Consider the following 56,736-nt stretch of genomic DNA (forward strand, 5'->3'; position numbering starts at 1 on the left):
CTCTCCAGGCACTGCGGCTCGGGGAGAGCTCCCCCTCCACCCCAACCCTCTCCCCGCAAGCGGGGAGAGGGGGGAAGACGCACGCCCCTCCTGTCAAGTCGAAAAGCTCGTCAACGGAATACCCCGCCAGCGCGGGCTCGGTGCTGACAAAGCTGTTCGGCCGCAAGCCGCCGGTCGAGGAGGAGGTCTTCCGCGCCGTCGACGGCATCAGCTTCGAGGTCGGCCATGGCGAGAGCGTCGGGCTGGTCGGCGAATCCGGCTGCGGCAAGTCGACGACGTCGATGATGGTGATGCGGCTTTTGGACCAGACCTCCGGCCGCATCGTGTTCGACGGCGAGGACATCGGCGGCATCATGCCGCAATCCTTCGCGCGGCTGCCGCGGCGCAGCCAGATCCAGATGGTGTTCCAGGATCCGACCGACAGCCTCAACCCGCGCTTCACCGCGGCGCGCGCGATCGCGGACCCGATCATGCAGCTCGGCAACATCAAGGGGCGCGCCGCGCTGCGCGATCGCTGCGAGGAGCTGGCACGGCTGGTCGGCTTGCCGGTCAATCTGCTGGACCGCTTTCCGCATCAGTTGTCCGGCGGCCAGAAGGCCCGCGTCGGCATCGCGCGCGCGATCGCGCTGCACCCGAAGCTCGTGATCCTCGACGAGCCGACCGCGGCGCTCGATGTGTCGGTGCAGGCCGTCGTGCTCAACCTGCTGCAGGACCTCAAGCAGTCGATGGGCATGAGCTATCTGTTCGTGTCGCACGATCTCAACGTGGTGCGCCTGCTGTGTGATCGCGTCATCGTGATGCGGGCCGGCCGCATCGTGGAGCAGGGCACGTCCGAAGCCGTCTTGGGCAATCCGCAGGATGCCTATACAAAAGAATTGCTGACGGCGATCCCGCATCCGCCGTTGCCGGTTGCCTGACGCATGATCCGGAAAAGTGGGAACCGGTTTTCCGAATAGACCATGCGCAAAATCGTTACTGGGAGCGAAATGGCCGATCATCTCGACGACTACGTGAATGCCGCCGCCCGCGCGATGGAGCTGCCGCTGGAAGACGCCTGGCGTCCCGCGGTGCGCGCCAATCTCGAGGTCGCGCTGCGGCTGGCGAAACTGGTCGATGACTTCCCGCTGCCCGATGACGCCGCGTCGGCGGCGATCTATTCGGTCTGAGATCGCGATGTCCGAAACTCCCGCGTCCATGTCGGCCGCCGCAATCGCGCAGGCCGTCGCGAACCGCAAGATCACGGCCGTTGCAGCGACCGAGGCGGCGCTCGCGCGCATCGCCGCGCACGACAAGGTCCTCAACGCCTTTACCGATGTGACCGCCGATCGCGCGCGCGCCAAGCGCGTGCGATCGATGCGGAGATCGCAGCCGGAAAATCCGTCGGCCCGCTGGCCGGCGTGCCGTTCGCGGTGAAGAACCTGTTCGATGTAGCGGGGCTCTCGACCCGCGCCGGTTCGAAGATCAATCGCGACCTGCCGGCTTCGCCGCGCGACGCGACGCTGATCGAGCGGATGGAAGCGGCAGGCGCCGTGCTGGTCGGCGCGCTCAACATGGGCGAGTACGCCTACGACTTCACCGGCGAGAACGCGCATGACGGTCCATCGCGCAATCCGCACGATCCGGCGCGAATGGCCGGCGGCTCCTCGGGCGGCTCCGGCAGTGCCGTCGGCGGCGCGCTGGTGCCGATCGCGCTCGGCTCCGATACCAACGGGTCGATCCGGGTGCCGTCGTCATTCTGCGGCATCTTCGGGCTGAAGCCGACCTACGGCCGGCTGTCGCGCGCGCGCTCGTTTCCGTTCGTCGCAAGCCTCGATCATCTCGGTCCGTTTGCGCGCAGCGTGACGGATCTTGCCCTCGCATACGACGTCATGCAGGGGCCCGACACCGAGGATCCCGCCTGCGTCGCGCGACCGGTCGAGCCCACGATGCCGTTGCTTGACGAGGGGATCGGCGGGCTGCGGGTGGCGATCGCTGGCGGCTATTTCCAGCAGAATTTGCTACCGGAGGCGGTCGAAGCGGTCGCGCGCGTCGCAAAGGCGCTCGGCGCGACGCAGGTTGTGGAGCTCCCGGAAGCCGCGCGCGCCCGTGCCGCCGCCTTCATCATCACCACAACCGAGGGCGCAGCGCTGCACCTCGATCGGCTGCGCAAGCGTCCGAACGATTTCGATCCGGCGGTGCGCGATCGCCTGTTCTCTGGCGCGATGATCCCGGCTGTCCATGTCGACAAGGCGCAGAAATTTCGCCGCTGGTTCCGCGACATGGTGTTGGAGCTGTTCCAGTCGGTCGACGTGATCCTGGCGCCGGCAACCCCGTGCGCGGCGCCGAAGATCGGTCAGGCCAATTTCACGCTCGATGGGGTCGAGCTTCCGGTGCGTCCCAATATCGGGATCCATACCCAGCCGATCTCCTTCATCGGCCTGCCGGTGGCCGCCGTGCCGGTGCCGCTTGAACCGATGCCGATCGGCGTTCAGATTATTGCCGCGCTGGCGCGAGGACATCGCGCTGCGGGTTGCCTACGCGCTGGAACAGATGGGCGTTGCGAACGCGCCTGCGCCGAGAGGACTCTAACTATGGACATCGATCTTCCCGACGTGCTCGCCGAGGTCACCGCGCAGTTCCAGCGATATGAGAAGGCGCTGGTCTCGAACGACGTCGCGGTGCTCGACGAGCTGTTCCGCAACGACAGCCGGACGCTGCGCTACGGCATCGGCGAGAACCTCTATGGCTACGCCGAGATCGCGGCATTTCGCGCCGGGCGGCCGGCGGCCGGGCTGATGCGCAGGATCGACCGCACCGTGATCACGACCTATGGCCGCGACACCGCGATCGCCTCGACGCTGTTCTATCGGGACAGCGCGCCGGGTAGGGTGGGACGGCAGATGCAGACGTGGATTCGCTTCCCCGAGGCTGGAGAATCGTCGCGGCCCATGTCAGCGTCATCGACGAGCCCAAGGGCGTTTGAACGCGAGCGCTTGAACCATGAGCCTGGACGATCTTCCGACCCGCGCGCCGCAGCCGACCGAGCCCGAGCCGGTCGTGCCGCGCGTCGATCGCCCGTCATCGCTGGTCGAAAAGATCACGCGCGCCGAAGAGCTGCGCCTGCAACTTGCCGATGAGATCGTGCGCGGCACGCTGCCGCCGGGTGCCGGTCTCGACGAGACCGACCTTGCGCGCCGCTTCAACGTCTCGCGCACGCCGGTGCGCGAGGCGCTGCGGCAGCTTGCCGCCAGTGGCCTGATCGACGCCCGAGCCCATCGCGGCGCGGTGGTGGCGCGGCCCTCGCTCGAAAGATTGACCGGCATGTTCGAGGCGATGGCCGAGCTGGAGGCGATGTGCGCCGGCCTTGCCGCCGAACGGATGACGCCGGCCGAGCGCCATGCGCTGGAGGCGGTCCACGAGGAGCTGCGGGTGTTGAGCTACACCGGCAATCCCGAGCGCTTCCACGAGGTCAATGAGCGCTTCCACAACGCGATCTATGCCGGCTCGCAGAACGCCTATATCGCCGAGATCACGCTGGCGACGCGGGTGCGCGTGCAGCCGTTCCGTCGCGCCCAGTTCCGCAACCTCGGGCGGCTGGCAAAATCCCACGCCGAGCACGACCGCGTCGTGGTCGCGATCATGCGCGGTGACAAGCCGGGCGCTGCGGCCGCGATGCGCGCCCATATCGAGCAGGTGCGCGGCGAGTACGAGACCTACGCGGTGTCGGTGTAGGGCTCGCGCAGCTCTCGTCGTTCCGGGGCGCGCGAAGTGCAAGCCGGAATCCATTCGTCCGCATTGATGGTCTCTGCTTCGCCGGTGAAACCAACACCGTGGCGAAATGGATTCCGGGCTCGCGCGGCGCGCGCCCCGGAATAACAGGATGGGGGCTACGCCTTCGCCTTCTCCGCCATGACGCCCGCCAGCCGCCATAGGCGGAAATATCTTTCGCGCCGGCGATCGCCGCGGGCTCGACGATGAAGCCCTTGGCCTGCCGTCCGTCGGCGAGTTTGACTGTGCCGATCGACAGCGGCGGCGGGATCGCGGCGACGAATTTTCCGAACGCGGCAGGTGACATCGCCCAGAGCTCCAGCTTGATCGCATGACCCGCGCCCGCCTCGATGCGCAACATGCCGGGCTTCGGCGGCGTGGTGTCGAGCGCATAGAGCCTGTAGTCAGCTGCGGTGGTGGTCTCCTCCAGCAAGCGTGCATCGAGCGTCGTCAATTCGTGGTTCAGCGCCATGCCGGAGAGATGCGCGCCGACCACCGCGATGGTGATCTCGTCGGATGTCGCTTGCGCCGGCACTTGAGCGAGTGCGGGCTGCGGCAGCGATTTTGCGCCGAGGCCAAGTCCGGTGTCGGCATGGAACACGCGGCCGATGTCGGCAAGCGCGGCGTCGCGGCCGGCAGGCGCCAGCAGCGTGACGCCGAACGGCGCGCCGTCCGGCCGCATCGCCGCCGGCAGCGCGAGGCCGCAGAGATCGAGCAGGTTGACGAAATTGGTATAGGTGCCGAGCCGCGAGTTGAGCTCGATCGGGTTGGCCAGCACGTCGGCGGTGGAATAGACCGTCGGGGCGGTCGGCAACACGATCGCGTCGAGTTGCGTGAAAGTGCGCGCGGCAACGCGGCGCAGCGCCTGCAGGCGGTAGAGCGCGGAGAACGTATCGGCCGCGGTGGGCCGCGCGCCGCCGATGGTGATCTCGCGGGTCACCGGATGGATCGCCTCCGGCGACGACGCCAGCAGGTCGCGGATCACGAGATAGCGCTCGGCGACCCACGGCCCCTCATAGAGCAGCCGAGCCGTCTCGTAGAACGGCTCGAGATCGAACTCGACGAGGTCGGCGCCAAGCGCCTGCCAGCGTTTCAGTGCCTCGCCATACGCCGTCTCGGCTGCGCGATCGCCGAAGAAGATCAACTGGCCGGACTTGGGAATGCCGAGCTTCAGTCCGGCTGGAAACGCCGCGGCAGCGGCCAGTGGCCGGTCGCGCGAGAACGGATCGGCATCGTCAGGTCCGGCCATCACGGCGAGTGCGGCCAGCGCGTCGTCGACCGTGAGCGAGAACACCGAGATGCAGTCGAGCGTGCGGCACGCCGGCACCAGCCCGGTATTCGGGATCAACCCGAGGCTCGGCTTGAGCCCGACGATGTTGTTGAGCATCGCCGGCACTCGGCCGCTGCCTGCGGTATCGGTGCCGAGCGACAGCGGCACCAGTCCCGCGGAGACCGCGACCGCGGAGCCCGAGCTCGATCCACCCGGCACCAGATCATCGCGCACCGGATTTTTGGGAATGCCGTAGGGCGAGCGCACGCCGACCAGGCCGGTGGCGAACTGGTCGAGATTGGTCTTGCCGATGATGATGGCGCCGGCCGCGCGCAGTCTGGCGACCGCCGTGGAATCCTTCGCCGGCGTGTAGGCGAATGCCGGGCAGGCGGCGGTGGTCGGCAGCCCTGCGACGTCGATATTGTCCTTCACCGCAACCGGCACCCCATAGAGCGGCAGCGTCGGATCTGCGAGCCGCGCCGCCTCGGCAATCGCCTCCTGTTCGTCGCGCAGGCTGATGAAGATGGCGGGATCGTTATGCTCGCGGATGCGCTGGTAGCTGCGCGCCACGGTTTGCACCGGCGTCATGGTCTTGGTGCGGTGTGCGGCGACGATCGCGGCGACAGTTTCAGTCACGGGGTTGGCTCGTCTGTTGAGCGGCGGAGCATCGGATGCCCTCCGCGAGGGAATTGCAGCCTGATCGAAGCAAGCAACGTGCCATTGTGTACAATTCGCACGCGCTTGCGGCGTGTCGGATTATCACACAATATCAGGTGCTTGAAATGGTCGCCGGACGCCGGTGTCGGCCCGCTTGAAAGAGCGTGTGCCCAAGTTTCAGGCAGCGCTGATCACGCGAAAATCCCGTCGATCGATCAGGTGAAGCAAGCGAGGATCTGCAACAACTGCTCGCGGTTGTCCTTGCCGATCTTCTCGGCCACATGCCGCTCGTGCTCGGCGGCCAGCCGCTTGAACTGCGCCAGCGCGGTCTTGCCGCGCGCGGTCAAATGCAGCGCGTGGGAGCGGCGGTCGGTGGCGGAGGGAATGCGGCTGACGAAGTCGCGTTCCTCCAGGCTGTCGAGCAGATGCACCAGCCGCGCGCGCTCGATCCCGAGCCGCTTGGCGACCGCCATCTGGCTCAGGCCCGGATTGGCCCCGATCACGGTCATGACCGAGTATTGGGTCGGCCGGATATCGACCGTTGCCAGTGTTTTGATGAAGTCCTGGAAGATCCAGAGCTGGAAGCGCCGCACCGCATAGCCGGCGTGGCCGATCAGCGCGTCGAGGCCGATGTCATCGCCGGCGTCGCTATTGTGCGCCCGGCCATTCGCCGTGCGCGCGCGGCGGATTGCCGCTGCCGTTGCTGCCGCCTTGCGCGACGTCTTTTGCCGGGTTGCCATGACCGCGAGGCTAGCGCGCTCGAGGCGAGAGGGAAAGATTGTTGTTGACGACAACAATTGATGTCCGCAACATTATCGCCAAAGAGCCCGGCCGGGGCGCGGCGCAGCACGTTGTTGCAGCGCGATCCCGACAAGACACGGGCGAGGAGGAACCATGGTGGCCGTCGGCGGTGACAATCCGAGCAGCCTGTTCGCGACGCCTGCCATCGTGGCGGATCGACGTGGCGACGGCAGCATCCTGGTTCGTTCCACCACGCCCTTGCAAGAAGGCGCGCGCTGCGTTGGCGACTGGCTGGAGCACTGGGCAGAGCAGGCGCCGGATCGCATATTCCTCGGCGAGCGCGCCAGCGCCGAGGCGCCCTGGGGCACCGTCAGCTATCGCGATGCGCTCGGCATCGTCCGCCGCGCCGCATCCTGGATCCTGGCGCGGGGGCTGAGCGCCGAGCGGCCGCTGGTTATCCTCTCCGACAACGGCATCGATCACGCGCTGTTCGCGCTCGCTGCCCAGCATGTCGGCGTGCCCTCGGCCGCGATCTCGCCCGCCTATTCATTGATGTCCCGGGATTTCGACAAGCTGAAGAGCATGATCGAGCTGCTCGATCCCGGTGCGATCTATGTCGCGAGCACAAAGCCGTTCGCCGCGGCGCTTGCCGCGATCAAGCCGCTGCATCGCGCCGTCATCGTCAGCGGCAATCCCGAGGACGCCGACGCGCTGGCATTCCCAGCCATCGCGGCGACGCTGGAGTCGCCGGACGTCGCTAGAGCCTTTGGCGCGGTGACGCCGGACACGATCGCAAAATTCCTGTTCACCTCGGGGTCGACAGGCACGCCGAAAGCCGTGATCAACACCCAGCGCATGCTGACCTCGAGCCAGCAGGCCAAGGCACAGACCTGGACGTTCCTGGAGCAGGCCGGCGAAGCGCTGGTCATTCTGGACTGGCTGCCCTGGAGCCACACCTTCGGCGCCAATCACAATTTCAATTTGGTGCTGCGCAACGGCGGCACGCTCTATGTCGATGGCGGCAAGCCGGCGCCGGGCCTGTTTGCGACGTCGCTCGCCAATCTGCGCAGCGTGGTGCCGACGGTCTATTTCAACGTGCCGCGCGGCTTCGACATGCTGATCGCGGCGCTGCGCACCGACGACGAATTGCGCCGCAAATTCTTCGAGGGCACGAAGTTCGCCTTCTACGCCGGCGCGGCACTGCCGCAGAATCTCTGGGATGCGCTGGAGGAATTGTCGCTGCAAACGGTCGGCCGCAAGCTGCCGATGGTGTCGGCCTGGGGCTCGACCGAGACCTCGCCGCTGGCGACCGATTGTCATTTCCTGGCAAAGCGATCCGGCAATATCGGCGTGCCGATATCAGGCACCGAGCTGAAGCTCGTTCCGTCGGGCGACAAGCTCGAGGTCCGGGTGCGCGGGCCGAACGTCACCCCGGGCTACTGGAAGGCGCCCGAGCTGACCGCGCAGGCGTTCGACGACGAGGGCTTCTACAAGATCGGCGACGCCGTCACCTTCGCCGATCCTGACCGGCCGGATCTCGGCCTGTTCTTCGACGGCCGCGTCGCCGAGGACTTCAAGCTCAATTCCGGCACCTGGGTCAGTGTCGGCACCCTGCGCGTCGCCGGCATCGCCGCGCTGGCGCCGCTGGCGCAGGATATCGTCGTCACCGGCCACGGCCGCGATGAGGTGCGCTTCCTGGTGTTCCCGAATCTGGCCGCCTGCCGTTCGCTGGCAGGCCTGCCCGAGACCGCCGACGCGCCCGAGACGATCGGCCATCCTGCGGTCCGTTCCGCGATCGGGCAGGGGCTGGCACGGCTGAAGGCGCAGGGCAGTCATTCCTCCGGCCACGCCACCCGTGCGCTGTTGCTCGCCGAGCCCGCTTCGGTCGACGGCGGCGAGATCACCGACAAGGGCTACATCAACCAGCGCGCCGTGCTGACGCGCCGCGCCGCAGCAGTGGCGGTGCTGGAGGACGACGCGTCGTCCGAGCCGATTGGCTGTGGCGGGTGAGGGCCGATAGAGCGCGCCCAAGTGAGGAAGGCACCAGCGGAAGGGTTCCCTCCCCCCTTGCGGGGGAGGGTTAGGGAGAGGGGTACCGCACGGCACGTGCTATCCGAATTCGTGTCGCGCCGACGCATTTTGCGAGGGCGATGCATGCATCGATCGCCTCGCCCGGGGCTTACCCCTCTCCCCAACCCTCTCCCGCAAGGGGCGAGGGAGCCTGACCGGTGTGCTCCCTGACCCCAGCGCGACGTCGCTAGTCTCGGCATGGGACCTGACGCCGCACGCGTCCGGGTTTTTAGTTGCTATAGCAACTAAGCTGTGCGAGTTTGCCCCCAATCGGGTCAGGGCCGGTCAACGGCTACGCGTTTGGGAGGACGATGTTGCGCGGCACGGCGCTGATAGCGCGCATGGGAGATCGGGCGAACACCGTGGTGGCGCAGGGCGTCGGCCGTGGCCCGGCCGTGCGGTCAGGTCGTGCTTTGCCCGGTCACGGCGCCGAGATTCTCGTGGAGCCGGCGCAGCAGGTCGATCAGCACCTCGCGCTCGTCCTTCTTCAGGCACGACAGCAGCCGCCGTTCGCGCTCCAGCGCCGCGACGATCACCTTGTCGTGGATGGCCCGGCCCCGCGCGGTCAGCGTGATCGAATGGGTGCGGCCGTCGTCCGGCGCGGTGCGGATCGTCAAGAGGCCGCGCTTCTGCAGCGCCGCGAGGTTGCGGCTGACCGGTCCCTTGTCGAAGCCGATCACCTGGCAGATCCGCGAGGCCGGAATCCCCGGCTCGATCGCCAATTGCGAGATGATTCGCCACTCGGTGACGTTGACCCCGAAATTCTTCTGGTAAAATGCGGTGGCGCTGTTCGACAGCTTGTTGCCGATGAAGGTGATGAACGCCGGCACATAGCGATTGAGGTCCAGCAGCGGGCCATCAATGGCGTCTGCGGGTTCGGCCGGTCTTGGCCGGCGGGGCTTTCGGGGGAGGGGCTGGCTGCTCATTTCTCAAATCATCGCTGCGAAACTGTTCGGGAGCAAGTGACATGCGGCCCGTGTTGACAAGATCAAACCTCGGGAGGTCCCGATGACTGCAACAGACTTTGCGTCCGTCCCGCATCTGGACGTCGATCCGTTCGCGCTCGACTTCTTCGCCGATCCGTTCCCCACCCATGCGCGGCTGCGCGAGGCCGGGCCGGTGGTTTATCTGGACAAGTGGAATGTCTATGGGGTGGCGCGCTACGCGGAGGTGTACGCCGTCCTGAACGATCCCGCCACGTTCTGCTCCAGCCGCGGCGTCGGCCTCAGCGACTTTTCCAAGGAAAAGCCGTGGCGGCCGCCGAGCCTGATCCTGGAGGCCGACCCGCCCGCCCACACCCGAACCCGCAACGTGCTGAGCTCGGTGCTGTCTGCGACCGTGATGAAGCAGCTTCGTGGGCGTTTTGCCGAGGCTGCGGAGGCCCGCGTCGATGCGCTGCTGGAGAAGCGCCGGTTCGACGCGATCGCGGACCTCGCGGAAGCCTATCCGCTGTCGATCTTCCCGGATGCGCTTGGCCTGAAGCCGGAGGGCCGCGAGCATCTGCTGCCCTACGCCAGCCTGGTGTTCAACGCCTTCGGTCCGCCGAACCAGCTCCGCGAGGAGGCGATCCAGCGTTCCGCACCGCATCAGGCCTATGTCGCCGAGCAGTGCCAGCGCGACAATCTCACCCCGGGCGGCATCGGCGCCTGCATCCATGCCCACGTCGATAGCGGCGCGATTACCGCGACCGAGGCGCCGCTGCTGGTGCGCTCGCTGCTCTCGGCCGGCCTCGACACCACCGTCAACGGCATCGGCGCCGCCGTTTATTGTCTGGCGCGCTTTCCCGACCAGTTCGAGAAGCTGCGCAACGATCCAACGCTGGCGCGCAATGCGTTCGAGGAAGCGGTGCGGTTCGAAAGTCCGGTCCAGACCTTCTTCCGCACCACCACCCGGGATATCGAGCTCAGCGGCGTCAATATCCCGGAGGGCGAGAAGGTGCTGATGTTCCTCGCCGCGGCCAACCGTGATCCGCGCCGTTGGGAAGAGCCCGACAGCTACAACATCACGCGCCGCACCTCGGGCCATGTCGGTTACGGCTCGGGCATCCACATGTGCGTCGGCCAGCTGGTCGCGCGCCTCGAAGGCGAGGTGATGATGGCGGCATTGGCGCGCCGTGTTGCCAGGATCGAAATCACGGGCGAGCCGAAGCGGCTGTTCAACAACACGCTGCGCGGGCTCGAGAGCCTGCCGGTCGAAATCACGCCGGCCTGACGCCGGCTGCAGAACAACGCAAGGGAGGGGATGCGATGAGGGACTTTGGGGCCGGACGATTTGGGATTGGACTTGCGCTGGCATTGGCCTGTGCCGCGGGCAGCGCACGCGCGGAGATATCAGACAATGTCGTGCGGGTCGGCGTGCTGAACGACATTTCCGGCATCTTCCAGGACACCAACGGCATGGGCTCGGTGGAAGCCGCGCGGATGGCGGCGGAGGATTTCAACGGTGGCGGCAAGGGCATCAAGGTCGAGATCGTCTATGCCGACCACCAGAACAAGGCCGACGTGGGGTCTGCGATCGCGCGCAAATGGCTCGACGTCGAGGGCGTCGATGCCATCGTCGACGTGCCGAATTCGGCCGTCGGTCTCGCCATCAACACCATCCTGCGCGACAGCAGGATGACGTTCCTGGCCTCGTCGACCGCAAGCTCTGACCTCACCGGCAAGGCCTGCTCGCCGAACACCATTCAATGGGTCAACGACACCTGGGCGACCGGCAACACCACCGCAGCCGCGATGATGCAGCGTGGCGGCAAGGATTGGTATTTCGTCACGGTCGACTATGCGCTGGGCAAGGGCATCGAAGCCGAGGCGACGAACTACATTGAGAAGCATGGCGGCAAGGTGCTGGGATCGAGCAAGCATCCGCTCGGCACCTCGGACTTCGCGTCCTTCCTGCTACAGGCGCAGAGTTCGAAAGCCAAGGTGATCGGCCTCGCCAATGCCGGCGGCGACACCATCAACGCGGTGAAGCAGGCGGCCGAGTTCGGCATCCAGCAGGGCGGCCAGACCATGGTGGCGTTCCTGCTGTTCGTGAACGACGTCCACGGCATGGGCCTGAAGGTCGCGCAGGGCCTGCAACTGCTGGAAGCCTTCTACTGGGACATGAACGACGACACCCGCGCATTCGCAAAACGCTTCGCCGCGCGGCCCGGCATGAACGGCAAGATGCCGAGCGGCAACCAGGCCGGTGTTTATGCCTCCACGCTCGCCTATCTCAACGCGGTCGCGGCCACCGGCAGCGACGACGCCAAGGTCGTGGTGCCGCAGCTGAAGACCTTCAAGGGCAAGGACAAGCTGTTCGGCGACACCACGATCCGCCAGGACGGCCGCGTCATCCACCCGATGTATCTGTTCGAGGTGAAGAAGCCGGAGGAGTCGAAATACCCCTACGATTACTACAGACTGATCGCGACCATCCCGGCCGAGCAGGCATTCCGCCCGCTGGCCGATGGCGGGTGCTCGCTGGTGAAGTGAGCTCTTCGCCGCGAGCCTCGCTTGGCTCCCTTTCCCCTTGTGGGAGAGGGCTGGGGTGAGGGGTATCTCTCCACACGGCATACCGGGCGGAGAAACCGCAACCCCTCACCCGGATCGCATTGCGCTGGGCTCCATGCGTTCCGGCCTCTCCCGCAAGGGGAGAGGCGAACCGAATGTGTGGCGGGCTGTTCGCGACCAACTACGCAGCCTTTGCCGCTCCATCGCCGGTTTTCACCCGCCCCAGCATCTCGCCCGCCGTCATCACATGCGCCGTGGAGAACGCCAGGATCGTCAGCGTGGCGCGATGCACCTCTTCGGCGGACATCGCACCCTGGCCGACATCGGGATAGTCGAACGTGCCCGTCGCGTCCGAAAGGAAGACAACCTTGTAATTGTGGAACATGGCGTCACGCGCGGTGGCGTGGCAGCAGTTCTCGGTCGTGGTGCCCGAGATGATCACCGTCGTGATGCCCCATTCGCGCAGGATCAGGTCGAGGTCGGTGGCGAAGAATGCACTGTAGCGGTGCTTCTTGATGACGTGCTCGCCTGGCGCAGGTGCGAGATCATTGAAGATCTCGACGCCGGTGGTGCCGTCGACCAGCGATGACCGGTCGGCGATCGGCCCATAGAGATCGTCATACAGCCCCATGTCGCTGCCGTCGCGGCGATGCACATGCGCGGTGTAGACGACGCGGATGCCCTTGTCGCGGCAGGCCTTCAGGGTCTGCGCCAGCCTGGGCACCATCGCGGCGGCTTGCGCGGAACGCAGCTTGGCGCCCTCGGCCACGAAATCGTTCTGCATGTCGACAACGATCATGACGGTCTTGCTGGGATCGATGACGTCGCATTGATAGCCCATGTGGTGTCTCCTCTCCGGGTGGGAGGGATTTTCTACGCGGGTTCTGCGGACGTTCTTGGCTGTGCGGGCCAATCGCTGGACTCTGCTTGCCAGAACCGGGGACGGGACGCAGAATATCCCGCTGCCGGGTTGGGCAGGAGCAAGGTCCGATGCAGACCCCAGATCACGCAGTTGTCGCGCAGACGCTCGTCGCGCCGGGTGACAGTTTCGACCGCTGGCACCACGTCACCTGCCGCGAATTCTCGCTGACCGAATGCCGCCGCGTCTCCGACGAGGCGTTCCAGGCGTCGATCTCGATCCGCCATTTCGGTCCGCTCGCAATCAACGACATCTGGTCGTCGACACCGGCCGCCGACCGCATCCGGGTGACGCGCAGCGCGAGCGACGTCCGCAGGGATCCGCGCGACTATTTCATGCTGTGGCTCACGCTGCGGGGCGAGGTCAGCTTTGCGCAGGACGGCCGCGAGGTGCGGATGCGCCGCGGCGATCTCATGCTGCATGACCAGGCGCAGCCGTTCACGCTTGAATTCGCCCCGAGCGCACGGTCGATCATGGTGTCGATCCCGCGGCCGCTGCTGCTCGCGCGCCTGCCGGATGCGCAACGCCTGACGGCGCGGCGGGTCGGCAACGCGTCGAAAGTCGGCGCGCTGGCGGGCTCGCTGATCCGCCGGCTGACGCGTCTCGACGACGAAGCCGGGCCTTCTGCGATACGGCTCGGCGCCGCGGCGCTCGATATCTTCGCGACGACGCTTCAGACCGAGCTGACGGACGATGTGTCGCGACACGGCGATGAACGGCTGGCGCGGGTCAAGGCCCATATCCTCGCCAATCTCGACGACCCCGAGCTTGATCTCGATGCGATCGCCACGGCGCAGAACATGGCGCCGCGCACGCTCAATCGCCTGTTCGCGCGCGAAGGCACGACGCCGATCCGCTGGCTCTGGCAGCAGCGGCTCGCCGGCGCCTACCAAGCGCTGGCCGAGCGACGCTTCGCCCATGTCACCGATGTCGCCCTCAGCTTCGGCTTCAGCGACGTCTCGCATTTCAGCCGCGCTTTCAAGGCCGCGTTCGGCCGCTCGCCGCATCAGGTGATGGGCTGACGCCGTATCCAAGAGCGGCTGCGACCCCGGCTGTGGCCGCAGCCCCGCTCCAGCGCGCTTCTTGAACAGTATTATTTCGGCGGAGGCGCCTTGGGGAAGGCCGACAGCATCCGGATCTTCCAGTTGCCGCCCTGGTTGCTGTACGCGGCGGTCCAGCGGCCAACAACATCAAGAGGCTCGCCGGTCTGCTTCTTGCCGGTGATGTGGTATTCGCCGATCGCGAGAGCCGTATCGGTGCCGAGCGGCATGGCCTCGTCCACCGTTATGTCATTGTGGTTGAACCCTGCCTTGAAGAGACCATCATAGGCCTGCGCAATATCGGTGTGCGGCCCGGTTGGATTGACGATCATGCCGCCAGGCGCGTAGAGCGCGGCGATCCCGGCACCATCCTGCTTGTTGAAGCTGTCGGCATAGGCCGCCCCGATTTTCTCGACCTGCTGCTTCAGACTTTCGTCGCCGGCGGTAGCGGCCGCAGGCATCGCGAGTAGCGCAATGAACAAATATAAGGCGGAAGACATTCGCATTGCATTCCCTCCTTAAGATCATTGTTGAATATCCGTCTCGGTCAGCCGGGACCGTGATGGTGTAGCACACCGACATTCGATGAGAGCTGCCGGCTGGCCGCGATACGGCGATGCCGCTGACTAAGAGGGGGTAGCCCCGCTGGCGGAGCTGCCCACAATCGCCGCTGCGCTCGATCGCCACAAGACGAGACGGTCCGAAGGTGTGACGCAACTCATCTCACGGCGCGCAAGTGAAACTCGCCGCCGCGGTGACCGGGCCTGCCTTGTAATGCGGCCAGTTCGGCCAGCGGCATAGCGGCAGCGCGCGGAGCGTGTTGAAGGCCGGGGCCTCGGTCTTCTGCTCGCGCACCTCGAGATCGCCGGGCGCCTTGCCGTTCTCGACCCAGTCGACCAGCACGGCCAGCATGTCGACATTGGCGGGTGCGCCGGAGCCGACATGGTCGACGCCGGGTGCGGTGTAGAGCCTGGCGAACTCGGCGACCTTGTCCTTGCCGAGCGTCTTCTCGACATTCTCGAAGTAGCGGATGCCGGCATAGGGGCTTTGCGCGTAGTCGGACATGTGCTCGAGCATCACGAGCTTGCCGCCGCGGGCGTGGAAGCGGCTGAGGTCCGGATCGGTGGAATCCATCAGGGCGGAGACTTCCAGCAGGCGCGCCTTGTGGTCCTCGGGCCTGTAGGTCGTGACGTCGAGCTTCGGATCGCGCGCGAAGACATATTGAATGCCGCCGGCACCGTAGATCCAGGCGATGCCGTTGGTCGGGGCCGGCGGCTGCGCGGGAGCAGTCGTGCCGAGCCACCAGGCCTTCCAGCCACCGGTCGGGCCGAACGCCGGCGTATCCTCACCCGACACGCCCCAGCCCGGATAGTCGTCGAGGCCGTTGGCGAGCGGGAACGGGAATTTGTATGGCGCGTGCAACGTGTCGATGGCGGCAATCTGCTTGTCGGTCAGGCAATCGTCGCCGCTCTGCCCCGCGGCGCATGCCAGCGTGGCCGGCTTGAACGTCGCCTTGCAGCCGACCGGGTCCTGCACCAGCGCATCGTCGGAGCCGTCCTGGATGTCGCAGGCCTTGAGCACGGCCTGAGCGACGAGCTTGACCTGCGCGGGCCTGATCCAGCCGTCGCCCATCGTCACGAGGCCGGAGCGGGTGCCGGCATGCTGCAGCCCGACCCAGTTGATCACGGGCACGCGCGCGAAGATACCGTCGAAATCGTCGGGGTAACGCTGCGCCATGGTCAGCGCCTCGCGGCCGCCTTCGGATGATCCCGTGAAATACATCTTCGCCGGCGGCTTGCCGTAGGCGCGGACCGTCAGCGCCCGCGCGGCGTCGCGCACCTTCTTGTAGGCCTTGTGCGAAAAGTTCTCGAACGCCTCGTCGTTGAGCGCGAACAGCTGCGGCGGCTCGCCGGGCTTCGACTCGTGGCCGGAGTCGGTACCGTAGGTGACAAAGCCGAGCGCCAGCGGCGAGGCCTTGTCGAACGGATAGGCCGGCGGCAGGCCGAGGCCCGATATCAGCACGCCGTTGAAGCCGCCGCCGCCATACTGCAGCGAGCGGCCGTTCCACTCGACGGGCAGGTTCACTTCGAACTTGATCGGTGGCGCCTTGGGATCGACGGGATCAATATGCCCGAGCACCTTGCAGAAGGCCGGATTGGCCGGAATGACGCGGCCGGAAGGCGTCGGCGCCTTGTCGGAGACCGAGAGCTGTGTCGGCGCCTGCAGCGTGGCGGCGTCGATCCTGACGGCGCCATCGGCTGGTCCGGCAAGGCCGTTGCAGGTTGCTGCGGGATCGCCGGTCATCTGCGACGTGACCGCCTGTGCCGATACAGATGACGTCAGCGCGACGAGTGAGCCTGCAAGCGCCAGGGTGCGCGCATCGATCCGCATTGTTTCCTCCCGGCAAACATTGTTGCATGGCAAGTATTTCATGCGGGATGCCGGCGCGCAATGGCGGGCTCGTCTGGATGACGGGACGAAGGTTGCGCGCGCGAAAGCGCGCCTATTGCGCGACCTTGCTGCTGCCTTGCGTGATCAGCCGTGCGGCGCGCTGGTCGCGGGTATGGATCCAGAGCCAGTTCATCGCCACGGCGATCCGGTGGCGCACGCCGATCAGGAAGTAGATGTGGGCGAGGCCCCAGATCCACCACGCCAGCGAGCCGCGCAGCTTGAGCCAGCCGAAATCGATCACCGCCTTCTTCTTGCCGATCTGGGCGAGGCTGCCGGCATGCTTGTAGCGGAACGGCGGCAGTGTCTTTCCGTCGAGCCGGGCCTTGATCAGGGCGGCGACGTAGCGCCCCTCCTGCTTGGCGGCCGGTGCGATGCCGGGCACCGGATTGCCGTCGGGGCCCCTGATCGTGACGGTGTCGCCGACCGCGAAGACATCGGGATGGCCCGGCACGGTCAGATCCGGCTCGACCTGCAGCCGGTGTGCGCGATCTGCCGGCGCGTTCAGCCATTCGGCGGCGCGCGAGGCGCGCACGCCGGCGGCCCAGACGATGGTGCGCGCCTCCAGCCGCTTGCCGCCGAACACCACGCCGTCGGCGGAGCATTCGGTGACCGGCTCACCCAGCATCACCTCGACGCCGATTTTCTCCAGCGACGCTTGCGCATAGGCTGAAAGGTCGTCGGGAAAGCCGGCCAGCACGCGCGGCCCGGCCTCGATCAGCACCACGCGTGCCTTGCGCGTGTCGATGTGGCGGAAGTCCGGAGCCAACGTGTCCTTGGCGAGGTCGGCGATGGTGCCGGCCATCTCGACGCCGGTCGGCCCGGCGCCGATGATGACGAAAGTCAACAACGCCGCGCGCTTGTCCGGATCGGTCTCGCGCTCGGCGCGCTCGAACGCGACCAGGATGCGCCGTCGCAATGTGGTGGCGTCCTCCAGCGTCTTCAGGCCGGGTGCGAACGGCTCCCATTCGTCATGGCCGAAATAGGCATGGCGCGCGCCGGTCGCGAGGATCAGCGTGTCATAGGGAATGCTGCCGCCGTCGTCGAGTTGCACTTGCTTCGCCGCCGGGTCGACGCCGCAGACATTGGCGAACAGCGTCGTCACCTCGGGCCGGTCGCGCAGCAGGTAGCGGATCGGCCATGCGATCTCGCTGGTCGCAAGCGACGCGGTCGCGACCTGGTAGAGCAGCGGCTGGAACAGATGGTGGTTGCGGCGGTCGATCAGCGTGATCTCGACCGGCGCCCCCGCAAGACCGAAGGCCGCTTCCAGCCCGCCGAAGCCGGCGCCGACGATCACCACGCGATGAGGTTTGGCCGGCGCTTGCGTCATCTGATGTCGCCCTCGGTTTCGAACGGCTTCGTCGCTTGATTATGTAATCATTCGCGGCTCCATTCCAATACGAATTGCTCGATCGCCCGATAGCGAAACCCAATCGCGGCAAGTCTCACGCATCCTGCGGCGCGGCTGCGGCGATGACCTGACGTCGCATCGGCAGGAACAGTCCTGCGACCGCGCCGGCGAATGACAGCGTTGCCGCAAGGCTCATCGCCGCAGCAAAACCGCTGCTGAAATGTCCGGATGAATCGGCCGCGCCGTTCGCCACGAAGATCGCCACCAGCGCCGCGATGCCGAACATGCCGCCGAGGAAGCGGCCCATGTTGAAGATGCCCGATGCCTTGCCCATCTCGCTGACCGCAACCGCGCTCAGCACCGCGTTCTGCGCTGCCGGCATCGCCATCGACACGCCGACGCCGGCGAGCACCAGCGGGGCGATCAGCGCGGAGTAGGGCACAGAGGGGCTAACGATCTCGCTGATCCAGCCGAGCCCGATCGCCTGCATCAAGAGGCCGGTGACGACGAGCGTGCGCTCGCCGAACCGGTTGACCACGCGCCGGCGATCGGCGCCGTGACGAACAGCGTCGCCGTCCACGGCAACAGGCGCAGCCCGGCACCGAAGGCATCGAAGCCGAGCACGACCTGCAGGAACTGCGGCAGCAGGAACAGCACGCCGTACATCGCGGCGTAGAACAGCACGCTCGCGGCCATGCCGGATGCGAATGGCCTTGCCGCGAACAGCCGCATCGGCACCATCGGGCTCGTCGCGCGCAGCTCCCACAGCACGAACATTGCGGTCAGCGCGACGCCGGCGACCAGCGCGCCCGTCACTTCCGCGCTGGCCCATCCGACGCTGTTGCCGCGCAACAGGCCCCAGACCAGAGCCAGCGCCGCGAGCGCGACCAGTGTCAGTCCGGGGACGTCGAGCGGCGCTGATGGCCCGAAGCTCTCACGCAGCCGTGTGATCACGAGTGCAATCGCAACAAGGCCGATCGGCAAATTGATCCAGAAGATCCAGCGCCAGCCGAGATGCTCGGTGATGAAGCCGCCGATCGCGGGACCGATGATCAGCGCGCATCCGGTGATGCCGCTGAAAATGCCGAGTGCGCGGGCGCGCTCCTCGCGGCCGAAGGCGCCGCTCAGGATCGCCATCGCCAGCGGCATCACCAGCGCAGCACCGGCGCCTTGCAAGGCGCGAGCGGCGATCAGTGAAGCGGCATCGCCGGCCAGCGCACATGCTGCCGATGCCGCGACGAACAGGCCAATTCCGGCCGCGAACATCCGGCGCCGCCCGAAACGGTCGCCGAGCGCGGCACCAGTCAGCAGCAGCACCGCGAAGGTCAGGTTGAAGGCGTTGACGGTCCATTGCAGCGTCTCCACGGCGCTACCGAAATCGGCGCGGATGGTGGCGAAGGCCGTGGTCATGATCATGGCGTCCAGCGCCATCATAAAGGATGCCAGCGCGGTGAGGCCGAGCACCCAGCGCCGTTCAGGGGTCTGCATGGTGGTTCTCCGTTAGCGTGCCGCAGGGTTGCGGCGCGTTTCGCCGGCAAGGACGAACGGAGATGGGCAAAGGATGCGGCGAAGAATTATTTTTGCCGGGCCGCATCCTTTGGCGGTTCGCAAACGTCCTTGGGTCTGACGCGGCCGGTTCGGGCCGCGAACCAAGGAGGTTGCGATGCGACGGACCCTGATCAGGTACAGGACCAAACCGGAGCTGGCGGAGAAGAATGCCGCGCTGGTTGCGGCTGTGTTCGCCGAGCTGAAGGCGGCGAGCCCGGATGGCGTGCGCTACATGACGCTGCGGCTGGAGGACGACACCTTCATCCATATGGTCGAGACCGCGGCTGACGACGGTTCGAGCCCGATCCCGAAGCTGGCTGCGTTCCAGGCCTTCCAGGACGGCATCAGGGATCGCTGCGCCGAGCCGCCGCTGGTTCGCAGTGCCGTGATTGTCGGAAATTATCGTATGCTGGATGAGCCGTGAACCGGCGAGCAGTGGATCGATCTGGCGGAGCCATCATGACGTCACTACCCCAAGTGCCGGCTGCGGCCGAGGTCGACGCGCTGCTGGCGGCGATGCGGCCAAGGCTGCATCGCTACTGCGCCCGCATGGTCGGATCGGTCATCGACGGCGAGGACGTGCTGCAGGACGCGCTGATCAAGGCGATGGAGGCCTTCGCGTCCGCAGCGCCGATCCAGAACCCGCAAGCCTGGCTGTTCCGGATCGCGCACAACACCGCGCTCGATTTCCTCAGGCGGCGCAACCGCCAGGAAGCGCTCCACTCTTCGGAGGAGGTGGACATGATGGCCGCAGAGCTCGACGATGTCGGCCGCCGCGAGATTGCCGCAAGCAGCCTGCGCACCTTCATGCGGCTGCCATTGGCGCAGCGCTCCAGCGTGATCCTGATGGATGTGCTCGGCTGCTCGTTGCAGGAGGTCTGCGGCATCATGGATTTCAGCCTGCCGGCGGTGAAGGCGGCGCTGCACCGCGGGCGCACGCAGCTGCGCGCGTTCGCCCGCGAGCCTGATGATGCGCCGCGGCCCGGCCTGTCGCCGGGCGATCGCACCAGGCTGAACGCCTATGTCAGCCGCTTCAACGCCCGCGACTTCGACGCCATCCGCGGCATGATCGCCGACGACATCAGGCTCGAGCTCGTCAACCGGACGCGGCTGAACGGCAAGGCCGAGGTGTCACGCTATTTCGGCAATTATGCCAAGATCGACGACTGGCGTCTGGTAGCCGGACAAATCGAGGGACGTCCCGCGATCCTGGTGTTCGATCCGGACGCGCAGGATGCGCCGCCGCGATCGTTCATGCTGCTCGACTGGTCCGCCGACAAGGTCGCAACCATCAGGGATTTCCGCCACGCGCCCTACGCGATCGACGGCGCCGAATGGGCGGTGGATGAGGGGTAGGTGGCTGCGGCTCAGCCTCCGTAACGCAGTGACCGCGCCACAAACTCAGTGTCGTCCCGGACAAGCGAAGCGCGATCCGGGACCCATAACCACGAATGCAATTGGTTTGCGATGCTGGGGCCCCAGCCTGCTTGGACAACGCAAGGCTGTGGTTATGGGTCCCGGCCTTCGCCGGGACGACAGCGGCGTGTGAGGCTAGCTAGCGCGTCTTGCCGCCGAATTCGCCGCTGGCAATCCGCGCCACGCGGCTGCCGCCTGCGGCCGGTGCGCCGTTTCGCTCAAACATGCCGTCGCTGCCGCTGTCGCGCGGCAAGGACGACGCTTCATTGAAATGACCGCTGCCGGGCCAGAACGTCAGCACCAGGTTCATCACGCCATTGACGACCGTGCCGACCACCGTTGCGGTGTGATGATAGGTCAGCGCATATTCGGGAAATCGTCCGGCAACGGCGCGGTCGAGCACCATGAGAGCGATCCAAGCCGCCATCACGCAGACCGGATCCCATCCGATGTCACGCACCCGCATCGATTGCAGCAGGAAGCAAATCACGAGCATGCCATAGAAGGAAAAGATCAAGGCGGGGCTGTTCGCGGCCTGCGCCAGCAGCACGTCCGTCCTGCCGCTCGCCGGTGCATTGCCGGTGATGCCGTAGACCAGCATCAAGAAGCCGAAGCCGGTCACGAAGCTGCAGAAGAAGAAGGCCAACCGGCCCATCCGGGCATTGAAGCCGAAGATGTAATTCAGCATGTGACGCACCCCTTTGGCGGCAGCTTCGCCCGGTGATGCTTTCCGGACCATGAAGCCGGCGAATGCTTGCCGGCCTGTGGTTTCCACGTCCTTTACCCGATCGCTAAAGCCTGCTGCACTGCGCGTCGGGGCCGTTGGGAGGGAGCGGGGCCTGCGACAATCGTTGCCTACGCAACCGGCATTATATTTCTTGCCACGGCCGATTTGGACGAATTATGATGCAAGGTGCTGGGGTATGCGCCGAAGGTTCTAATTGGGTGCCGTCGGTTCATGCTTGCTGCAGACTTGCGATATCGCGCACAAAACACGTCACAGAACGACGCGCGCAAAGCGTGACCGCGGGCCTCGATTGGGCCTGGCGGAATCTTTGGTTGAGGAGGGGAGTAAATATGAAAAAGGCATTTTGGCTGGCAGGCGCCATGGCTTTGGCGCTGGCGCAGCCCGCGGCGGCGGCTGACAGCGTCAAGATCGGCTTCGTCTCGACCTTCAGCGGTCCGACCGCCGTGATCGGCAACGACATGCGCAATTCGTTCGAGCTCGCGCTCGACCATCTCGGCCGCAAGATCGACGGCAAGCCGGTCGAGGTGATCTACGAGGACGACCAGCAGAAGCCCGACGTCGGCAAGCAGAAGACCGAGAAGCTGGTGCAGTCCGACAAGGTCGACTTCATCGTCGGCTACATCTGGTCGAACGTACTGCTGGCGTCGCTGAAGACCGCGGTCGATTCCAAGACCTTCCTGATCTCCGCCAATGCCGGCCCGTCGCAGCTCGCCGGCGAATTGTGCTCGCCCTACGTGTTCTCGACCTCCTGGCAGAACGACCAGACGCCCGCCGCGATGGGCCTCTACATGAACCAGAAGGGCGTCAAGTCGGTGTTCCTGATCGGCCCGAACTACGCCGCCGGCAAGGACATGCTGGCGGGCGTGAAGAGCACCTTCAAGGGTGAGGTGGTCGGCGAGGAATACACGGTGTGGCCGAGCCAGCTCGACTTCTCCGCCGAGCTGACCAAGGCACGCAACTCGAAAGCCGAGTCGATCTTCGTGTTCTATCCGGGCGCCGCCGGCGTCCAGTTCCTGAACCAGTATGCCCAGGCCGGCATCAAGGCGCAGATCCCGCTCTACACCGCCTTCACCGTCGACGAATTGTCGCTGCCGCTGCAGAAGGACAACGCGATCGGGATTCCCGGCGCGCAGGAATGGGTCAACGACCTGCCGAACGCCGAGAACAAGAAGTTCGTCGAGGACTATCGCAAGAAGTATCCCGGCCTGCGCCCGACCTATTACGGCGCCCAGGCCTATGACGCCGCCCAGCTGATCAACAGCGCCGTCGTAGCGGTGAAGGGCGACCTCACCAAGAAGGACGCGATGAAGGCCGAGATGGAGAAGGCCAACTTCAAGTCGCTGCGCGGCCCGTTCAAGTATGGCAACAACCACATCCCGATCCAGAACTTCTACCTGCAGGACGTGGTCAAGGACGCCGACGGCCAGCTTTCGCTGAAGACGGTCGCGACCATCGTCAAGGACGACCAGGACAAATTCCACGACAAGTGTCCGATGAAGTGATCGTCCGGAAATTCTGGCCTGTGGCTTGCTTTCTGTTCACCTCGCCCCGCTTGCGGGGAGAGGTCGATCGCGAAGCGATCGGGTGAGGGGGACTCTCCGCGAATCGGCTCGTGGAGACAGTCCCTCACCCCAACCCTCTCCCCGCAAGAGCGGGGCGAGGGAGAACGCGCAGCGTGCAATGCGCGGACACTCCAACCCGCTTCGCTCAAGGTGACGTAGCCTCACGATGTATCTCGTCGTCGAACAATTGCTGAATGGCCTGCAATTCGGCCTGCTGCTGTTCCTGCTGGCAGCCGGACTGACGCTGGTGTTCGGCATCATGGATTTCGTCAATCTGGCGCACGGCTCGCTCTACATGATGGGCGCCTATTTCGCGGCGACCTTCGTGGCCTGGACCGGCAGCTTCGTGCTCGGTGCGCTGCTGGCACTCGGCGCCACGCTGCTGCTCGGCATCGCGCTCGAATATGCCGCGCTCAGGCATCTCTACGGCCGCGACCATCTCGACCAGGTGCTGGCGACGTTCGGCCTGATCCTGTTCTTCAACGATGCCGTCCGTCTGATCTGGGGCCCGGCCGGCCTCGCGCTGCCGCTGCCGGCCTGGCTCACCGTGCCGGTGCAGATCATTCCCGGGGTGTATTACCCGCCTACCGGCTGATGATCATCGTGGTCGCGCTGGCGGTTGCCGCCTTGCTCTATCTCGTCGTGATGCGCACCCGCGTCGGCATGCTGATCCGCGCCGGCGCCTCCAACCGCGAGATGATCGGCGCGCTCGGCATCAATATCAAGCTGCTGTTCACGCTGGTGTTCGGCCTCGGGGCCGCGCTCGCCGGCCTCGCCGGGCTGATGCAGGCGCCAATCCTCACCGTGCAGATCGGCATGGGCGAGAACATCCTGATCCTGGCCTTCGTCATCATCGTGATCGGCGGTATCGGCTCGATCCGCGGCGCCTTCATGGCCGCGCTCTTCGTCGGCATCATCGATACGATGGGCCGCGCCTTCCTGCCGGACCTGCTGCGCAAGGTGCTGAGCGGGGCGGCGGCCTCGACCGCGGCGCCGGCACTGTCCTCGATGCTGATCTATCTGCTGATGGCCACCATCCTCGTAATGCGGCCCGAGGGGCTGTTCCCGGCGGCCAAACGATGAAGCCGAAGCTCAACGCGTCCAATGCGGTCGCGGCGCTGATGTGCGTCGCGCTCATTCTGCTGCCGGTCTATTCGGCAGCCACCGGAAATATCTTCATCCTCACGCTGTTCACCCGCATCGTGATCTTTGCGCTGGCCGCCGCGAGCCTCAATCTGATCATGGGCTATGGCGGCATGATGAGCTTCGGCCATGCCGCCTATCTCGGCATCGGCGGCTATGCCGTCGGCATCCTCGCCGCCGAGGGCATCGGCTCCGGCTTCATCCAGTGGCCGGTGGCGCTCGTGGTCTCGGCGCTGTTTGCGCTGCTGATCGGCTCGCTCAGCCTGCGCACCCGCGGCGTCTATTTCATCATGATCACGCTGGCCTTTGCGCAGATGGCCTATTACGTCGCCTCCGCGCTGTCGCGCTACGGCGGCGACGACGGCCTCACTGTCTACAAGCGCAGCGATTTCGCCGGCCTGATCAATCTGTCGGACCGCAACCAGTTCTATTATCTGTGCCTTGCCTGCCTGTTCGGCGGCCTCTATCTGATCTGGCGCATCGTCAATTCGCGCTTCGGGCTCGTGGTGCAGGGCGTCCGCTCCAACGAGCAGCGCATGCAGGCGATCGGCTTCCATGCCAACCGCTACCGGCTGGTCTGCTTCGTGATCGCAGGCACGATCTGCGGGCTTGCCGGCGCGCTGCTCGCCAACAACACCGATTTCGTCAGCCCTGCGGTGATGTACTGGACCCGCTCCGGCGACCTGATGGTGATGGTGATCCTCGGCGGCATGGGCTCGCTGTTCGGCCCCGTGATCGGCGCGATCGTCTATCTGCTGCTCGAGGAACTGCTGTCGCAGTTCACCGAGTTCTCTGGCCTGATCCTCGGCCCGGTGCTGCTGCTGATCGTGCTGTTCGCGCGCGGCGGCATCATGGGCCTGCTCGGGAGGATGCGCCGTGCCTGATCCCTTGCCGATTCCCTTGCTGCGTGTCGACAATCTGGTGCGCCGCTATGGCGGCATCACCGCGACCGACAACCTCTCAATGGAAGTGGTGCCGGGCGAGCTGCACGCCATCATCGGCCCGAACGGCGCCGGCAAGACCACGTTGATCAGTCAGCTTACCGGGCAGGTGATGCCGAATTCCGGCACCATCCGCTTTGCCGGCCGCGACGTCACCAGTCTGCCGTCCTACAAGCGCTCCAGGCTCGGGCTGGCGCGCTCGTTCCAGATCACCTCGCTGCTGAAGGATTTCTCGGCGATCGACAATGTCGCGCTGGCGGCGCAGGCGCATGACGGCCACTCGTTCCGCTTCTGGGGCAATGCGCGCAAGGAGCCGCGCCTGCGCGAGGCCGCGCGCGCCGCGCTGGAGCGCGTCGGCCTCGGCAAGCGCGCCGATATCGTGGTCTCGCAACTGAGCCATGGCGAGCAGCGCGAGCTCGAGCTCGCGGTCGCGCTCGCCACCAGGCCGCAGCTTCTGCTGCTAGACGAGCCGATGGCCGGGCTCGGCGTCACCGAGTCGGCGCGGATGGTCGCGCTGCTCAAGGAGCTGCGCAAGGAGGTCACCATCGTGCTGGTCGAGCACGACATGGAGGCGGTGTTCGCGCTGGCCGACCGCATCACGGTGCTGGTCTATGGCCGCGTCATCGCCTGCGACGTACCGAACGCGATCCGCAAGCACGAAGAGGTCAAGCGCGCCTATCTCGGCGAGCAGCATGCGGTGACGCGCCATGGCTGAAGCAAAATCGGCTGAATCGAAAACCGCTGAAACCTTGCTTGAAGTCGACGGGATCGAGACCTGCTACGGGTTGAGCCAGGTGTTGTTCGGCCTGTCGCTCAAGATCAAGGCGGGCGAGATGGTTGCCCTGATGGGCCGCAACGGCATGGGCAAGACCACGACGATCCGTTCCATCATGGGGCTGACGCCGGCGCGGTCAGGTGCCATCCGCTTCGCCGGCGAGGCGGTGCGCGGCCTGCCGTCCTACAGAATTGCAAAACTCGGTATCGGCCTCGTGCCGGAAGGCCGCCAGATCTTCCCGAACCTCACGGTGCGCGAGAATCTCGTCGCCGCCTCAGGCAATCGTCTCGGCGCCTCCGATCCCTGGACCATCGACAAGATCCATGCGCTGTTTCCGCGGCTCGCCGAACGCACCGGCAATATGGGCGTCACGCTGTCAGGCGGCGAGCAGCAGATGCTGGCGATCGGCCGTGCGCTGATGACCAACCCGAAGCTCCTGATCCTCGACGAGGCGACCGAAGGCCTCGCGCCCCTGATCCGCGACGAGATCTGGAGCTGCCTTTCGATGCTGAAGGGACGCGGGCAATCAGTGCTGGTGATCGACAAGAACGTCGGCAACCTCGCCCGCATCGCCGACCGCCACTACATCATCGAGCGCGGCAAGACGGTGTGGACCGGGACGTCAGAGCAGCTGCTCGCCGAGCCGGATTTGCAGCACAAGTATCTGGGGATTTGAAGCAAGGCGCCGCGCTCGCACCATGTTCAATGTCGTCCCGGCGAAGGCACGGACCCATGCGCCGCGGCCCGGGTAATGGGCAGACGGGGAGACGTCTTTCTCAATCAGGAGCAGTCGTGGTTATGGTCCCGGCCTTCGCCGGCACGACGCAGGGGTCTCTAAAACATCTCGAAATATTCGCGCTGCTCCCAGTCCGACACCTCGGCCTGGAAACGCTCGATCTCGGCGTTCTTGATGAACACGTAATAATCGACGAACTCCGGCCCGAGCGCTTGCCGGAAGAACGGGTCGTCGTTGAGCGCGAACACCGCTTCGCGCAGTGATTTCGGCAAGAGCGCAGCCTTGGTCTCGTAGGGCGTATCGGCGGACGGGCCGGGATCGAGCTTGCGGTCGACGCCGTCGAGACCTGAGAGGATTTGCGATGCCATGTAGAGATAGGGATTGGCGGCCGGCTCGCCGATCCGGTTCTCCAGCCGTGTCGCGGGATCATTGGGGCCGCCGAGCACGCGGATCATCACGCCGCGATTGTCGCGGCCCCAGATCGCGCGGTCCGGCGCCAGCGAATAGGAGCGGTAGCGCTTGTAGCCGTTGATGGTCGGCGTCGTGAATACGGTCGAGGCCCGCGCGTGCTCGATCAGGCCCGCGAGCCAGGCGCGGCCGAGCGGGCTCAAGGGCTCGCCGGCCTCCTTCGCCATGAAGGCGTTCTCTCCGCCCGCGCGCGACACCACCGACTGGTGCAGGTGCCAGCCGCTCGCGAACACGTTCGGCAATTTCGGGCGGCACATGAAGGTCGCGTGATAGCCGTGGCGGCGTGCGATCTGCTTCACCGCCGAGCGGAACAGGACCATGATGTCGGCCGGCGCGAGACCCACGGTCGGTGCGAAGGTGAATTCGCACTGGCTTGGGCCGAACTCGACCTCGACCGTGCGCAGGGGCAGGCCAAGCGCGAGGATGTCGCGGCGGATGATCTCGAGCGCCGGCTCCATCTGATCGTAGCGCTGCTCGGTGAGATACTGATAGCCGTGCGACAGCAGGCTGACCGACGGCGGTCGCCCGGGCTGGCCGGCATCCTCCGGCGCCATGTGGGCGTCGTCGAGCTTGAACAGATGGAATTCGACCTCGAGGCCGGCGACGAAATCGTAGCCGCGGCCTGCGAGCTGATCGAGCACCTTGCGATAGAGATTACGGGTCGCGAACGGCACCGGGCGGCCGTCGCTGAAATAGAGGTCGCACAACACCCAGCCGGTATTCTCCGCCCAGGGCAGCACGCGGAAGGTGGTGGGATCGGCGACCATCAGCACGTCGGCCGCGCCTTCCATCTCCTTCATGCCGAAGCCGCCGCCTGATGTGAACACCGGAAACACCGTCTTGTGCGAGGTGTCCTTGGCGAGCATCGTCGTCGTGATGGAGCAGCCGCCCTCCAGCGCGCGCACGGCTTCGGACGCGATCAGCGTCTTGCCGCGCAGGATGCCGTGCTGGTCGGGGAACGACAGCCTGACGACCTCGAGGTTCTTGTCCTCGACCATGCGGCGGAGGCGCTGTGCGGCCTCCTTCTGCTCATCCGACCACAGGCCGTGACGCTCGACGAAGCTCAAGGTGTCACCTCTCCAAAGGCGTCATTGCGAGGAGCAACGCGACGAAGCAATCCACACCTCCACAAGCGGCGCGATGGATTGCTTCGCTTCGCTCGCAATGACGCAAGGACATAGCTACTCCGCCGCCGTCAGATGCTGCACCTTCCCCGCGATCTCGCGCGGCACGGGCGCGGCCCATGGCGCGCCGCGGCGGCGCTTGACGTCGACCTCCATCCAGTAGAGTTCCCAGCCCAGCGTCGGCCCGATGCCGTCCATCGTCGCCGGACCCTGGATGCTGCGCGCCGAGGCCTCGTCGAGGAACAGCATCGGCTTCTCGCCGCCGCCGACCTTCTCGATCTCCTGCCGCAGCAGACGGCGATACTGCACGATCGCCTTGTCGCTCTGGCCGAGATGCTCGTTGGTGCGGTCCTGGATCGCTCCCATCGATTCCACTGCCCACTGGTCGTGGACGTTGATGTCGGTGCCCATGCCGGTATAGGTCTCGGTCGCCTGCTCGTGCGGATCGAAGCCGTAATCGTTGCTGCGGTTCTTGCGCGACTTGTAGTCGGGCAGCGTATAGAGCTCCAGCCGCTGGTCGCGCATCTTCTGCTTGTCGACCGGCGCCGCGTAGCTGGTGAAGATCGCGTACCAGTAGCAGTTCTCGTCGTCGACCGGCACGTGCCACTGCGTGATCGTCATCTCGGTCGACATCGGAATCACGAAGCCGTGCGGGAACAGCTGGTTGGTGACGCGCACATGGGTGCGCTCGTTGTCGAGTTCGCGCAGCGCGATCAGCCGCAGGCCGTATTCGGTGTGCTCGACATTGATGATCGGCCGATCATATTCGCGCAGGATTTTTGTCATCGGCATGTCGCTGCCGGCGGAGGCGCCGCGGAATTGCTTGCCGTAGGCGGCTGAGGTGTCCTCATCCTCGAAGAAGCGATGCAGGAAGGAGGCGTGCGCCGGATCGATGCCGACCTCGAGCGCCTGCAACCAGTTGCAGTTCATGTGGCCTTTGAATGCGAACGTGTGGCTACCGGGTGCAACGAAGCAGTCGAGCTCCGGGAATGCCGGTGGCTCACCTTCGCCGAGATAGGCCCACAGGATGCCGCTCTTCTCCACCACCGGATAAGAGCGCTGCTTGATGCCCTTGCAGAGCTGCGAACCGGCGGGCTCCGCCGGCGTCTCGATGCACTGGCCGGACGTGTCGAACAGCCAGCCGTGGAAGGCGCAGCGCAGCCCGCCATTCTCTAGCCGGCCGAAGGCGAGGTCGGCGCCGCGATGCGCGCAATGGCGATCGATCAGGCCATAGCTTCCGTCCTCGCTGCGGAACAGCACCAGGTTTTCGCCGAGCAGCCGCACCGGCCGCACCGGGCGCGGCCCCTCCAGCTCGTCGACCAGCGCCGCCGGCTGCCAGTACATCCGCATCAGTCTGCCGCAGGGGTCCTTGCGCCCGGTGCGGGTGATCAGATCGTTCGCTTCCTGGCTCATCATGGCGGCGTCTCCTGGATTCGGATTTGTTCGCCTATTGAACGTATGTGCGAATTATGCCATGTCTGGATGGGACAGCAAGCGCAATTTTTGAACCGTTCGAAGTCGCACCCCATGCCGAAACTGAAACGGACCGATCAGGACGAGCGCGCCACCGACTTCGTCGAGGCGCTCGATCGCGGCCTGCGCCTGCTGCAGGTGTTCGGCACTGTCACCGGTCCTGCGACGCTGAGCGATCTGGCGCGCGCCGCCGATCTGCCGCGCGCACCGCGCGCCGCATCCTGTTCACGCTCGCGCATGGTGGTTTTGTCACCACCGACGGCAAGCTGTTCACGTTGACGCCGCATGTGCTGACCTTGGCGGGCTCGTTCCTGCAATCCAACCAGGTGGTGACGGTGCTGCAGCCGGTGCTCGACCGCATCGCCACCGCAGCGCAGGAGATTGCTTCGCTCGCGCTGCTCGACGGCGACGATGTGGTGTTCGTCGCGCGCTCGAGCCCGACCCGGGTGTTCTCCGCCGGCCTCGACATCGGCTATCGGCTGCCGGCGTTCTGCACCTCGGTCGGCCGCGCGATGCTCGGCCGGCTCGATGATGCCGAGCTTGCGGCGCGGCTCAAGGCGATGCGCCGTGACCCCGTGACGCCGCAGACCGTGACCGATCCGAAGAAACTGCTCGCGACTATCATCGCCGACCGCGCGCAGGGCTACTCACTGGTCGACCGCGAGGCCGAACCGCATTTCCGCTCGATCTCGGTGCCGGTGCGCCGCTACGACGGGACCATCGTCGCCGCCATCAACATGGGCGGGCACGTCGATCGGGTGCCGGCCAGGGAATTGATCGATCGTTTCCTGCCGTTGCTGCGCGAGGGAGCGGAGGATGTGAAGAGCCGGCTGTTGTGATCGCAAGCACAGCGAAGCGATTTGTCTTGTGGTGAACGCGACAGCCCGCCATCGCGACAGATCATTTGCAGATGCCGCAGGATCCAGCATGAATCAGTCTAGCTTCGCCATTCGCATCGTCGCCGTCCCTCCCGGTGAAGCGCCCTATTGGGTGCGAGAGAAATGGATCGGCCTGGAACTGCCCGTCGATCGCTTTGCGGATCGCCGTCGGCTTTATGGTTTCGGTGTCCTGTCCATACCGCGGCAGTGGTGGAAACAATGTTTTCTTGCATTGTTTGGCCGAGCGAGATCATCGATGGATATGCCGTGGAGGCCACCGCCGCGCTTGCCCAACTGGATCAGTCTAGCCCGGAAGCGGCAGCATGGTGGCGTGCCAACGCGGCAGGCGTGACCGGTCCGGGCCGCTATCTCCTATTTCACGGGCATGTCTGTGAGGTCGTGTAACCGCGGATCAAAGCGCCACGCTGCGCAGCCCGAACGAGCGCGCCTCGTTCTGCAACACCGGACGCACGGAATCGATCAGCCGCGCCGCGGCGGCGTCGACCGATAGGCCCGCTGTATCCACCACAGCGGAAGCGCGCGCATAAAGCGGCTCGCGGCTGACCAGGATGTTGCGCAATTCCGCCATCGCCGAGCGGTCGTCGGCCATCGGGCGCAGATCGCCCTGGCGGCGGACACGGGCCATGTGCTCTTCCGGCTCGGCCTTCAGCCAGATCGTGTAGAACGACGACAGGATCAGGTCGAAGGTCAAAGCCTCCGAGACGATGCCGCCGCCGGTCGCCAGCACCATCAACTCCTTGCGCGCGAGCAGCTGCGTCAGCGCCGCCTGCTCCATGCGGCGAAAGCCTTCCTGGCCGTACAGCGCGATGATCTCGGCAACCGAGAGGCCGTTCTGCGCCTCGATCTCCTTGTTGAGCTCGACAAAGCTCCAGCCGATCTTCTTCGCCAGCATCCGTCCGAGCGTGGTCTTGCCGGCGCCGCGCAGGCCGATCAGCGCGATGCCGGAGAACGAGGCGCGGCGTGGCGCCAGCGGGCTGCTGCCGGCGAGCATGTCCTTGGCCTGCGCGATCTGGCTCGGCGACGCCTTGCGCAGGAGATCGCGGATCACGGCCCAGTCGGGCACCGGTTCGCTGGAAGGGATCAGATCCTCGAGATGCGCGCCCATCGCGGCTGCGACGCGGCGCAGCAGCACGATCGAGACATTGCCTTTGCCGCTCTCGAGCTGGGCGATGTAGCGCTCGGAAATGCCGGAGACTTTTGCGAGCACCTTGCGCGACATGCCGGCTAGGCCGCGCGTGGTGCGCACCCGCTGGCCGAGCTGTTCGAGGAAGTCGGTTTCCGGATCGTTGGCTGCGGTCATGATTCCTGTGCGACGCGCGGTCCTGGCTGAATCAGACCGTTAGTCTAGGAAACATAATGCCGATAAGGATTGACAGCAAGCCGAGCTAGTGGCTTTGTATGAATTATAATTCTTAAATTCACAGGAGAGGGAAGCGTGGCGCGTCTGGGTCCCAAGCAAGGTCCGGGGAACGGGGCATGACTTATAACGCAGTCTCCTGGCTGCTCGACCGCAACGTCGATGAGGGCCGCGGCGACAAGGTCGTGTTCGACGACACGGTGTCGCAAATCACCTATGGCCAGTTGCAGCAGCAGACCCGGCGGGTCGGCAACATGCTGCGCCGGCTCGGCGTCCGCCGCGAGGAGCGGGTCGCGATGATCATGCTGGATACGGTCGATTTCCCGATCGTGTTCCTGGGCGCGATCCGCGCCGGCGTGGTGCCGGTGCCGCTCAACACGCTGCTGACCGCGGAACAATATGCCTACATCCTCGGCGATTGCCGCGCCCGCGTGCTGTTCGTGTCCGAGGCGCTGCTTCCGGTCGTCAAGGATGTCATCGCCCGCATGCCTGACCTCGAGCATGTCGTGGTCTCCGGCAAGGACGCGCACGGCCACAAGAAGCTGTCCGACGAGATCGCGCGCGAGAGCGACGTGTTCGCCACCGCGCCGACGCAGGCCGACGAGCCGGCGTTCTGGCTGTATTCGTCGGGCTCGACCGGCATGCCGAAGGGCGTGCGCCATCTGCATTCCAATCTCGCCGCAACCGCGGAGACCTACGCGAAGCAGGTGCTTGGCATCCGCGAGGACGATGTCGGCCTGTCGGCGGCGAAACTGTTCTTCGCCTATGGGCTCGGCAATGCGCTGACCTTCCCGATGTCGGTCGGCGCCACCACGATCCTGAATTCGGAGCGGCCGACGCCGGCGGTGATGTTCGCGCTGATGAACAAATATCACCCGAGCATCTTCTTCGGCGTGCCGACGCTGTTCGCCGCGATGCTGAACGACGAGGCGACCAAGGCGCAGTCTGGCGGCAATCGCCTGCGGGTCTGCACATCGGCCGGCGAAGCGCTGCCGGAATCGGTCGGCAATGCCTGGCGCGCGCGGTTCGGCGTCGACATCCTCGACGGCGTCGGCTCGACCGAGCTGCTGCACATCTTCCTGTCGAATGCGCCCGGCGACATCAAATACGGCTCGTCTGGCCGTCCGGTGCCCGGCTACAAGGTGCGGCTGGTCAACGAGGCTGGTGCCGACGTAGCAGACGGAGAGGTCGGCGAGCTGCTGGTCGATGCGCCCTCGGCCGGCGAGAGCTACTGGAACCAGCGCGCCAAGAGCCGCGCCACCTTCGAGGGCGCGTGGACCCGCACCGGCGACAAATACACGCGCGATGCCGACGGCCGTTACACCTTCTGCGGCCGCGCCGACGACATGTTCAAGGTCTCGGGCATCTGGGTCTCGCCGTTCGAGGTCGAGAGTGCGCTGATCACCCATCCCGCGGTGCTGGAAGCCGCCGTCGTGCCGGAAGCCGATCCGGAAGGTCTGCTGAAGCCGAAGGCCTATGTGGTGCTGCGGCCCGAGAGCTCGGCCGAAGGTTTGCACGAGGCGCTGAAGGAGCACGTCAAGCAGAAGATCGGCCCGTGGAAATATCCGCGCTGGATCGACGTGGTCGACAACCTGCCGAAGACGGCGACGGGGAAGATCCAGCGGTTCAAGTTGCGGGAGCACGAGCACTAGCTCCCCGTCGTCCCGGCGAAGGCCGGGACCCATACGCCGCGGCATTCGTTTTGAGAGACGCTGTTCGACGGCTTTTGCGCAACAACTGAAGCCTGTGGTTATGGATCCCGGCCTTCGCCGGGACGACGAGTGAGGAAGACGCGACCATGACGACCCTTGCACCCTCAGGCTTCCTCACCATCGACGGCACCGATCTCGAATACCGCATGATCGGTCCGTCACCCGAGTCCGCACCCACCATCGTGATGCTGCATGAAGGCCTCGGCTGCGTCGGGCTGTGGGGCGACTTCCCCGACAAGCTGCAGGCTGCGACCGGCGCCGGCGTGTTCGCCTATTCGCGCGCGGGCTACGGCGCGTCGTCGCCGGTGACGCTGCCGCGTCCGGTCGACTACATGCATCGCGAGGCGCTCGACGTGCTGCCGCAGCTGCTGGATCGGATCGGCTTCAAACGTGGCCTGCTGCTCGGACATTCCGACGGCGCGTCGATCGCGGCGATCTATGCCGGCGCGCACCAGGATCATCGCCTGCAAGGCCTTGCGCTGATCGCGCCGCACTTCATCGTCGAGGACATCTCGGTGCAGTCGATCGCCGAGATCAAGAGGGCATACGAGACCACCAATCTGAAGGAGAAGCTCGCGCGCTGGCACAAGGATGTCGACAACGCCTTCTATGGCTGGAACGGCGCCTGGCTCGATCCGGCATTCCGCGATTGGGATATCTCCGACTATCTCGCCTATATCCGCGTGCCTGTTCTGATCGTGCAGGGGGCGGACGATCAATACGGCACGATGCGCCAGGTCGAGGTCGCCCAGGAGGAGTGCTACTGCCCGGTCGATGTCGCCGCGATCGCCGGCGCCGGCCATTCGCCGCACCGCGAGGCGGCCGCAGTGACGCTGGATGCGGTCGCCGAATTCGCACGGGCGGCGCTGCGCGACGACCCGGCACTGGCGGCATGACATTTCCTGCTGGTGTTAGGCCATTGGCCCAGCGAGCGATTTTCCCGAACATGAAACAAAATGCATGTTTTTGCGTTTTGAACTGGACTAGGTCGAAAACATGCATTATTGTGCATGAAGACAAGACGAACCATCACAACGAACAACAGGTAAGGGTGGCCCATGGCTGGTGACGATCGCGTCCTTGCAGGCGGGGCGAAATACATCGACTTCCAGACCGAGCCGTCGCGCTACCGGCACTGGAAGCTCGACGTCGCGGGCGACGTCGCGACGCTGACCATGGACGTCGACGAGAACGCCGGCCTGTTCGAAGGCTATCAGCTCAAGCTGAATTCCTACGACCTCGGTGTCGACATCGAGCTTGCGGATGCCGTGCAGCGGCTGCGCTTCGAGCATCCCGAGGTCAAGGTCGTGGTGATGCGCTCGGGCAAGAACCGGGTGTTCTGCGCCGGCGCCAACATCCGCATGCTGGCGGGTTCGACCCACGCCCACAAGGTCAACTTCTGCAAGTTCACCAACGAGACCCGCAACGGCCTGGAAGATTCCAGCGAGAATTCCGGCCAGAGCTTCATCACCGTCGTCAACGGCACCGCGGCCGGCGGCGGCTATGAGCTGGCGCTCGCGACCGACCACATCATGATGGCCGACGACGCGCCGCCGCCGTCGCGCTGCCGGAAGTGCGCTGCTCGCGGTGCTGCCGGGCACCGGCGGTCTGACCCGCGTCGTCGACAAGCGCAAGGTGCGCCGCGACCACGCCGATTTCTTCTGCACCATCGAGGAAGGCATCAAGGGCAAGCGCGCCGTGCAGTGGCGGCTGGTCGACGAGATCGCGCCGAACTCCAAGCTCGAGGGCAAGCTTGCCGAGCGCGTCAAGGAATTCGCCGCGAAGTCGAAGCGCAACGGCGAGGGCAAGGGCCTCGCTTTGACGCCGCTTGCGCGCACCATCGACGACAGCGCGATCCGCTACGGCTTCGTCAGCGTCGACATCGACCGCGCCGCACGCATCGCCACCATCTCGATCAAGGCGCCGGAAGCTGCGGCTCCCGCCAACATCGACGGCCTGATCGGGCAGGGCGCTTCGTTCTGGCCGCTGCAGGTCGCCCGCGAACTCGACGATGCCATCCTGCATCTGCGCATCAACGAGCTCGGGATCGCGATGCTGGTGTTCAAGAGCCACGGCGACCGCGCCAATGTCGTGTCCTATGACGCGTTCCTGGAGGCCAACAAGGCGCACTGGCTGGTCAACGAGATCAGGCACTACTGGAAGCGCGTGCTCAAGCGCATCGACGTCACCTCGCGCACGCTGGTGACGCTGGTCGAGCCCGGCTCCTGCTTCGTCGGCACGCTGGCCGAGCTCGTGTTCGCCGCCGACCGCTCCTACATGCTGATCGGCCAGAAGCAGGGCGACAACCGTCCGCCGCCGGCGATCGAGCTGACCGCGATGAATTTCGGGCCCTATCCGATGAGCCATGGCCTGACGCGCTTGCAGTCGCGCTTCCAGGCCGACCCGTCGGATCTGGAACGCGCGCAGGCATCGATCGGCAAGGCGCTCGATGCGGAGGAGGCCGAGGAGCTCGGTCTCGTCACCTTCGCGCTCGACGACATCGACTGGGACGACGAGGTCCGCGTGTTCTTCGAGGAGCGCACCTCGTTCTCGCCCGACGGCCTCACCGGCATGGAAGCCAATCTGCGCTTCGTTGGTCCGGAGACCATGGAATCGAAGATCTTCTCGCGCCTCACCGCGTGGCAGAACTGGATCTTCCAGCGGCCGAACGCGGTCGGCGAAGACGGCGCGCTGCGCCGCTACGGCACCGGCCAGAAGGCGCAATTCGACATGACGCGAGTTTAAGGGAGCACGGCCATGAACATGAACATCATGAACGTCGATTACTCGACCAAGATTCCGAACAATGTGAATCTCGCCGAAGACCGCCAGGTGCTGAAGGCGCTGGAAGGCTGGCATCCCGGCTACATGGACTGGTGGAAGGACATGGGGCCGGACGGCTTCCAGGAATCACTGGTCTATCTGCGCACCGCCTATTCGGTCGATCCGCGCGGTTGGGCCAAGTTCGACTACGTACGGATGCCCGAATATCGCTGGGGCATTTTGCTCGCGCCGCAGGAAGAGAACCGCGTCATTCCGTTCGGCGAGGACTACGGCAAGCCGGCCTGGCAGGAAGTCCCCGGCGAGCATCGCGCGATGCTGCGGCGCCTGATCGTGATCCAGGGCGACACCGAGCCGGCCTCGGTCGAGCAGCAGCGCCATCTCGGCAAGACCGCGCCTTCGCTCTACGACATGCGCAATCTGTTCCAGGTTAATGTCGAGGAAGGCCGCCATCTCTGGGCGATGGTCTACCTGCTGCAGAAGTATTTCGGCCGCGACGGCCGCGAGGAGGCGGACGATTTGTTGCGCCGCCGCTCGGGCGATGCGGATTCACCGCGCATGCTCGGCGCCTTCAACGAGGCGACGCCGGACTGGCTGTCGTTCTTCATGTTCACCTACTTCACCGATCGCGACGGCAAGATGCAGCTGCACTCGCTGGCGCAGTCGGGTTTCGATCCGCTGTCGCGCACCTGCCGCTTCATGCTGACCGAGGAAGCCCACCACATGTTCGTCGGCGAGACCGGCATCACCCGCGTCGTGCAGCGCACCTGCGATGCGATGAAGGAAGCCGGCATCACCGATCCGAACGACATCGCCAGGATCCGCGCGCTCGGCGTGATCGACCTGCCGACCATCCAGAAGAAGCTCAATTTGCACTATTCGCTGTCGCTCGACCTGTTCGGCTCCGAAGTGTCGACCAACGCGGCGAACGCCTTCAACGCCGGCATCAAAGGCCGCTACAAGGAAACCACGATCGACGACGATCACCAGCTCAAGAACTCGACCTATCCGGTCATGAAGCTGGTGGACGGCAAGATCAAGATGGTCGACGAGCCGGCGCTGACCGCGCTCAACATGCGGCTGCGCGACGACTACACGCAGGATTGCGTCAAGGGCATGCTGCGCTGGAACAAGGTGATCTCGACTGCCGGCATCGACTACAAGCTCCAGGTGCCGAATACCGCCTTCCACCGCCAGATCGGCGAGTTCAAGGACGTCCATGCGACGCCCGATGGCCTCCTGATCGACGACGCCACCTGGGCGAGCCGCAAGAACGACTGGCTGCCGTCGGCCGCGGACGGCGATTTCATCGCCTCGCTGATGAAGCCGGTCACCGAACCCGGCGAGTTCGCCTCCTGGATCTCGGCGCCCAAGGTCGGCATCGACAACAAGCCGGGTGACTTCGAATATGTGAGGATCGAGAGCTGATGTTCTCGAGCATGATCCGGAAAAATGTGAAGCGGTTTTCCGAAGAGATCATGCTCCGACAACAAAGAAGGTCATGATGCGGGATCGCATCATGACCGGACAGTTCCTCTCCTCCCGGAGGGGCCGGAAAGGGGTGAGCCGAAAAGGTCCTGGCTCGCCCCTTTTCTTTTGTGCAAGCAGCGCTCGCTTACCCCGCGATCTCCAGCCCCGCGGTCGCGTAGACCACGCCGCCATCGACCGCGATGGTGTTGCCCACGACATAGTCGCCGGCGCGAGAGGCGAGATAGATCGCGGTGCCCGCCATATCCTCGTCGCTGCCGACCCGCCGCGACGGGACGCGCTGTGCGACCTCGTCCGCATGGTCGCGCGCGGCGCGGTTCATGTCCGACTTGAAGGCACCCGGCGCGATCGCGGTGACGTTGATGTTGTCCTTGATCAGCCGCGTCGCCATCCGGCGCGTCAGGTGGATCACCGCGGCCTTGCTCGCGGCATACGAGTAGGTCTCCATCGGGTTGACGAAGATGCCGTCGATCGAGGCGATGTTGATCACCTTGCCCGGTCTGTCATGGCTCGCCGCGGCGCGCAGCGGCTTGGCCAGCGCCTTGGTCAGGAAGAAGATCGACTTGACGTTGAGGTTCATCACCTTGTCCCAGCCGCTCTCCGGGAATTCGTCGAAATCCGCGCCCCATGCCGCGCCGGCATTGTTGACCAGGATGTCGAGCTTCGGCTCGCGCTTGATGATCTCGCCGGCGAGCTTCTCGCAGCCCTCGACGGTCGAGATGTCGATCGGCAGCGCGATGCATTCGCCGTCATAGGCGGCTGACAGCTCCTGGGCGGTGGCCTCGCAGGGACCTGCCTTGCGCGCGGTGATGTAGACCCTGGCCGCACCCTGCGCCAGGAATCCCGCCGCGATCATCTTGCCGATGCCGCGCGATCCCCCGGTTACCAGCGCGACGCGGCCCTTCAGTGAAAACAGATCCTTGAACATGTTGCCTCCTTAGCTATGGCAAGCGTTCTGGCCGGGTTGATGAAGCTAGTCAAGGAACTGCGGCGGCCGACGAACGCGCAGCCGTTTGATCTCCGGCGATGGTTCTGATCAGTTCACCCGCAAAGGTCGTGCGTCACATCCATCGAGCCTTCTTCGATCAAGCTTTCTTGAGATGTGATGCGGTGCACAAATGGGCCGGCCGATCTGGCGCATCATGCGCGTGGGGTGGAATTCCGGACCAAGGAGTTCCAGTAATGAAGCACATTTCATTGCCAGTGACCGGTGTGATGCCTGTCACCCACATTCAATTCGGACGACGGCGGAAGGGGCTGTTCGCGGCCATCCTCGGCGCAATTCATTACTCGCGGCGGATTCAGGCGCGACGCGTTCTGAAGCAGTATCAGCATCTGATCGATCGCGCCGAGCGGCGCGGTGCCAATCCGGAGGGTGGCGGCAATGTCCATCACTGACCGGTCGCCGACGCGCAGATCGATCATCCGCTTCCGGAGATCAGCGAGATGACGCTGCTGATCGCCACCGCGGTCGGATTTCTTGTGCTGCACCTTCTCACTGCGACGTTGCTGATGCCCGCGGCCACGGCAGATGCGGCCGTGTCGCGGGACGCGAGGGTGATTCACACCGACTAGATCGCCCGATTCATCATCCCTGCAATCAACGGAGGTCAGCTGGTGGCCGACGTCACGTCATTTGCCGTGCTCAGCGCCGCGGTGTTCTGCGGTGCCTTCGTATCCGGTCTCGCCGGCTTTGCCTTTTCCGCGATCGCGGCGGCATCCTGCTGCACGCGATGCCGCCGACCGAGGCGGTGCCGCTGATGATGGCCTGCAGCGTCGGCGTGCAGGGCGCCAATCTGTGGGCGCTCCGGCACAACATCCAGTGGAAGCAGAGCCTGTTGCTGATTTCAGGCGGATTGCTGGGCGTCCCCCTCGCACTCTGGCTGTTGCACAACACCGATGGCCGGACGTTCCGCGAAGGTTTTGGGATCATGGTCGCGCTCTATGCCGGCTACATGCTGTTCAGGCCCGCGATCGGCTTCGGCCGGTTGCCTGAGGGGCGCCACGCGCTGGTCGGGTTCGGCGGTGGCCTGATCGGCGGCTTGACTGCGATGCCCGGCGCGCTGCCAACCATCTGGTGCGATATCCATGGCGTGCCGAAGCAGCAGCAGCGCGGCCTCGTGCAACCCTTCATCGCCGCGATGCAGATTTCGGCGCTGGCGATGATGCTGCTGCATCGCGACCTACCGATCAAGGTCGCCTACGACGTCGTCTGGAGCGCTCCGGCGCTGCTTGCCGGTTCGTGGCTCGGCATCTTTGCGTTCCGCAACATCGATGAGGCCAATTTCAGGCGGGTGATCCTCGGCCTGTTGCTGGTGTCGGGGGTATTGCTGGTGATCTAGGACGTTGCTCGATCACGCCGCATCGATCCGGCGAAAGCCGTTCCACACCGCGGTGGCGGCGCCGGAGGTCAGGACCGGCAAGAGCCGCGCGTCCTGGTAATTGCCGTTCAGCGAGACCCGCTGCAAGGCGGTCAGATAGTCGGCGCTTTCGGGAAACAGCATGCCCGGCCGCGTCGTCACCGCGGTCCGGAAGCCGATCGATTTGGCGAGAGCGAATTCGCGCTGCCCGGCGGCGATCCGGTCGCCATAGGGATAGGCAAGATGCGCGACTTGCCGCTGCAACGCTTGCTCGATCCGCGCCCGGCTGGTGGCGAGCTCGAACAATGCGACGGTCTCGCTCTGCTTGGCGAGATTGCAATGGCTGATGGTGTGGGCGCCGATCGTGACCAGCGGATCGGCGGCAAAACCGCGCAACTCGTCCCACGACATGCAGAGCTCGCGCGCGATGCCGGCCTCGTCGACGCCGTGGCGGGCGCACAGCGCTGAGATCGCGTCCTGCATCTCCGTCTCGCCCGGCAGTGACCGCAGCCAGTCATGCATGCGGCCGAATGCCGTGCGCTTGGCTTGCGGCGTCGCAGTGTCGATCCGCGTCATGACGCCGGCGACCGGCACCTCGATCGCCGATGCCGCCGCGATGATCCGCTCCAGCGCGATCCACCACAATTTGCCGCAGCCCTCGGCGAAATCGCTCGCGACAAACACCGTGAACGGCGCGCCGAACTCGCGCATCACCGGCAGCGCGAAATCGCGGTTGTCGCGATAGCCGTCGTCGCAGGTGAAGCAGGCGAAGCGTTGCTCGAAATTCCGTTCGGTGAGGCGGCGATGCGCCTCATCCATGCTGATGACGTCGACGTCGAGCGCGCGCAGATGCGTCAGCATCGCGCGCAGGAAGTCCGGCGTGACCTCGAGATGATGGTTGGGCTGGAACGCGTCGGCGCGGCGCGGGCGGACGTGGTGCAGCATGAAGATGGCGCCGATGCCGGCGAAGATCGGCCGCAGCAGGATATGCGCACCCGAAAAATACAACGCCTCCATCCCGGCACGGATCACGGTGTTGCGGAGTTGTTTCATGAGGGCACGGGCTGGCCGATTTGCATTCCGCCGCAAACTTAGCGAAAGACCACTGAAGAAACTGTTATCCCGGTCCGACATGGCGGCCACGCCATGGCAGTCGATTTGGGGTTTGACAGTCAGCCAAGGGTTTGTTTTCTCTCTGGTTCCCGACCCGCAGGACGCTGAATGCACGGACTTTTCAAGTGGAGTAGCAAGTGGTGGCCGGGGGTGATTCCACTGGTCGTCCTGTGGGGTATCGCGGCCTGGACCTCGACGGCGACGGTCGAGGCGGATCTTGCTGCGCGCTCTAATGCCGCATTGAAGGACACCGTGCTCGACAAGCGCCGCATCAGCGTCGACGGCCGTGACGTCACGTTTGCAGCCAATGCCTTCTCCGAAGACGGCCGCCTCAGCGCGGTGGCATCGGTCGAAGCCGTGCCGGGCGTGCGGCTGGTCAACGACGAGACCCGCCTTGTTCCCGAGGCCAAGCCCTACGTGTGGTCGGCGGAGCGCGACGTGGTGCGCGTCACGCTTGGCGGCAATGCGCCGCTGCCGTCGAGCAAGAGCAAGCTGACGGAGGCCGCGAAGGCCGGTCTCGGCGGTGTCGAGGTGGTCGATCAGATGGCGCTCGCCCGCGGCGCGCCACAGCGATTCGATCCGGCGGCGCTGTTGCTGCTCGACCAGATCGGCAAGCTGAAGGAAGGCAAGATCACGCTGACCGACAACAAGGTCGCACTCGCCGGCATGGCGCGCGAGCTCGGCGGACGCGAGGCGATCGCGGCGGCGCTGAAGAACCTGCCGGACGGCTATTCGATCGCCACTAACGACATCAAGGCGCCGCCCTACGTATTCCAGGCCTACAAGGACCCGGTCGCGGTGACGCTGACGCTGACCGGCTACGTGCCCGACAACAACGTGCATGCCGCGCTGGTCGCCGCCGCCGGCCGCAAGTTCTTCAGCGAGAAGGTGGTCGACAACCTCAAGGCCAGCATTGGCGCGCCGTCAGGGTTTGCGGCGGCGGTGGTGCCCGCGCTCGGTGCGCTGTCGCGGCTGTCGACCGGGACGCTCGTGGTGTCGGATCGCGAGGTGAAGCTGTCGGGCGATGCGCTCTACGACGCTGCGGCGGGGCAGATCCGCGACGGGCTCGGCAAGGATTTTCCGCAGGGCTGGCAGTACAAGGCCGAGGTCACGGTCAAGCCGGCGGCGGCGCCGGTCGATCCCACCGTGTGCCAGCAGCTGTTTTCCGAGATCCTGTCGAAGGGAAAGATCCGCTTCGACACGGGGAAGGCCGACATCGTTCCTGACTCCGCCGGTCTGCTCGACCGCCTGATCGAGACCGCGATGCGCTGCCCCAATGCGACGATCGAGGTTGCCGGCCACACCGACAGCGATGGCGAGGAGGCGGCCAACCAGGCGCTGTCGGAGCGCCGCGCGCAGGCCGTGGTGGATTACCTGGTGCGCGCCGGATTGCCAGCCAACCGCTTCACGCCGATCGGCTATGGCAGCACGCAGCCGCTCGCCGGCAATGAGAGTGAAGATGGCAAGGCGCAGAACCGCCGCATCGAATTCGTGGTGAAGTAGCGATGACCGTGCTCGCGACATTCGTCTGGGGTTGGCTGCTTGGCGCGGCGCTGCTCGGCTTCTGCATGGGCTGGATCGCGGTGGTGCATCGGGCGCAGGGCGTCTCGAGGCTCTGGATGCGTTGGCTCGCGCTGCTCGCCGCCGCCTTGGTGGCGGCATCGTTCGCGCGGATCGTGCCCGGCCGCTTCGGCTATTGGCTCGATCTCTTCCTGATGATGTTCGCGCTCTATCTGGTGGGTTGTGCCATCGGCTCCTGGCTGCGCGACTGGGTGGTCTCGCGCAGCAAGCCCGCGAGCTGACCCCCTAAACCCTTGATCCATCGGACCCTGGCGGCGCCGCCACGCGCGATGCCGCCGCACGGATTATAGGGCTTGACATCAATACGTACGTACGTATTAAATCAAGCCCATGCCAAAACCCTCTCTCCGCGATGCCATCCTCGACGCCGGCCTGAAGGAAATGTTCCGGACCGGCTATCACGGCACCAGCGTGCGCGACGTCACGGCGGCCGCCGGCGCGCCGCAGGGCTCGTTCACCAACCATTTCCGCTCCAAGGAGCTGTTCGCCTCCGAGGTGCTCGACCGCTACTTCCTCTATGTGCGCGGCCTCGTCGCGGAAGCCCTCGGCGACACCACGCTGCCGCCGCGTGAACGGCTCCGCCGTTATCTCGATCTCATCACCGGCAAGCTTGCCCATGACGGCTTCACCCGCGGCTGCCTGATCGGCGATTTCAGTCTCGAGGCATCCGGCTCGAGCGAGATGCTGCGCCAGCAGCTCGACGAGATCTTTCGCGAATGGCGCGCGCCGTTCGCCGCCTGCATCGCGGAAGCCCAGGCCGCGCGCGAGATCGCGTCCGACTTCGATGCCGATGAGCTGGCCGATTTCCTGCTCGCATCCTGGCAGGGCGCGATGCTGCGCATGAAGGTCGAACGTAGCGCGGCTGCGCTCGAACGTTTCAAGACGATCGCATTCCAAACCGTGTTCAAGGAGTTGCCATGACGATATCCGACGAGATCAGCCTGCATCACCGGCCCGTGCTCGCCTCCACGATGGCCTATCGCGAGACCGGGCGCAGCGACGCGCCGCACGTGCTGTTCCTGCACGGCAATCCGACGTCGTCCTACATCTGGCGCAACATCATGCCGCTGGTGGCGCCGGTCGGGCACTGCATCGCGCCCGACCTGATCGGCTACGGTCAGTCCGGCAAGCCCGATATCGCCTACCGCTTCTTCGACCAGGCTGACTATCTCGACGCGTTGATCGACGAACTCGGCATCACCTCGGCGTATCTCGTCGCCCAGGATTGGGGCACTGCGCTCGCCTTCCATCTCGCCGCGCGCCGACCGCAATTGGTGCGCGGGCTGGCCTTCATGGAGTTCATCCGCCCGATGCAGGCTGGTCCGACTTCCACCAGCACGAGGCCGCCCGCGAGACGTTCCGCAAATTCCGCACGCCGGGCGTCGGCGAAGCGATGGTCCTCGACAACAATGCGTTCGTCGAGCGCGTGCTGCCCGGCTCGATCCTGCGCACGCTCAGCGCCGAGGAAATGGAAGCCTACCGCGCGCCGTTTGCGACGCGCGAGAGCCGCAAGCCGACCTTGATGCTGCCGCGCGAGCTGCCGATCGCGGGCGAGCCGGCCGACGTCTATCAGGCGCTGACCGCGGCACACGCGGCGCTTGCGGCATCGACCTATCCGAAGCTGTTGTTCACCGGCTCGCCCGGCGCGTTGGTGTCGCCGGCCTTTGCCGCCGATTTCGCGGCGCGGCTGCAGCATTGCGCGGTCATCCAGCTCGGCGCGGGTGCGCATTATCTGCAGGAGGATCATCCGGAAGCGATCGGTCGCTCGGTCGCTGGCTGGATCGCCGGCATCGAGGCCGCGAGCGCCCAGCACCTTGCAGCCTGAGCGGATGGGAGAATGCGCCATGACCGATCTCTCGATCACCTATTGCCGTCCCTGCGGCTACGAGAAGCGCGCCAGGGCCGCGGCCACGCTGCTGCACGAACGCCTTGGCCTCGATGCCGAACTGGTGCCCGGCAAGGGTGGCGTCTTCGAGGTCAAGCTTGACGGCAAAGTGATCGCCAGGCGCGTGAAGGGACATTTCCCCGATGCCGAGGAAATCGTCGCCGCAGTGGCTACCGCGCGGGCATAACGACCGCGGACCTGGATCGTTGCCGCCGCAATGATCATTGCGGCGGCAATTTTCGTTGGCAGGATGCCGCGCGGCGCATCAGTCCCCCGTAGTTTCCCGGATGGTGTTGCGTGCCTTTCGCCGGGCTAACTGCCGCACGTCGACATCAAGCCTTGTCGAAGGTGGCGAGAAACGCGCATATTTGTGCACCCGCTGTCATGAATCATCCCTAATATCTTGAAGATGCGCGTTTTATTGTCGTTTGACGAATTCCACTCCGGCCTAAAACGCGCTACACGGGGCAGGGCACAGCGAAGCGCCGGCGTAGATCGCCCGGGAGCCGTCGTCGCGGGATCGCAACTCGAGGTCTAGATGCTGGAAGCAATACGCAGGGCGATGGCGTTTCTACGCCAGAAGCAACTCCTGCATCGGCTGGGTGTTGTCATCAGCATCGCCGTCATCGGCATCGCCTGCTACGTCCTTTATCACATGCTGCGCGGCATCGACACCAACGAGGTGCTCGAGGCCATCAAGAGCACCGAGCCGCGGCAGATCATGCTGGCGGGACTATTCGTCGCAGCCGGCTATTTCACGCTGACCTTCTACGATCTGTTCGCGGTGCGCGCGATCGGCCACGCCCACGTGCCCTATCGCATCAATGCGCTCGCGGCATTCACTTCCTATTCGATCGGCCACAATGTCGGCGCCAGCGTCTTCACCGGCGGCGCGGTGCGCTATCGGATCTATTCGGCCTGGGGCTTGAACGCGATCGACGTCGCCAAGATCTGCTTTCTCGCCGGCCTGACCTTCTGGCTCGGCAACGCCGCGGTGCTCGGGCTCGGCATCGCCTACCACCCGGAGGCCGCGGCCAACATCGACCAGCTGCCGCCCTGGCTCAACCGCACGCTGGCGTTCGGCATCATCATCGCGCTGGTCGCCTATGTGGTCTGGGTCTGGACCCAGCCGCGGGTGGTCGGCCGCGGGCCCTGGACGGTGACCCTGCCGGGCGGCCCGCTGACGCTGCTGCAGATCGCGATCGGTATCGTCGACCTCGGCTTCTGCGCGCTGGCGATGTACGTGCTGGTGCCGGACGAGCCCAATCTCGGCTTCGTCGTGGTTGCGGTCATCTTCGTGTCGGCGACCCTGCTCGGCTTTGCCAGCCACTCCCCCGGCGGGCTCGGGGTGTTCGACGCCGCCATGCTGGTCGGCCTCTGGCAGATGGACCGCGAGGACCTGCTCGGCGGCATGCTGCTGTTCCGGCTGCTCTACTATATTGCGCCATTCGTCATATCTGTAATCTTGCTGACGTTTCGGGAGGTTATCGTCGGCGCCCGACTCAAACGGCTGCCGCAGACTGATTCGGGTCCCCGCGCTGAGCCGCATCATGAGGCGGTTCTGGTCCGCAAGCGCGGTGATTCCGGGGTCTGACGATGCGGCCCGATGCCTCCCGAGGGACGGTCGATCTGACCGCGTCTGGGCGAGACACGAACCGACGGGAAGAAAGCCGCCGCGATGGCAATTGACGATACCCCGCAGTCCATTTTCTCGCCCTGGCCCGACCGCCTGCGCCATTCCGCGCTGATCCTGCTTGCCGCAGCGCTGGCGCTCAGCGTGGTGGTCGCGCTCGGCGAATTGTCGCTGGTGCGCGCCTGCGCGGTGTTTGTCTGCATCGCGGCCGCCGCGCTGGTGCCGTGGCGCCTGCATGATGCCGGGACCTCGCGCGAGGATGTCCGCGGCGTCAATCCGGTGGAGGCCGCGGCCGTCAGCGCCGTCGTCGCGGGCATGCCGGATCCCGCCGTGCTGCTCGATCGCGCCGGTCGCGTCATCCATCTCAATGCCGCCGCGGCCCAGCTCGCGCCGGCGCTGCGCAAGAACGAATTGGCGCAATTTGCCCTGCGTTCGCCTGAGATCATCACCGCGCTGCGCGAGGCGATCGCGACCACCGAGCCGCGCCGCGCCACCTACACCGACCACGTCCCGGTCGATCGCTGGATGGAATTGGTGATCACGCCGGTGCCGGTGCCGACCCAGTTCGGCGGCACCGAGAAGTGCATGCTGATGACCTTCCACGACCTGACGCCGCTGCGCCGGGTCGAGGAGATGCGCGCCGACTTCGTCGCCAATGCCAGCCACGAGCTGCGCACGCCGCTCGCCGCGCTGTCCGGCTTCATCGACACCTTGCAGGGGCCGGCGCGCGAGGATGCCCGGGCGCGCGAGCGCTTCCTCGGCATCATGCACACCCAGGCCACCCGCATGGCGCGGCTGATCGACGACCTCTTGTCGCTGTCGCGGGTCGAGCTGTCGGCCCATGTACGGCCCGAGGCCTCGATCGATATCGTGCCGATCATCCGCCAGGTCGCCGACGGGCTCGAGGCACTGGCCAGCGAGCGCCAGGTCGAGATCGACGTCGACCTGCCGCAGGCCCCGGTCACGATCGCCGGCGACCGCGAGGAACTGCTCCGCCTGTTCGAGAACCTGATCGAGAACGCGCTCAAATACGGCGCCTCGGGCGGCCGCGTCATAGTGTCGCTCAATCAGACCGTTCCGGGCGCATCGGGCGAGGGGAGCCCCGAAATCCGTGTCATGGTACGGGATTTCGGCCCCGGCATTGCCCCGGAGCACCTGCCGCGGCTGACCGAGCGGTTCTACCGGGTGGACGTCGGCGACAGCCGCAACCAGGGCGGAACGGGCCTCGGATTATCGCTGGTGAAACATATTCTTAATCGTCATCGCGGGCGTCTTTTGATCGAGAGCGTGCCGAACAATGGCGCGACTTTTACCGCCTGTTTTCCCCGGCCGAAGACCCCGCTTCCGACCCAAAGCTAAGCATTTTCAGCCGCTTAGCTCTGTCATCCAACTGTCATCCAACCTTCGTAAAAGCAGCACCGACCGCTCCTAGATGGACCGGCGTGAGCGCGATCGGGCGCATTCGGCGCTTCGCTCACAAGATGGAGACCACCCCATGAATTTCATTAAAGCAATCGTCGCTGCCGGCATGGTCGCCGCTTCGACGTCGGCCTTCGCTGCCGATATTACCGGCGCGGGCGCGACGTTTCCGTTCCCGATCTATTCCAAATGGGCTGACGCCTACAAGAAGGACACCGGCAACGGCCTGAACTATCAGTCGATCGGCTCTGGCGGCGGCATCAAGCAGATCCAGGCCAAGACCGTCACTTTCGGCGCGAGCGACATGCCGCTCAAGGTCGAGCAGCTCGAGAAGGACGGCCTCGTCCAGTGGCCGATGGTCATGGGTGCGATCGTTCCGGTGGTGAACATTGACGGCGTGAAGCCCGGCGAGATGGTGTTCGACGGCGAGACGCTCGCCGCCATCTACCTCGGCAAGATCACCAAGTGGGACGATCCCGCGATCAAGAAGCTCAACCCGAAGGTCAACCTGCCCTCGGCCGCGATCGCCGTCGTTCGCCGCTCGGACGGTTCGGGCACCACCTTCAACTTCACCAACTACCTCTCGAAAGTCAGCGCCGACTGGAAGAGCAAGGTGGGCGAGGGCACCGCGGTCGAGTGGCCGACCGGCGTCGGCGCCAAGGGCAATGAGGGCGTGTCCGGCAACATCAGCCAGACCAAGAACGCGATCGGCTATGTCGAGTATGCCTATGCCAAGCAGAACAAGCTGACCTACGCCGGCATGGTCAACAAGGGCGGCAAAACCGTGCAGCCGACCATGGCCGCCTTCCAGGCCGCCGCGGCGAACGCCGACTGGGCCAAGGCTCCCGGCTACTACGTGATCCTGACCGACCAGCCGGGCGATGCCTCCTGGCCGATCACCGCGGCGACCTTCATCCTGATGCACAAGGACTCGACCGACAAGGCGGCCTCGCAGGAAGCGCTCAAGTTCTTCAAGTACGCCTTCGAGAAGGGTGACAAGGCGGCCGAAGAGCTCGACTACATCCCGATGCCGGACTCGGTCGTCAAGCTGATCGAGAAGACCTGGTCCTCGGACATCAAGAGCTAAGTCCGACGCTTTGAAGGCCTGTGCCGCCTCCCAGGGGCGGCACAGGTTGAGCGGTCAAGACCCGGGCTCCTTCACCGCGGCAACAAGCGCGGGTGGGCCCGGGGTTCGCGCCCCGGGAGGCGCAAGCCGGAACGACGCCCGGCCAAATGCGTCAGTGAAGATCGCTTCGGGGCGTGGCGGTTTGTGCAGGTTTCAAATAAAAAAGAGGGGATAGGCGTGGCAGACATGGCTGTTCAGAGCGATGTGATGGAAGCCGCGGGACCTTACGATCGCGCCAAGGCCCTCAGCGCCTTCAAGCTGGGTGATCTCACCTTCTATTGGATCACCCGCGTCTCCGCGATCTCGGTTCTGTTGATCCTCGGCGGCATCATCCTGTCGCTGATCGTCGGCGCCTGGCCGGCGATGAAGGAATACGGCTTCGCCTTCCTCTGGACGCAGCGCTGGGCGCCCTCCGCCGATCCGCCGGTGCTCGGCGCGCTCGGTCCGATCTACGGCACGCTGATCACCTCGATCATCGCGATGCTGATCGCCATTCCGGTCGGCATCGGCATCGCGGTGTTCCTTACCGAGCTGTGCCCGCAAGTGCTGCGCCGCCCGATCGGCATCGCCATCGAGCTGCTGGCCGGCATCCCCTCGATCATCTACGGCATGTGGGGCTTCTTCGTGCTCGGCCCGTTCCTGGCCAACACGTTCCAGCCCTTCATGATCAGGATCTTCGAGGGCGTTCCGGTGCTGGGCGCGGTGTTCGCGGGCCCGCCGTCCTATCTCAGCCTGTTCAACGCGGCCCTGATCCTCGCCATCATGGTGCTGCCCTTCATCACCGCGATCTCGGTCGACGTGTTCAAGACCGTGCCGCCCGTGCTGAAGGAGGCCGCCTACGGCATGGGCTGCACCACCTGGGAAGTCGTCCGCAGCGTGGTGATCCCCTACACCCGCGTCGGCGTGATCGGCGGCGTCATGCTGGCGCTCGGCCGCGCCCTCGGCGAGACGATGGCGGTGACCTTCATCATCGGCAACTCGTTCCGCATCTCGTCGTCGATCTTCGCGCCGGGCACCACGATCTCCGCGGCGATCGCCAGCGAATTCGCCGAGAGCGACGGTCTGCACCAGTCCGGCCTGATCCTGCTCGGCCTCCTGCTGTTCGTGCTGACCTTCTTCGTGCTCGCCGGCGCGCGGCTGATGCTGATGCGGCTTGAAAAGAAGGCGGGGAAGTAACGCCATGAACCCGATCTACAAATCCCGCCGCCGCAGCGACATCGTCATCCGCACGCTCTGCGTCGGCGCGGCGCTGTTCGGCGTCACCTGGCTGGCGCTGATCCTGATCACGCTGCTCTACAACGGCCTTGCCGGCCTCAGCGTACAGCTGTTCACCCAGAACACGCCGCCGCCGGGCTCCACCGATGGCGGCCTGCTCAACGCCATCGTCGGTTCGGTCATCATGACCGTGATCGGCGTCGGCATCGGCGCGCCGCTCGGCCTGTTCGCCGGCACCTACCTCGCCGAGTACGGCAGACACGACAGGCTCACCTCGGTGATCCGCTTCATCAACGACATTCTGCTCAGCGCGCCATCGATCATCATCGGCCTGTTCATCTATGGCGCGGTGGTGGTGCCGATGCGCGGCTTCTCGGCAATCGCCGGCGCGCTTGCGCTCGCCGTGATCGTGATCCCGGTCGTGCTGCGCACCACCGAGGACATGCTGCTGCTGGTGCCCAATCCGCTGCGCGAGGCGGCCTCTGCGCTCGGCCTGCCGCGTTCGCTGGTGATCAAGCGGATCGCTTATCGTGCGGCCAGGTCGGGTCTGATCACCGGCGTGCTGCTGGCGACCGCGCGCGTCGCCGGCGAAACCGCGCCGCTGCTGTTCACCGCGCTGTCGAACCAGTTCTTCAGCCTGGATCTGACCAAGACGATGGCCAACCTGCCGGTGACCATCAACAACTTCGTGCAGAGCCCCTACGCCTACTGGAAAGAGCTGGCGTGGAGCGGCGCCCTGCTGATCACATTCACCGTGCTCGCGCTGAATATCGGCGCGCGTATCCTTGGTGCCGAAAGGGCCGCAAAATGACCGAGCTTTCCGTCTCCACGACTGCCGCGGGCCACGTTCCCCAGGTTCCGCTTCCGGAAGCGCCGCCGAAAGTCACGGTGCGCAACCTTAACTTCTATTACGGCGAGCACCACGCGCTGAAGAACATCAACCTGACGCTGGGCACCAACCGCGTCACGGCGTTCATCGGCCCGTCCGGCTGCGGCAAGTCGACCCTGCTGCGCATCTTCAACCGGATGTATGACCTTTATCCGGGACAGCGCGCCACCGGCCAGCTGATGCTGGACCAGACCAACATCCTCGATCCCAAGCTCGACCTCAATCTGCTGCGCGCGCGGGTCGGCATGGTGTTCCAGAAGCCGACGCCGTTCCCGATGACGATCTACGAGAACATCGCCTTCGGCATCCGCCTCTATGAGAAGATCTCGAAGTCCGAGATGGACGACCGGGTCGAGAAGGCGCTGCGCGGCGGTGCGCTGTGGAACGAGGTCAAGGACAAGCTGAACGCCTCCGGCCTGTCGCTCTCCGGCGGGCAGCAGCAGCGGCTGTGCATTGCGCGCACCGTCGCGGTACGCCCCGAGGTGATCCTGTTCGACGAGCCCTGCTCGGCGCTCGATCCGATCTCGACCGCCAAGGTCGAGGAGCTGATCCAGGAGCTCTCCGAGGACTACACGATCGCGATCGTCACCCACAACATGCAGCAGGCGGCGCGCGTCTCCGACAAGACCGCCTTCATGTATCTCGGCGAGCTGATCGAGTTCGACGACACCAACAAGATCTTCACTTCGCCGAGCGATCGACGCACCCAGGACTACATCACCGGCCGGTTCGGTTGACCGGCGCATGATCCGGAAAAGTGGAGACCGGTTTCCGATCGGATCATGCTAAAATTCAGGACACGAAATCATGATCCCCGGGATCATGATTGAGGGGAGACAAGCGATGGCTTCTGAACATACCGCCAAGGCATTCGACAGCGACCTGCAGGAGTTGACCCGCCTGGTCGCCGAGATGGGCGGCCTCGTCGAGCGGATGATTACCGAGTCGGTCGACGCGCTGATCCGCCGCGACGTCGCGCTCGGCAAGCGCGTGGTCGCCGCCGACATTGAGATCGACAATTTGCAGCGCGTCATCGAAGAGCGCGCTGTGCTGACGATCGCCCGCCGCCAGCCGATGGCGATCGACCTGCGCGAAATCGTCAGCGCGATGCGCGTCGCCACCGACCTCGAGCGGATCGGCGATCTCGCCAAGAACATGGGCAAGCGCGTCGCGGCGCTGGAAAGCGATTTTCAGCCGCTGAAGCTGATCCGCGGCCTCGAGCACATGACCGACCTCGTGCTGTCGCAGGTCAAGTCGGTGCTCGACGCCTATGCCGCGCACGATCTGCCGGCGGCGATGAACGTCTGGAAGGGCGACGAGGAGGTCGACGCGATCTGCACCTCGCTGTTCCGCGAGCTGCTCACCTACATGATGGAAGATCCGCGCAACATCTCGTTCTGCATCCATCTGATGTTCTGCGCCAAGAACATCGAGCGGATCGGCGATCACGCCACCAACATCGCAGAGACGGTGTTCTACATGATCGAAGGTCAGCAGATCACCGACAAGCGCCCGAAGGGCGACATGACCAACTTTGCCACCACGGTGCCGGGTAACACGTAGTCGACGGCGTTTCGGTTTGCGTCAGGGCAACGGATCACCACACAGAAAGAACTTAGACCGATGAGCGCACGCATTCTGGTAGTCGAAGACGAGGAAGCGCTGACGACGCTGTTGCGCTATAACCTCGATGCGGAAGGCTACGATGTCGAAACAGTGGGGCGCGGCGACGATGCCGACACCCGCCTGAAGGAGCGCGTTCCCGACCTCGTGGTGCTCGATTGGATGCTGCCGGGCCTGTCCGGCATCGAGCTGTGCCGTCGCTTGCGGGCGCGGCCCGAGACCAAGCAGCTTCCGATCATCATGCTGACCGCACGCGGCGAGGAGAGCGAGCGCGTGCGCGGGCTGGCCACCGGCGCCGACGACTACATCGTCAAGCCGTTCTCGGTGCCGGAGCTGCTGGCCCGTGTGAAGGGCCTGCTGCGCCGCGCGAGCCCGGAACGGCTTGCGACCGTGTTGACCTATGGCGACATCGAGCTCGACCGCGAGAAGCGCCGCGTGGCGCGCTCGGGCCGTCCGATCGATCTCGGCCCGACTGAATATCGCCTGCTCGAATTCTTCCTCGAGCATCCCGGCCGCGTGTTCAGCCGCGAGCAGCTGCTCGACAGCGTCTGGGGCCGCGACATCTACATCGATGAGCGCACCGTCGACGTGCATATCGGCCGCCTGCGCAAGCTGCTCAATCCGGGCCGTGAGCAGGACCCGATCCGCACCGTGCGCGGCGCCGGCTATGCGCTCGAGACCGCTTCGCAAAGGCCGAGCCGCAGCCGTAACGGCCACGGGGCAATCTCAAGCCACAACACGCGTGGTCCCGGCTCCCGTGCGCAATTGCGCACTAGGCCGGGACGACGCCGGTGATGTAGACGTCGCCCTGTTGGCTCCATGAGGAGCTACTCGGCACAAAAAAATCCCCGCTTGCGCGGGGATTTGTTTTGCAGTCCAGGCTGGTTCCCGAGTGCTTACTTGATCTGCGGCTTCGCCGACGGCCGGCGGCGATCGGCGGCGGGCTGGTAGGCGACGCGCGAGTGATGCGCGCAATAGGGCAGGCCGGCGAGCGCCTTGCCGCCGCAGAAGAAGAATTCCGGGCTCGAGGGATCGCCGACCGGCCAGTGGCAGGTGGCCTCGTTGAGCTCGAGCAGCGACAGCCGCTGGCTCATCGGCACCACGTTGTCGTAGGAGATCGGATCGGGCTCCATCTCGACCTCGAAGGCGTGCGCCAGCGCGGTGTTGCCGCGCGAGACCGGGCGCGCCACCCGCATCATGTGCTGAGCGGGGCGCGCCTTGCGCTGCCGCGGCGCCGCCGTCGAAGGTGCCTTGGCGCGGCCGGAGAGGCCGAGCCGATGCACTTTGCCGATCACGGCGTTTCGCGTCACATTGCCAAGTTCCGCTGCGATCTGGCTGGCCGAAAGGCCAGACTCCCAGAGCTTCTTCAGCTGCTCGACGCGATCGTCGGACCAGGTCAATACCGTCATCGCATTCTTCCTTTCGCATGGCGCCGGCCAGTCATTGGAGCGGCGCTGCGAGCCAAATCTGGACAAATATCCCTGCGGCCAGAATCCCTTAGCCCTCGCCGGGCACGGTGTTGCGCCCGAACGTTTACGCGAGACACAAAGGCTACTTAGAGGGTCCAGTACTGCCGCACGAGATGTCGTACCCGACAGGCCAAACGCTACAATATGGCGTGACTCTGGCGCAAGAGTCCGCGGCCGTGCGTCCACATGTTCCCACACAGTTAAGCATTGTAATGAGGCTTTTCCACCGCACCGGAATGCTCCGGATTGCGCTCGCTGCGCATTGCAGAAAGGCCGCCAAAAGGGCGGCTCCTGGCGATTGACACGGTCCCCCCGCAGCATAGAATGTTGCCCACGTGCCGCCCGCAAAGGCGGCCGTTTTGTTTTCCGAAGCTGGCCGTTGCTGCGCTGGCGTCAAGGCGCGCGGCAATTGTCGGCCTCAAACCGGCAGTGAACGCCATGACCAACGCCTCGTCGCATCTGCTCCCCGTCTTCGCCAGGTCGATCTCGGCTTCGAGCGCGGTGAGGGCGCCTGGCTGATCGCAACCAACGGCGACCGCTATCTCGATTTCACCTCGGGGGTTGCGGTGAACGCGCTCGGGCACGCGCATCCGCATCTGGTCAAGGCGCTGCAGGAACAGGCGACCAAACTCTGGCACATGTCGAACCTGTTCAAGAGCCCGGACGGCGAGGTGCTCGCCGCGCGGCTGTGCGAGCAGAGCTTTGCCGACTTCGTGTTCTTCTGCAATTCCGGCGCCGAGGCGATGGAGGGCGTGATCAAGCTGGTCCGCCACTATCACTTCTCCAAGGGACATCCCGAGCGCTACCGCATCATCACCTTCGAAGGCGCCTTCCATGGCCGTACGCTCGGCACGCTGGCTGCGACCGGCTCGGCGAAATATCTCGAGGGCTTCGGCCCGCCGATGGACGGCTTCGACCAGGTGCCGCATGGCGACATCGAGGCGGTGAAGAAGGCGATCGGCCCGCACACCGCCGGCATCCTGATCGAGCCGGTGCAGGGCGAGGGCGGCGTGCGCGGCGCGCCGCAGGCGTTCTTCAAGGCATTGCGCGCCCTGTGCGACGAGCATGGCCTGCTGCTGGCATTCGACGAGGTGCAGACCGGCATGGGCCGCACCGGCGAGCTGTTCGCCTACGAGCGCACCGGTGTGACGCCCGACGTGATGTCGCTGGCGAAGGCGCTCGGCGGCGGCTTCCCGATCGGCGCGGTGCTGGCGACCGCGCAGGCTGCGGCCGGCATGGCGCCGGGCTCGCACGGCTCGACCTTCGGCGGCAATCCGCTCGCGGTCGCCGCCGCCAATGCCGTGCTCGATGTGATGCTCAAACCCGGCTTCTTCGAGCACGTGCAGAAGATGTCGCTGCTGCTCAAGCAGAAGCTCGCCTCCGTGGTCGACCGCTATCCCGGCGTGCTGTCGGAGGTGCGCGGCGAGGGCCTTCTGATCGGCGTCAAGGCCGTGGTGCCGTCGGGCGATCTGATCGCCGCGCTGCGCAACGAGAAGCTGCTCACCGTCGGTGCCGGCGACAACGTGGTGCGGTTCCTCGCGCCGTTGATCGTGACCGAGGCCGAGATCGACCAGTCGATCACCTCGCTCGAGCGCGCCTGCGCGACATTGTCCGCGGCGCAGCCGAGGAAGGCCGGATGATGAGCAAGCCGGTCCGTCACTTCCTCGACATCAACGAGTTGCCGCTCGGCGAGCTGCGCAACATGCTGTCAGCCGGCGCCGCCATGAAGGCGAAGCTGAAGGCGCATGAGAAGGCCAGGAAGCCGCTCGAGGGCAAGACGCTGGCGATGATCTTCGAGCGTCCCTCGACCCGTACCAGGGTGTCGTTCGACGTCGGCATGCGCCAGCTCGGCGGTGAATCCATCATGCTGACCGGCGCCGAGATGCAGCTCGGCCGCGGCGAGACCATCGCCGACACCGCGCGCGTGCTGTCGCGCTATGTCGATGCGATCATGATCCGCATCCTCAACCATGACGCGCTGCTCGAGCTCGCCGCGCACGCCACCGTGCCGGTCATCAACGGCCTGACCCGGCGCTCGCATCCCTGCCAGGTGATGGCCGACCTCATGACCTACGAGGAAAATCGCGGTTCGATCGCGGGCAAGACCGTGGCGTGGACCGGCGACGACAACAACGTGCTGGCCTCCTGGGCGCACGCCGCCGAGCGCTTCAAGTTCCAGCTCAATGTCGCGACCCCTCCGGAGCTGTCGCCGAAGAAGCCGATGCGCGACTGGATCAAGGCGACCGGCGCGCCGATCGTGCTCGGCACCGACCCGGAAGCCGCGGTGCGCGGCGCCGACTGCGTCGTCACCGACACCTGGGTGTCGATGGGCGACAAGGAGGGCGAGCACCGCCACAACGTGCTGCAGCCTTATCAGGTCAACGCCAAGCTGATGTCGCTCGCCAAACGGGACGCGCTGTTCATGCACTGCCTGCCCGCGCATCGCGGCGAGGAGGTCACCGACGAGGTGATCGACGGGCCGCAATCCGTGGTGTTCGACGAGGCGGAAAACCGCCTG

At 65.5% G+C, this 56,736-nt stretch carries 46 protein-coding genes and 10 pseudogenes (1 of these 56 only partly in view); 39 read left to right on the forward strand and 17 right to left on the reverse strand.

The genetic code is table 11. The features are described from left to right. The 5 genes and pseudogenes from ALC15_RS27670 to ALC15_RS27685 form a co-directional block, all read left to right on the forward strand. Positions 1-917: pseudogene (locus ALC15_RS27670) on the forward strand (ABC transporter ATP-binding protein); the annotation flags it as partial. Positions 918-986: 69 nt separating this feature from the next. Then, on the forward strand, positions 987-1,166 hold the full coding sequence (locus ALC15_RS27675; RefSeq protein WP_050630023.1) for a DUF4089 domain-containing protein: 180 nt from the start codon (positions 987-989) through the stop codon (positions 1,164-1,166). 28 nt (positions 1,167-1,194) lie between these two features. Then, positions 1,195-2,568, forward strand: a pseudogene (locus ALC15_RS27680) (AtzE family amidohydrolase). A 2-nt stretch (positions 2,569-2,570) separates the two neighbouring features. Continuing rightward, a pseudogene (gene hpxZ, locus ALC15_RS42230) lies at positions 2,571-2,962 on the forward strand (oxalurate catabolism protein HpxZ). A 17-nt stretch (positions 2,963-2,979) separates the two neighbouring features. Continuing rightward, on the forward strand, positions 2,980-3,711 hold the full coding sequence (locus tag ALC15_RS27685) for a GntR family transcriptional regulator (protein ID WP_050630024.1): 732 nt from the start codon (positions 2,980-2,982) through the stop codon (positions 3,709-3,711). Here the strand turns inward: ALC15_RS27685 and atzF are convergent. Beyond that, positions 3,617-5,653, reverse strand: coding sequence for an allophanate hydrolase (gene atzF / locus ALC15_RS27690; protein ID WP_430649199.1), 2,037 nt, complete (start codon positions 5,651-5,653; stop codon positions 3,617-3,619). The genes ALC15_RS27685 and atzF overlap by 95 nt on opposite strands. A 236-nt stretch (positions 5,654-5,889) precedes the next feature. Further along, positions 5,890-6,414: a MarR family winged helix-turn-helix transcriptional regulator gene (locus ALC15_RS27695; RefSeq protein WP_094194146.1), complete on the reverse strand. Its 525-nt coding sequence runs from the start codon at positions 6,412-6,414 to the stop codon at positions 5,890-5,892. 154 nt (positions 6,415-6,568) lie between these two features. Between ALC15_RS27695 and ALC15_RS27700 the strand changes: the two genes are divergently transcribed. Then, positions 6,569-8,425 carry a feruloyl-CoA synthase gene (locus tag ALC15_RS27700; RefSeq protein WP_050630025.1) on the forward strand — a complete coding sequence of 619 codons (1,857 nt, stop codon included), beginning with the start codon at positions 6,569-6,571 and terminating at the stop codon, positions 8,423-8,425. Positions 8,426-8,886: 461 nt separating this feature from the next. Here the strand turns inward: ALC15_RS27700 and ALC15_RS27705 are convergent, their stop codons facing one another. Beyond that, positions 8,887-9,411, reverse strand: coding sequence for a MarR family winged helix-turn-helix transcriptional regulator (locus ALC15_RS27705; protein WP_050630026.1), 525 nt, complete (start codon positions 9,409-9,411; stop codon positions 8,887-8,889). A gap of 82 nt (positions 9,412-9,493) precedes the next feature. Here ALC15_RS27705 and ALC15_RS27710 point away from each other — a divergent pair, with 82 nt between their 5' ends. Continuing rightward, on the forward strand, positions 9,494-10,696 hold the full coding sequence (locus tag ALC15_RS27710) for a cytochrome P450 (protein WP_050630027.1): 1,203 nt from the start codon (positions 9,494-9,496) through the stop codon (positions 10,694-10,696). Positions 10,697-10,731: 35 nt separating this feature from the next. Continuing rightward, the gene (locus ALC15_RS27715) at positions 10,732-11,958 is read left to right on the forward strand and encodes an ABC transporter substrate-binding protein (protein WP_050630028.1); all 1,227 of its coding nucleotides are present in this window, start codon (positions 10,732-10,734) and stop codon (positions 11,956-11,958) included. Between the two features lie 199 nt (positions 11,959-12,157). Here the strand turns inward: ALC15_RS27715 and ALC15_RS27720 are convergent, their stop codons facing one another. After that, positions 12,158-12,817, reverse strand: coding sequence for an isochorismatase family protein (locus ALC15_RS27720; protein ID WP_050630029.1), 660 nt, complete (start codon positions 12,815-12,817; stop codon positions 12,158-12,160). A gap of 149 nt (positions 12,818-12,966) precedes the next feature. On the opposite strand from ALC15_RS27720, the gene ALC15_RS27725 reads away from it, so the two are divergent. Next, positions 12,967-13,917, forward strand: coding sequence for an AraC-like ligand-binding domain-containing protein (locus ALC15_RS27725; RefSeq protein WP_050630030.1), 951 nt, complete (start codon positions 12,967-12,969; stop codon positions 13,915-13,917). 71 nt (positions 13,918-13,988) lie between these two features. Here ALC15_RS27725 and ALC15_RS27730 read toward each other — a convergent pair whose 3' ends face one another. The 5 genes from ALC15_RS27730 to ALC15_RS27745 all read right to left on the reverse strand — a co-directional run bounded on the left by ALC15_RS27730 (position 13,989) and on the right by ALC15_RS27745 (position 19,222). Then, entirely contained in the window at positions 13,989-14,441 is a 453-nt protein-coding gene (locus ALC15_RS27730; protein WP_050630031.1) for a YybH family protein, read from the reverse strand. Positions 14,442-14,658: 217 nt separating this feature from the next. Beyond that, positions 14,659-16,326, reverse strand: a complete 1,668-nt coding sequence (locus tag ALC15_RS27735) for a tannase/feruloyl esterase family alpha/beta hydrolase (RefSeq protein ID WP_050630032.1) — start codon at positions 16,324-16,326, stop codon at positions 14,659-14,661. A gap of 112 nt (positions 16,327-16,438) precedes the next feature. Beyond that, positions 16,439-17,713: an NAD(P)/FAD-dependent oxidoreductase gene (locus ALC15_RS27740; RefSeq protein ID WP_050630033.1), complete on the reverse strand. Its 1,275-nt coding sequence runs from the start codon at positions 17,711-17,713 to the stop codon at positions 16,439-16,441. A gap of 115 nt (positions 17,714-17,828) precedes the next feature. Further along, the gene (locus ALC15_RS46580; RefSeq protein ID WP_244486293.1) at positions 17,829-18,272 is read right to left on the reverse strand and encodes an MFS transporter; all 444 of its coding nucleotides are present in this window, start codon (positions 18,270-18,272) and stop codon (positions 17,829-17,831) included. Next, a complete protein-coding gene (locus tag ALC15_RS27745; RefSeq protein WP_244486294.1) occupies positions 18,224-19,222 on the reverse strand; it encodes an MFS transporter in 999 nt (332 codons plus the stop codon). Before ALC15_RS27745 ends, ALC15_RS46580 begins: the two co-directional genes overlap by 49 nt. 175 nt (positions 19,223-19,397) lie before the next feature. Between ALC15_RS27745 and ALC15_RS27750 the strand changes: the two genes are divergently transcribed. Together ALC15_RS27750 and ALC15_RS27755 are read left to right on the forward strand one after the other, a co-directional pair. Further along, a complete protein-coding gene (locus tag ALC15_RS27750; RefSeq protein ID WP_050630034.1) occupies positions 19,398-19,706 on the forward strand; it encodes a hypothetical protein in 309 nt (102 codons plus the stop codon). A 35-nt stretch (positions 19,707-19,741) separates the two neighbouring features. Continuing rightward, entirely contained in the window at positions 19,742-20,638 is an 897-nt protein-coding gene (locus tag ALC15_RS27755; protein ID WP_050630035.1) for an RNA polymerase sigma factor, read from the forward strand. Between the two features lie 199 nt (positions 20,639-20,837). Here ALC15_RS27755 and ALC15_RS27760 read toward each other — a convergent pair whose 3' ends face one another. Continuing rightward, positions 20,838-21,386 (reverse strand): hypothetical protein, encoded by a 549-nt coding sequence (locus ALC15_RS27760; protein WP_050630036.1) that lies wholly within the window; start codon positions 21,384-21,386, stop codon positions 20,838-20,840. Positions 21,387-21,775: 389 nt separating this feature from the next. Between ALC15_RS27760 and ALC15_RS27765 the strand changes: the two genes are divergently transcribed. From ALC15_RS27765 to ALC15_RS27785, 5 genes and pseudogenes are all read left to right on the forward strand, one after another. Next, on the forward strand, positions 21,776-22,948 hold the full coding sequence (locus ALC15_RS27765; protein ID WP_050630037.1) for an ABC transporter substrate-binding protein: 1,173 nt from the start codon (positions 21,776-21,778) through the stop codon (positions 22,946-22,948). A 226-nt stretch (positions 22,949-23,174) separates the two neighbouring features. Then, positions 23,175-24,091, forward strand: a pseudogene (locus ALC15_RS27770) (branched-chain amino acid ABC transporter permease). Then, entirely contained in the window at positions 24,088-25,035 is a 948-nt protein-coding gene (locus ALC15_RS27775; RefSeq protein ID WP_050630038.1) for a branched-chain amino acid ABC transporter permease, read from the forward strand. The pseudogene ALC15_RS27770 and the gene ALC15_RS27775 overlap by 4 nt, the downstream one beginning before the upstream one ends. 4 nt (positions 25,036-25,039) lie before the next feature. After that, positions 25,040-25,807, forward strand: a complete 768-nt coding sequence (locus ALC15_RS27780; protein WP_050630039.1) for an ABC transporter ATP-binding protein — start codon at positions 25,040-25,042, stop codon at positions 25,805-25,807. Next, positions 25,800-26,543 (forward strand): ABC transporter ATP-binding protein, encoded by a 744-nt coding sequence (locus tag ALC15_RS27785; RefSeq protein ID WP_050630040.1) that lies wholly within the window; start codon positions 25,800-25,802, stop codon positions 26,541-26,543. Before ALC15_RS27780 ends, ALC15_RS27785 begins: the two co-directional genes overlap by 8 nt. A 158-nt stretch (positions 26,544-26,701) precedes the next feature. Here ALC15_RS27785 and ALC15_RS27790 read toward each other — a convergent pair whose 3' ends face one another. Together ALC15_RS27790 and ALC15_RS27795 are read right to left on the reverse strand one after the other, a co-directional pair. Then, positions 26,702-28,138 carry a glutamine synthetase family protein gene (locus tag ALC15_RS27790; RefSeq protein WP_050630041.1) on the reverse strand — a complete coding sequence of 479 codons (1,437 nt, stop codon included), beginning with the start codon at positions 28,136-28,138 and terminating at the stop codon, positions 26,702-26,704. Positions 28,139-28,252: 114 nt separating this feature from the next. Continuing rightward, positions 28,253-29,611, reverse strand: coding sequence for an aromatic ring-hydroxylating dioxygenase subunit alpha (locus ALC15_RS27795; protein ID WP_050630042.1), 1,359 nt, complete (start codon positions 29,609-29,611; stop codon positions 28,253-28,255). Between the two features lie 111 nt (positions 29,612-29,722). Between ALC15_RS27795 and ALC15_RS27800 the strand changes: the two are divergent. Next, positions 29,723-30,507, forward strand: a pseudogene (locus tag ALC15_RS27800) (IclR family transcriptional regulator domain-containing protein). 451 nt (positions 30,508-30,958) lie between these two features. On the opposite strand, the pseudogene ALC15_RS27805 reads toward ALC15_RS27800, so the two are convergent. Beyond that, positions 30,959-31,882 (reverse strand): annotated as a pseudogene (locus tag ALC15_RS27805) (helix-turn-helix transcriptional regulator); the annotation flags it as partial. Positions 31,883-32,043: 161 nt separating this feature from the next. On the opposite strand from ALC15_RS27805, the gene ALC15_RS27810 reads away from it, so the two are divergent. From ALC15_RS27810 to boxB, 4 genes and pseudogenes are all read left to right on the forward strand, one after another. Beyond that, on the forward strand, positions 32,044-33,576 hold the full coding sequence (locus ALC15_RS27810) for a benzoate-CoA ligase family protein (protein ID WP_050630044.1): 1,533 nt from the start codon (positions 32,044-32,046) through the stop codon (positions 33,574-33,576). A 146-nt stretch (positions 33,577-33,722) separates the two neighbouring features. Then, positions 33,723-34,532, forward strand: a complete 810-nt coding sequence (locus ALC15_RS27815) for an alpha/beta fold hydrolase (RefSeq protein WP_050630045.1) — start codon at positions 33,723-33,725, stop codon at positions 34,530-34,532. A gap of 162 nt (positions 34,533-34,694) precedes the next feature. Further along, a pseudogene (boxC, locus tag ALC15_RS27820) lies at positions 34,695-36,381 on the forward strand (2,3-epoxybenzoyl-CoA dihydrolase). A 12-nt stretch (positions 36,382-36,393) separates the two neighbouring features. Then, entirely contained in the window at positions 36,394-37,845 is a 1,452-nt protein-coding gene (gene boxB, locus ALC15_RS27825) for a benzoyl-CoA 2,3-epoxidase subunit BoxB (protein WP_050630046.1), read from the forward strand. A gap of 187 nt (positions 37,846-38,032) precedes the next feature. On the opposite strand, the gene ALC15_RS27830 is transcribed toward boxB, so the two are convergent. Both ALC15_RS27830 and ALC15_RS27835 read right to left on the reverse strand, forming a co-directional pair. Continuing rightward, positions 38,033-38,833, reverse strand: a complete 801-nt coding sequence (locus ALC15_RS27830; RefSeq protein ID WP_050630047.1) for an SDR family NAD(P)-dependent oxidoreductase — start codon at positions 38,831-38,833, stop codon at positions 38,033-38,035. A gap of 266 nt (positions 38,834-39,099) precedes the next feature. After that, entirely contained in the window at positions 39,100-39,330 is a 231-nt protein-coding gene (locus tag ALC15_RS27835) for a hypothetical protein (protein ID WP_050630048.1), read from the reverse strand. Between the two features lie 21 nt (positions 39,331-39,351). Here ALC15_RS27835 and ALC15_RS47295 point away from each other — a divergent pair, with 21 nt between their 5' ends. Both ALC15_RS47295 and ALC15_RS27840 read left to right on the forward strand, forming a co-directional pair. After that, entirely contained in the window at positions 39,352-39,480 is a 129-nt protein-coding gene (locus ALC15_RS47295; RefSeq protein ID WP_283806299.1) for a hypothetical protein, read from the forward strand. A 42-nt stretch (positions 39,481-39,522) separates the two neighbouring features. Then, positions 39,523-40,247, forward strand: a pseudogene (locus ALC15_RS27840) (sulfite exporter TauE/SafE family protein). Between the two features lie 12 nt (positions 40,248-40,259). On the opposite strand, the gene ALC15_RS27845 reads toward ALC15_RS27840, so the two are convergent. Beyond that, the gene (locus ALC15_RS27845) at positions 40,260-41,318 is read right to left on the reverse strand and encodes a polysaccharide deacetylase family protein (RefSeq protein WP_050630049.1); all 1,059 of its coding nucleotides are present in this window, start codon (positions 41,316-41,318) and stop codon (positions 40,260-40,262) included. A gap of 168 nt (positions 41,319-41,486) precedes the next feature. Here ALC15_RS27845 and ALC15_RS27850 point away from each other — a divergent pair, with 168 nt between their 5' ends. The 14 genes and pseudogenes from ALC15_RS27850 to phoB all read left to right on the forward strand — a co-directional run bounded on the left by ALC15_RS27850 (position 41,487) and on the right by phoB (position 53,459). Beyond that, positions 41,487-42,881 carry an OmpA family protein gene (locus ALC15_RS27850; protein ID WP_050630050.1) on the forward strand — a complete coding sequence of 465 codons (1,395 nt, stop codon included), beginning with the start codon at positions 41,487-41,489 and terminating at the stop codon, positions 42,879-42,881. A gap of 2 nt (positions 42,882-42,883) precedes the next feature. Further along, on the forward strand, positions 42,884-43,180 hold the full coding sequence (locus ALC15_RS27855; RefSeq protein ID WP_050630051.1) for a hypothetical protein: 297 nt from the start codon (positions 42,884-42,886) through the stop codon (positions 43,178-43,180). Between the two features lie 109 nt (positions 43,181-43,289). Beyond that, entirely contained in the window at positions 43,290-43,880 is a 591-nt protein-coding gene (locus ALC15_RS27860) for a TetR/AcrR family transcriptional regulator (RefSeq protein ID WP_050630052.1), read from the forward strand. After that, positions 43,877-44,482 (forward strand): alpha/beta fold hydrolase, encoded by a 606-nt coding sequence (locus ALC15_RS27865; RefSeq protein WP_244486295.1) that lies wholly within the window; start codon positions 43,877-43,879, stop codon positions 44,480-44,482. Before ALC15_RS27860 ends, ALC15_RS27865 begins: the two co-directional genes overlap by 4 nt. Then, positions 44,428-44,784 carry a hypothetical protein gene (locus ALC15_RS46585; RefSeq protein WP_244486296.1) on the forward strand — a complete coding sequence of 119 codons (357 nt, stop codon included), beginning with the start codon at positions 44,428-44,430 and terminating at the stop codon, positions 44,782-44,784. Before ALC15_RS27865 ends, ALC15_RS46585 begins: the two co-directional genes overlap by 55 nt. Before the next feature lie 19 nt (positions 44,785-44,803). After that, positions 44,804-45,031: a SelT/SelW/SelH family protein gene (locus ALC15_RS27870; RefSeq protein WP_050630101.1), complete on the forward strand. Its 228-nt coding sequence runs from the start codon at positions 44,804-44,806 to the stop codon at positions 45,029-45,031. A gap of 351 nt (positions 45,032-45,382) precedes the next feature. Continuing rightward, positions 45,383-46,438: a putative bifunctional lysylphosphatidylglycerol flippase/synthetase gene (locus ALC15_RS27875; protein WP_050424197.1), complete on the forward strand. Its 1,056-nt coding sequence runs from the start codon at positions 45,383-45,385 to the stop codon at positions 46,436-46,438. Between the two features lie 84 nt (positions 46,439-46,522). Next, on the forward strand, positions 46,523-47,836 hold the full coding sequence (locus ALC15_RS27880) for a sensor histidine kinase (protein ID WP_050630053.1): 1,314 nt from the start codon (positions 46,523-46,525) through the stop codon (positions 47,834-47,836). 136 nt (positions 47,837-47,972) lie between these two features. Continuing rightward, the gene (pstS, locus tag ALC15_RS27885; protein WP_050630054.1) at positions 47,973-48,983 is read left to right on the forward strand and encodes a phosphate ABC transporter substrate-binding protein PstS; all 1,011 of its coding nucleotides are present in this window, start codon (positions 47,973-47,975) and stop codon (positions 48,981-48,983) included. Between the two features lie 225 nt (positions 48,984-49,208). Beyond that, a complete protein-coding gene (pstC, locus tag ALC15_RS27890) occupies positions 49,209-50,198 on the forward strand; it encodes a phosphate ABC transporter permease subunit PstC (RefSeq protein ID WP_050630055.1) in 990 nt (329 codons plus the stop codon). A gap of 4 nt (positions 50,199-50,202) precedes the next feature. Further along, the gene (pstA, locus tag ALC15_RS27895; protein ID WP_050630056.1) at positions 50,203-51,048 is read left to right on the forward strand and encodes a phosphate ABC transporter permease PstA; all 846 of its coding nucleotides are present in this window, start codon (positions 50,203-50,205) and stop codon (positions 51,046-51,048) included. Beyond that, a complete protein-coding gene (gene pstB / locus ALC15_RS27900) occupies positions 51,045-51,863 on the forward strand; it encodes a phosphate ABC transporter ATP-binding protein PstB (RefSeq protein ID WP_050630057.1) in 819 nt (272 codons plus the stop codon). The genes pstA and pstB overlap by 4 nt, the downstream gene beginning before the upstream one ends. Before the next feature lie 106 nt (positions 51,864-51,969). Further along, the gene (gene phoU, locus ALC15_RS27905) at positions 51,970-52,689 is read left to right on the forward strand and encodes a phosphate signaling complex protein PhoU (RefSeq protein ID WP_021076558.1); all 720 of its coding nucleotides are present in this window, start codon (positions 51,970-51,972) and stop codon (positions 52,687-52,689) included. 60 nt (positions 52,690-52,749) lie between these two features. Continuing rightward, positions 52,750-53,459: pseudogene (phoB, locus tag ALC15_RS27910) on the forward strand (phosphate regulon transcriptional regulator PhoB). A 186-nt stretch (positions 53,460-53,645) separates the two neighbouring features. Here phoB and ALC15_RS27915 read toward each other — a convergent pair. Continuing rightward, a complete protein-coding gene (locus ALC15_RS27915; RefSeq protein ID WP_018269585.1) occupies positions 53,646-54,158 on the reverse strand; it encodes a GcrA family cell cycle regulator in 513 nt (170 codons plus the stop codon). Positions 54,159-54,656: 498 nt separating this feature from the next. Between ALC15_RS27915 and ALC15_RS27920 the strand changes: the two are divergent. Together ALC15_RS27920 and argF are read left to right on the forward strand one after the other, a co-directional pair. Beyond that, positions 54,657-55,858: pseudogene (locus tag ALC15_RS27920) on the forward strand (acetylornithine transaminase). Continuing rightward, positions 55,858-56,736 carry the 5' portion of an ornithine carbamoyltransferase gene (gene argF, locus ALC15_RS27925; protein ID WP_050630102.1) on the forward strand. The gene runs 48 nt beyond the window's last position, so only the first 879 of its 927 coding nucleotides appear in the window; its start codon is at positions 55,858-55,860; the stop codon falls past the right edge of the window. The pseudogene ALC15_RS27920 and the gene argF overlap by 1 nt, the downstream one beginning before the upstream one ends.

The sequence above is a fragment of the Bradyrhizobium viridifuturi genome (assembly GCF_001238275.1).
Taxonomy (GTDB): Bacteria; Pseudomonadota; Alphaproteobacteria; order Rhizobiales; family Xanthobacteraceae; genus Bradyrhizobium; species Bradyrhizobium viridifuturi.

What these genes read in the sequence shown, in the direction of transcription:
- ALC15_RS27810 (WP_050630044.1), top strand. Translation starts at nt 32,044, where the DNA reads ATGACTTATAACGCAGTCTCCTGGCTGCTCGACCGCAACGTCGATGAG.
- ALC15_RS27865 (WP_244486295.1), top strand. Translation starts at nt 43,877, where the DNA reads ATGACGATATCCGACGAGATCAGCCTGCATCACCGGCCCGTGCTCGCC.
- ALC15_RS27830 (WP_050630047.1), bottom strand. Translation starts at nt 38,833, where the DNA reads ATGTTCAAGGATCTGTTTTCACTGAAGGGCCGCGTCGCGCTGGTAACC.
- ALC15_RS27870 (WP_050630101.1), top strand. Translation starts at nt 44,804, where the DNA reads ATGACCGATCTCTCGATCACCTATTGCCGTCCCTGCGGCTACGAGAAG.
- ALC15_RS27725 (WP_050630030.1), top strand. Translation starts at nt 12,967, where the DNA reads ATGCAGACCCCAGATCACGCAGTTGTCGCGCAGACGCTCGTCGCGCCG.
- ALC15_RS27860 (WP_050630052.1), top strand. Translation starts at nt 43,290, where the DNA reads ATGCCAAAACCCTCTCTCCGCGATGCCATCCTCGACGCCGGCCTGAAG.
- ALC15_RS27880 (WP_050630053.1), top strand. Translation starts at nt 46,523, where the DNA reads ATGGCAATTGACGATACCCCGCAGTCCATTTTCTCGCCCTGGCCCGAC.
- phoU (WP_021076558.1), top strand. Translation starts at nt 51,970, where the DNA reads ATGGCTTCTGAACATACCGCCAAGGCATTCGACAGCGACCTGCAGGAG.
- boxB (WP_050630046.1), top strand. Translation starts at nt 36,394, where the DNA reads ATGAACATGAACATCATGAACGTCGATTACTCGACCAAGATTCCGAAC.
- ALC15_RS27850 (WP_050630050.1), top strand. Translation starts at nt 41,487, where the DNA reads ATGCACGGACTTTTCAAGTGGAGTAGCAAGTGGTGGCCGGGGGTGATT.
- ALC15_RS27720 (WP_050630029.1), bottom strand. Translation starts at nt 12,817, where the DNA reads ATGGGCTATCAATGCGACGTCATCGATCCCAGCAAGACCGTCATGATC.
- ALC15_RS27745 (WP_244486294.1), bottom strand. Translation starts at nt 19,222, where the DNA reads ATGCAGACCCCTGAACGGCGCTGGGTGCTCGGCCTCACCGCGCTGGCA.
- ALC15_RS27845 (WP_050630049.1), bottom strand. Translation starts at nt 41,318, where the DNA reads ATGAAACAACTCCGCAACACCGTGATCCGTGCCGGGATGGAGGCGTTG.
- ALC15_RS27915 (WP_018269585.1), bottom strand. Translation starts at nt 54,158, where the DNA reads ATGACGGTATTGACCTGGTCCGACGATCGCGTCGAGCAGCTGAAGAAG.
- ALC15_RS27695 (WP_094194146.1), bottom strand. Translation starts at nt 6,414, where the DNA reads ATGGCAACCCGGCAAAAGACGTCGCGCAAGGCGGCAGCAACGGCAGCG.
- ALC15_RS27675 (WP_050630023.1), top strand. Translation starts at nt 987, where the DNA reads ATGGCCGATCATCTCGACGACTACGTGAATGCCGCCGCCCGCGCGATG.
- ALC15_RS27685 (WP_050630024.1), top strand. Translation starts at nt 2,980, where the DNA reads ATGAGCCTGGACGATCTTCCGACCCGCGCGCCGCAGCCGACCGAGCCC.
- ALC15_RS27750 (WP_050630034.1), top strand. Translation starts at nt 19,398, where the DNA reads ATGCGACGGACCCTGATCAGGTACAGGACCAAACCGGAGCTGGCGGAG.
- ALC15_RS27855 (WP_050630051.1), top strand. Translation starts at nt 42,884, where the DNA reads ATGACCGTGCTCGCGACATTCGTCTGGGGTTGGCTGCTTGGCGCGGCG.
- ALC15_RS27775 (WP_050630038.1), top strand. Translation starts at nt 24,088, where the DNA reads ATGAAGCCGAAGCTCAACGCGTCCAATGCGGTCGCGGCGCTGATGTGC.
- ALC15_RS27875 (WP_050424197.1), top strand. Translation starts at nt 45,383, where the DNA reads ATGCTGGAAGCAATACGCAGGGCGATGGCGTTTCTACGCCAGAAGCAA.
- ALC15_RS27735 (WP_050630032.1), bottom strand. Translation starts at nt 16,326, where the DNA reads ATGCGGATCGATGCGCGCACCCTGGCGCTTGCAGGCTCACTCGTCGCG.
- ALC15_RS27755 (WP_050630035.1), top strand. Translation starts at nt 19,742, where the DNA reads ATGACGTCACTACCCCAAGTGCCGGCTGCGGCCGAGGTCGACGCGCTG.
- ALC15_RS27760 (WP_050630036.1), bottom strand. Translation starts at nt 21,386, where the DNA reads ATGCTGAATTACATCTTCGGCTTCAATGCCCGGATGGGCCGGTTGGCC.
- pstA (WP_050630056.1), top strand. Translation starts at nt 50,203, where the DNA reads ATGAACCCGATCTACAAATCCCGCCGCCGCAGCGACATCGTCATCCGC.
- pstB (WP_050630057.1), top strand. Translation starts at nt 51,045, where the DNA reads ATGACCGAGCTTTCCGTCTCCACGACTGCCGCGGGCCACGTTCCCCAG.
- ALC15_RS27715 (WP_050630028.1), top strand. Translation starts at nt 10,732, where the DNA reads ATGAGGGACTTTGGGGCCGGACGATTTGGGATTGGACTTGCGCTGGCA.
- ALC15_RS27705 (WP_050630026.1), bottom strand. Translation starts at nt 9,411, where the DNA reads ATGAGCAGCCAGCCCCTCCCCCGAAAGCCCCGCCGGCCAAGACCGGCC.
- pstC (WP_050630055.1), top strand. Translation starts at nt 49,209, where the DNA reads ATGGCTGTTCAGAGCGATGTGATGGAAGCCGCGGGACCTTACGATCGC.
- ALC15_RS27700 (WP_050630025.1), top strand. Translation starts at nt 6,569, where the DNA reads ATGGTGGCCGTCGGCGGTGACAATCCGAGCAGCCTGTTCGCGACGCCT.
- ALC15_RS27740 (WP_050630033.1), bottom strand. Translation starts at nt 17,713, where the DNA reads ATGACGCAAGCGCCGGCCAAACCTCATCGCGTGGTGATCGTCGGCGCC.
- ALC15_RS27730 (WP_050630031.1), bottom strand. Translation starts at nt 14,441, where the DNA reads ATGCGAATGTCTTCCGCCTTATATTTGTTCATTGCGCTACTCGCGATG.
- ALC15_RS27815 (WP_050630045.1), top strand. Translation starts at nt 33,723, where the DNA reads ATGACGACCCTTGCACCCTCAGGCTTCCTCACCATCGACGGCACCGAT.
- ALC15_RS27835 (WP_050630048.1), bottom strand. Translation starts at nt 39,330, where the DNA reads ATGATCGATCTGCGCGTCGGCGACCGGTCAGTGATGGACATTGCCGCC.
- ALC15_RS27795 (WP_050630042.1), bottom strand. Translation starts at nt 29,611, where the DNA reads ATGATGAGCCAGGAAGCGAACGATCTGATCACCCGCACCGGGCGCAAG.
- ALC15_RS47295 (WP_283806299.1), top strand. Translation starts at nt 39,352, where the DNA reads ATGACGCTGCTGATCGCCACCGCGGTCGGATTTCTTGTGCTGCACCTT.
- ALC15_RS46585 (WP_244486296.1), top strand. Translation starts at nt 44,428, where the DNA reads ATGGAAGCCTACCGCGCGCCGTTTGCGACGCGCGAGAGCCGCAAGCCG.
- pstS (WP_050630054.1), top strand. Translation starts at nt 47,973, where the DNA reads ATGAATTTCATTAAAGCAATCGTCGCTGCCGGCATGGTCGCCGCTTCG.
- ALC15_RS27785 (WP_050630040.1), top strand. Translation starts at nt 25,800, where the DNA reads ATGGCTGAAGCAAAATCGGCTGAATCGAAAACCGCTGAAACCTTGCTT.
- ALC15_RS27765 (WP_050630037.1), top strand. Translation starts at nt 21,776, where the DNA reads ATGAAAAAGGCATTTTGGCTGGCAGGCGCCATGGCTTTGGCGCTGGCG.
- ALC15_RS27710 (WP_050630027.1), top strand. Translation starts at nt 9,494, where the DNA reads ATGACTGCAACAGACTTTGCGTCCGTCCCGCATCTGGACGTCGATCCG.